This window comes from Streptomyces sp. NPDC019890 (assembly GCF_044903445.1).
Classification (GTDB): Bacteria; Actinomycetota; Actinomycetes; order Streptomycetales; family Streptomycetaceae; genus Streptomyces.
The window spans coordinates 541720-597788 of sequence record NZ_JBJDQK010000003.1 but is presented as its reverse complement, the minus strand read 5'-3'; the positions used below and the strand labels follow the sequence as shown (position 1 = coordinate 597788).

At 69.7% G+C, this 56069-nt stretch carries 54 protein-coding genes, 2 tRNA genes and 1 riboswitch (2 of these 57 only partly in view); of the genes, 34 read left to right on the top strand and 22 right to left on the bottom strand.

Annotated elements, in window-relative coordinates; genetic code table 11:
* On the top strand, positions 1-1105 hold the 3' portion of the coding sequence (locus ACI2LP_RS11105) for a dipeptidase (protein ID WP_404724216.1). 308 nt of this gene lie to the left of the window's left edge; the window shows 1105 of its 1413 coding nt (coding positions 309-1413); its start codon lies off the left edge, out of view; its stop codon occupies positions 1103-1105.
* A 32-nt stretch (positions 1106-1137) separates the two neighbouring features.
* Positions 1138-2094, top strand: a complete 957-nt coding sequence (gene nudC, locus ACI2LP_RS11100) for an NAD(+) diphosphatase (RefSeq protein WP_360873530.1) — start codon at positions 1138-1140, stop codon at positions 2092-2094.
* Between the two features lie 47 nt (positions 2095-2141).
* On the opposite strand, the gene ACI2LP_RS11095 is transcribed toward nudC, so the two are convergent.
* On the bottom strand, positions 2142-2384 hold the full coding sequence (locus ACI2LP_RS11095) for a mycoredoxin (protein WP_404724215.1): 243 nt from the start codon (positions 2382-2384) through the stop codon (positions 2142-2144).
* 184 nt (positions 2385-2568) lie between these two features.
* Between ACI2LP_RS11095 and ACI2LP_RS11090 the strand changes: the two genes are divergently transcribed.
* The 5 genes from ACI2LP_RS11090 to ACI2LP_RS11070 all read left to right on the top strand — a co-directional run bounded on the left by ACI2LP_RS11090 (position 2569) and on the right by ACI2LP_RS11070 (position 6426).
* On the top strand, positions 2569-4743 hold the full coding sequence (locus tag ACI2LP_RS11090; protein WP_404724214.1) for an ATP-dependent DNA helicase UvrD2: 2175 nt from the start codon (positions 2569-2571) through the stop codon (positions 4741-4743).
* 165 nt (positions 4744-4908) lie between these two features.
* Positions 4909-5235: a hypothetical protein gene (locus tag ACI2LP_RS11085; protein ID WP_404724213.1), complete on the top strand. Its 327-nt coding sequence runs from the start codon at positions 4909-4911 to the stop codon at positions 5233-5235.
* Positions 5236-5405: 170 nt separating this feature from the next.
* Positions 5406-5774, top strand: a complete 369-nt coding sequence (locus ACI2LP_RS11080; RefSeq protein WP_360873518.1) for a WhiB family transcriptional regulator — start codon at positions 5406-5408, stop codon at positions 5772-5774.
* Positions 5771-6094, top strand: a complete 324-nt coding sequence (locus ACI2LP_RS11075) for a hypothetical protein (RefSeq protein WP_404724212.1) — start codon at positions 5771-5773, stop codon at positions 6092-6094. Before ACI2LP_RS11080 ends, ACI2LP_RS11075 begins: the two co-directional genes overlap by 4 nt.
* 131 nt (positions 6095-6225) lie before the next feature.
* Positions 6226-6426 carry a hypothetical protein gene (locus ACI2LP_RS11070; RefSeq protein WP_404724211.1) on the top strand — a complete coding sequence of 67 codons (201 nt, stop codon included), beginning with the start codon at positions 6226-6228 and terminating at the stop codon, positions 6424-6426.
* Positions 6427-6459: 33 nt separating this feature from the next.
* Here ACI2LP_RS11070 and ACI2LP_RS11065 read toward each other — a convergent pair whose 3' ends face one another.
* Together ACI2LP_RS11065 and ACI2LP_RS11060 are read right to left on the bottom strand one after the other, a co-directional pair.
* The gene (locus ACI2LP_RS11065) at positions 6460-7824 is read right to left on the bottom strand and encodes an ABC1 kinase family protein (protein ID WP_404724210.1); all 1365 of its coding nucleotides are present in this window, start codon (positions 7822-7824) and stop codon (positions 6460-6462) included.
* Positions 7825-7889: 65 nt separating this feature from the next.
* Entirely contained in the window at positions 7890-9038 is a 1149-nt protein-coding gene (locus ACI2LP_RS11060) for a ThiF family adenylyltransferase (protein ID WP_404724209.1), read from the bottom strand.
* Positions 9039-9274: 236 nt separating this feature from the next.
* Here ACI2LP_RS11060 and ACI2LP_RS11055 point away from each other — a divergent pair, with 236 nt between their 5' ends.
* The 4 genes from ACI2LP_RS11055 to ACI2LP_RS11040 all read left to right on the top strand — a co-directional run bounded on the left by ACI2LP_RS11055 (position 9275) and on the right by ACI2LP_RS11040 (position 13119).
* Positions 9275-9898 (top strand): M48 family metallopeptidase, encoded by a 624-nt coding sequence (locus tag ACI2LP_RS11055; RefSeq protein ID WP_404724208.1) that lies wholly within the window; start codon positions 9275-9277, stop codon positions 9896-9898.
* A 108-nt stretch (positions 9899-10006) separates the two neighbouring features.
* The gene (locus ACI2LP_RS11050) at positions 10007-11650 is read left to right on the top strand and encodes a TerD family protein (RefSeq protein ID WP_404724207.1); all 1644 of its coding nucleotides are present in this window, start codon (positions 10007-10009) and stop codon (positions 11648-11650) included.
* A 13-nt stretch (positions 11651-11663) separates the two neighbouring features.
* Complete coding sequence (locus ACI2LP_RS11045; protein WP_404724206.1) at positions 11664-12344, top strand: AIM24 family protein; 681 nt, start codon at positions 11664-11666, stop codon at positions 12342-12344.
* Between the two features lie 19 nt (positions 12345-12363).
* The gene (locus ACI2LP_RS11040) at positions 12364-13119 is read left to right on the top strand and encodes an AIM24 family protein (RefSeq protein ID WP_404724205.1); all 756 of its coding nucleotides are present in this window, start codon (positions 12364-12366) and stop codon (positions 13117-13119) included.
* A 74-nt stretch (positions 13120-13193) separates the two neighbouring features.
* Here the strand turns inward: ACI2LP_RS11040 and ACI2LP_RS11035 are convergent, their stop codons facing one another.
* Positions 13194-13724 (bottom strand): NUDIX hydrolase, encoded by a 531-nt coding sequence (locus ACI2LP_RS11035; protein ID WP_404724204.1) that lies wholly within the window; start codon positions 13722-13724, stop codon positions 13194-13196.
* Complete coding sequence (locus ACI2LP_RS11030; RefSeq protein WP_404724203.1) at positions 13721-15163, bottom strand: zinc-dependent metalloprotease; 1443 nt, start codon at positions 15161-15163, stop codon at positions 13721-13723. Before ACI2LP_RS11030 ends, ACI2LP_RS11035 begins: the two co-directional genes overlap by 4 nt.
* Before the next feature lie 219 nt (positions 15164-15382).
* Between ACI2LP_RS11030 and ACI2LP_RS11025 the strand changes: the two genes are divergently transcribed.
* The 4 genes from ACI2LP_RS11025 (at position 15383) to ACI2LP_RS11010 (ending at position 18594) form a co-directional block, all read left to right on the top strand.
* The gene (locus ACI2LP_RS11025; protein ID WP_404724202.1) at positions 15383-16510 is read left to right on the top strand and encodes an SDR family oxidoreductase; all 1128 of its coding nucleotides are present in this window, start codon (positions 15383-15385) and stop codon (positions 16508-16510) included.
* A 104-nt stretch (positions 16511-16614) separates the two neighbouring features.
* Positions 16615-17073: a molybdenum cofactor biosynthesis protein MoaE gene (locus ACI2LP_RS11020; RefSeq protein ID WP_404724201.1), complete on the top strand. Its 459-nt coding sequence runs from the start codon at positions 16615-16617 to the stop codon at positions 17071-17073.
* 141 nt (positions 17074-17214) lie between these two features.
* Complete coding sequence (locus ACI2LP_RS11015; RefSeq protein ID WP_360873484.1) at positions 17215-17385, top strand: hypothetical protein; 171 nt, start codon at positions 17215-17217, stop codon at positions 17383-17385.
* 120 nt (positions 17386-17505) lie between these two features.
* A complete protein-coding gene (locus ACI2LP_RS11010; protein WP_404724200.1) occupies positions 17506-18594 on the top strand; it encodes a PDZ domain-containing protein in 1089 nt (362 codons plus the stop codon).
* Between the two features lie 695 nt (positions 18595-19289).
* On the opposite strand, the gene ACI2LP_RS11005 is transcribed toward ACI2LP_RS11010, so the two are convergent.
* Positions 19290-19847, bottom strand: coding sequence for a PPA1309 family protein (locus ACI2LP_RS11005; RefSeq protein ID WP_404724199.1), 558 nt, complete (start codon positions 19845-19847; stop codon positions 19290-19292).
* 136 nt (positions 19848-19983) lie between these two features.
* Here ACI2LP_RS11005 and ACI2LP_RS11000 point away from each other — a divergent pair, with 136 nt between their 5' ends.
* The 4 genes from ACI2LP_RS11000 to ACI2LP_RS10985 all read left to right on the top strand — a co-directional run bounded on the left by ACI2LP_RS11000 (position 19984) and on the right by ACI2LP_RS10985 (position 25541).
* Positions 19984-22893: a UPF0182 family protein gene (locus ACI2LP_RS11000; RefSeq protein ID WP_404724446.1), complete on the top strand. Its 2910-nt coding sequence runs from the start codon at positions 19984-19986 to the stop codon at positions 22891-22893.
* Positions 22894-22984: 91 nt separating this feature from the next.
* A tRNA-Met gene (locus ACI2LP_RS10995) sits at positions 22985-23058 on the top strand.
* A gap of 203 nt (positions 23059-23261) precedes the next feature.
* A complete protein-coding gene (locus ACI2LP_RS10990) occupies positions 23262-25370 on the top strand; it encodes a sel1 repeat family protein (RefSeq protein WP_404724198.1) in 2109 nt (702 codons plus the stop codon).
* Positions 25371-25467: 97 nt separating this feature from the next.
* Positions 25468-25541 (top strand) — tRNA-Met (locus ACI2LP_RS10985).
* 161 nt (positions 25542-25702) lie between these two features.
* On the opposite strand, the gene ACI2LP_RS10980 is transcribed toward ACI2LP_RS10985, so the two are convergent.
* Positions 25703-26119, bottom strand: a complete 417-nt coding sequence (locus ACI2LP_RS10980; RefSeq protein WP_404724197.1) for a Fur family transcriptional regulator — start codon at positions 26117-26119, stop codon at positions 25703-25705.
* A 128-nt stretch (positions 26120-26247) separates the two neighbouring features.
* Between ACI2LP_RS10980 and ACI2LP_RS10975 the strand changes: the two genes are divergently transcribed.
* Positions 26248-27717 (top strand): catalase, encoded by a 1470-nt coding sequence (locus ACI2LP_RS10975; protein WP_404724196.1) that lies wholly within the window; start codon positions 26248-26250, stop codon positions 27715-27717.
* Positions 27718-27863: 146 nt separating this feature from the next.
* Here the strand turns inward: ACI2LP_RS10975 and ACI2LP_RS10970 are convergent, their stop codons facing one another.
* Positions 27864-28265, bottom strand: coding sequence for a cyclic nucleotide-binding/CBS domain-containing protein (locus ACI2LP_RS10970; RefSeq protein WP_404724195.1), 402 nt, complete (start codon positions 28263-28265; stop codon positions 27864-27866).
* 173 nt (positions 28266-28438) lie between these two features.
* Positions 28439-29239 (bottom strand): histidinol-phosphatase, encoded by an 801-nt coding sequence (hisN, locus tag ACI2LP_RS10965; protein WP_404724194.1) that lies wholly within the window; start codon positions 29237-29239, stop codon positions 28439-28441.
* A 151-nt stretch (positions 29240-29390) separates the two neighbouring features.
* Here hisN and ACI2LP_RS10960 point away from each other — a divergent pair, with 151 nt between their 5' ends.
* Positions 29391-30035 (top strand): TetR/AcrR family transcriptional regulator, encoded by a 645-nt coding sequence (locus ACI2LP_RS10960; RefSeq protein WP_404724193.1) that lies wholly within the window; start codon positions 29391-29393, stop codon positions 30033-30035.
* Here ACI2LP_RS10960 and ACI2LP_RS10955 read toward each other — a convergent pair.
* From ACI2LP_RS10955 to ACI2LP_RS10940, 4 genes are all read right to left on the bottom strand, one after another.
* Positions 30001-30324 carry a multidrug efflux SMR transporter gene (locus ACI2LP_RS10955; protein WP_360873691.1) on the bottom strand — a complete coding sequence of 108 codons (324 nt, stop codon included), beginning with the start codon at positions 30322-30324 and terminating at the stop codon, positions 30001-30003. The genes ACI2LP_RS10960 and ACI2LP_RS10955 overlap by 35 nt on opposite strands.
* A 93-nt stretch (positions 30325-30417) precedes the next feature.
* Positions 30418-31431 carry a ribosome small subunit-dependent GTPase A gene (gene rsgA, locus ACI2LP_RS10950; RefSeq protein WP_404724192.1) on the bottom strand — a complete coding sequence of 338 codons (1014 nt, stop codon included), beginning with the start codon at positions 31429-31431 and terminating at the stop codon, positions 30418-30420.
* Between the two features lie 4 nt (positions 31432-31435).
* Positions 31436-32776 carry a 3-phosphoshikimate 1-carboxyvinyltransferase gene (gene aroA, locus ACI2LP_RS10945; RefSeq protein WP_404724191.1) on the bottom strand — a complete coding sequence of 447 codons (1341 nt, stop codon included), beginning with the start codon at positions 32774-32776 and terminating at the stop codon, positions 31436-31438.
* Positions 32777-32928: 152 nt separating this feature from the next.
* Positions 32929-33669, bottom strand: a complete 741-nt coding sequence (locus tag ACI2LP_RS10940) for a M50 family metallopeptidase (RefSeq protein ID WP_404724190.1) — start codon at positions 33667-33669, stop codon at positions 32929-32931.
* A gap of 49 nt (positions 33670-33718) precedes the next feature.
* Between ACI2LP_RS10940 and ACI2LP_RS10935 the strand changes: the two genes are divergently transcribed.
* The 8 genes from ACI2LP_RS10935 to def all read left to right on the top strand — a co-directional run bounded on the left by ACI2LP_RS10935 (position 33719) and on the right by def (position 41412).
* A complete protein-coding gene (locus ACI2LP_RS10935) occupies positions 33719-34534 on the top strand; it encodes an SOS response-associated peptidase (RefSeq protein ID WP_404724189.1) in 816 nt (271 codons plus the stop codon).
* A 109-nt stretch (positions 34535-34643) separates the two neighbouring features.
* Complete coding sequence (locus ACI2LP_RS10930) at positions 34644-35264, top strand: alpha/beta family hydrolase (RefSeq protein WP_404724445.1); 621 nt, start codon at positions 34644-34646, stop codon at positions 35262-35264.
* Between the two features lie 238 nt (positions 35265-35502).
* Positions 35503-36168, top strand: coding sequence for a sigma-70 family RNA polymerase sigma factor (locus ACI2LP_RS10925; RefSeq protein WP_360873443.1), 666 nt, complete (start codon positions 35503-35505; stop codon positions 36166-36168).
* Entirely contained in the window at positions 36165-36455 is a 291-nt protein-coding gene (rsrA, locus tag ACI2LP_RS10920) for a mycothiol system anti-sigma-R factor (RefSeq protein ID WP_404724188.1), read from the top strand. The genes ACI2LP_RS10925 and rsrA overlap by 4 nt, the downstream gene beginning before the upstream one ends.
* Positions 36456-36612: 157 nt before the next feature.
* Complete coding sequence (locus tag ACI2LP_RS10915; RefSeq protein ID WP_404724187.1) at positions 36613-37938, top strand: HD-GYP domain-containing protein; 1326 nt, start codon at positions 36613-36615, stop codon at positions 37936-37938.
* Between the two features lie 397 nt (positions 37939-38335).
* Positions 38336-39592, top strand: coding sequence for an HD domain-containing protein (locus ACI2LP_RS10910; protein ID WP_404724186.1), 1257 nt, complete (start codon positions 38336-38338; stop codon positions 39590-39592).
* Positions 39593-39697: 105 nt separating this feature from the next.
* The gene (locus ACI2LP_RS10905; RefSeq protein ID WP_404724185.1) at positions 39698-40699 is read left to right on the top strand and encodes a tetratricopeptide repeat protein; all 1002 of its coding nucleotides are present in this window, start codon (positions 39698-39700) and stop codon (positions 40697-40699) included.
* A gap of 80 nt (positions 40700-40779) precedes the next feature.
* On the top strand, positions 40780-41412 hold the full coding sequence (def, locus tag ACI2LP_RS10900; RefSeq protein ID WP_404724184.1) for a peptide deformylase: 633 nt from the start codon (positions 40780-40782) through the stop codon (positions 41410-41412).
* Positions 41413-41433: 21 nt separating this feature from the next.
* On the opposite strand, the gene ACI2LP_RS10895 is transcribed toward def, so the two are convergent.
* A complete protein-coding gene (locus ACI2LP_RS10895) occupies positions 41434-42402 on the bottom strand; it encodes a GlxA family transcriptional regulator (protein WP_404724183.1) in 969 nt (322 codons plus the stop codon).
* An 82-nt stretch (positions 42403-42484) separates the two neighbouring features.
* On the opposite strand from ACI2LP_RS10895, the gene ACI2LP_RS10890 reads away from it, so the two are divergent.
* Positions 42485-42781 carry a hypothetical protein gene (locus tag ACI2LP_RS10890; RefSeq protein ID WP_404724182.1) on the top strand — a complete coding sequence of 99 codons (297 nt, stop codon included), beginning with the start codon at positions 42485-42487 and terminating at the stop codon, positions 42779-42781.
* 114 nt (positions 42782-42895) lie between these two features.
* On the opposite strand, the gene ACI2LP_RS10885 is transcribed toward ACI2LP_RS10890, so the two are convergent.
* From ACI2LP_RS10885 to ACI2LP_RS10850, 8 genes are all read right to left on the bottom strand, one after another.
* Positions 42896-43909, bottom strand: coding sequence for a ribonucleotide-diphosphate reductase subunit beta (locus tag ACI2LP_RS10885; protein ID WP_404724181.1), 1014 nt, complete (start codon positions 43907-43909; stop codon positions 42896-42898).
* Positions 43909-46287 (bottom strand): ribonucleoside-diphosphate reductase subunit alpha, encoded by a 2379-nt coding sequence (locus tag ACI2LP_RS10880; protein WP_404724180.1) that lies wholly within the window; start codon positions 46285-46287, stop codon positions 43909-43911. The genes ACI2LP_RS10885 and ACI2LP_RS10880 overlap by 1 nt, the downstream gene beginning before the upstream one ends.
* 142 nt (positions 46288-46429) lie before the next feature.
* Positions 46430-46597, bottom strand: a riboswitch (cobalamin riboswitch).
* A 10-nt stretch (positions 46598-46607) separates the two neighbouring features.
* The gene (locus ACI2LP_RS10875) at positions 46608-47108 is read right to left on the bottom strand and encodes a GNAT family N-acetyltransferase (protein ID WP_404724179.1); all 501 of its coding nucleotides are present in this window, start codon (positions 47106-47108) and stop codon (positions 46608-46610) included.
* Positions 47109-47127: 19 nt separating this feature from the next.
* The gene (locus ACI2LP_RS10870; protein ID WP_404724178.1) at positions 47128-47796 is read right to left on the bottom strand and encodes a hypothetical protein; all 669 of its coding nucleotides are present in this window, start codon (positions 47794-47796) and stop codon (positions 47128-47130) included.
* Between the two features lie 103 nt (positions 47797-47899).
* A complete protein-coding gene (gene mctP / locus ACI2LP_RS10865) occupies positions 47900-49528 on the bottom strand; it encodes a monocarboxylate uptake permease MctP (RefSeq protein WP_404724177.1) in 1629 nt (542 codons plus the stop codon).
* Positions 49525-49779: a DUF3311 domain-containing protein gene (locus ACI2LP_RS10860; RefSeq protein WP_360873407.1), complete on the bottom strand. Its 255-nt coding sequence runs from the start codon at positions 49777-49779 to the stop codon at positions 49525-49527. The genes mctP and ACI2LP_RS10860 overlap by 4 nt, the downstream gene beginning before the upstream one ends.
* Positions 49780-49902: 123 nt before the next feature.
* The gene (locus tag ACI2LP_RS10855) at positions 49903-50103 is read right to left on the bottom strand and encodes a CstA-like transporter-associated (seleno)protein (protein WP_404724444.1); all 201 of its coding nucleotides are present in this window, start codon (positions 50101-50103) and stop codon (positions 49903-49905) included.
* 160 nt (positions 50104-50263) lie between these two features.
* A complete protein-coding gene (locus ACI2LP_RS10850; protein ID WP_404724176.1) occupies positions 50264-51028 on the bottom strand; it encodes a GntR family transcriptional regulator in 765 nt (254 codons plus the stop codon).
* 280 nt (positions 51029-51308) lie between these two features.
* Between ACI2LP_RS10850 and ACI2LP_RS10845 the strand changes: the two genes are divergently transcribed.
* From ACI2LP_RS10845 to ACI2LP_RS10830, 4 genes are all read left to right on the top strand, one after another.
* Positions 51309-52589 (top strand): extracellular solute-binding protein, encoded by a 1281-nt coding sequence (locus ACI2LP_RS10845; RefSeq protein ID WP_404724175.1) that lies wholly within the window; start codon positions 51309-51311, stop codon positions 52587-52589.
* Between the two features lie 149 nt (positions 52590-52738).
* Positions 52739-53734 carry a carbohydrate ABC transporter permease gene (locus tag ACI2LP_RS10840; protein ID WP_404724174.1) on the top strand — a complete coding sequence of 332 codons (996 nt, stop codon included), beginning with the start codon at positions 52739-52741 and terminating at the stop codon, positions 53732-53734.
* 23 nt (positions 53735-53757) lie between these two features.
* Positions 53758-54615 carry a carbohydrate ABC transporter permease gene (locus ACI2LP_RS10835; RefSeq protein ID WP_404724443.1) on the top strand — a complete coding sequence of 286 codons (858 nt, stop codon included), beginning with the start codon at positions 53758-53760 and terminating at the stop codon, positions 54613-54615.
* Positions 54616-54624: 9 nt separating this feature from the next.
* Positions 54625-56069: the 5' portion of a glycoside hydrolase family 3 protein gene (locus tag ACI2LP_RS10830; RefSeq protein ID WP_404724173.1), read on the top strand. Its footprint extends 97 nt past the window's final position; the window shows 1445 of its 1542 coding nt (coding positions 1-1445); the start codon lies at positions 54625-54627; the stop codon falls past the right edge of the window.

Genomic DNA, 56069 nt, shown 5'->3' with positions numbered 1-56069 from the left:
CTGGCACACCGACCCGTTCGAGCCGCAGACCGTCGACGGCAGGATCCATGCCCGCGGCGCGTCGGACGACAAGGGCCAGGTTTTCTTCCACACCCTGGGTGTACGGGCCCACCTCGCCGCCACCGGCCGCAGCGCGCCCGCGGTCAACCTCAAGCTGCTGATCGAGGGCGAGGAGGAGTCGGGCTCGCCGAACTTCCGCGCCCTTGTCGAGGCGAACGCCTCCCGGCTCGCCGCCGACGCCGTGATCGTCTCGGACACCGGCATGTGGTCCGAGACGACTCCCACCGTCTGCACCGGCATGCGCGGCGTCGCCGACTGCGAGATCGAGCTGTACGGCCCCGACCAGGACATCCACTCCGGCTCCTTCGGCGGCGCGGTCCCCAACCCGGCCACCATCGCCGCCCGTCTCGTCGCCGCGCTGCACGACGCCGACGAGCAGGTCACCATCCCCGGCTTCTACGACGGCGTCACGCCGCTGACCGACGCCGAGCGCGAGTTGTTCGCGGAGCTCCCCTTCGACGAGGCGTCCTGGCTGAGCACTGCCAAGTCGCACGGCACGCTCGGCGAGGCCGGGTACTCCACGCTGGAGCGCGTCTGGGCCCGCCCGACCGCCGAGCTGAACGGCATCGGCGGCGGCTACCAGGGCCCCGGCGGCAAGACGATCATTCCGTCGTCGGCCCGGCTGAAGCTCTCCTTCCGGCTCGTCGCAGGACAGGATCCGGACCGTGTCGAAGAGGCCGTCCGCACCTGGGTCGCAGCCAGGATTCCCGTCGGCATCCGCCACGAGCTGAGCTTCGGTGCCTCGACCCGCCCCTGCCTGACGCCGCTCGACCACCCCGCCCTGCAGTCGGTCGTACGGGCCATGAGCCGGGCCTTCGACGGGCAGAAGATCCGCTTCACCCGCGAGGGCGGCTCAGGCCCCGCCGCGGACCTTCAGGACGTCCTTGAGGCGCCCGTGCTGTTCCTGGGCATCTCCGTACCGTCCGACGGCTGGCACGCGCCCAACGAGAAGGTCGAGATCGACCTCCTCCTCAAGGGCGTGGAGACGACCGCACACCTGTGGGGCGACCTCGCCGCCGCCCTGAGCCGAACGTCGCTGAACTGACACCCAATCCACCCGGGGGAGTTGGAAGTACCGTGAGCACCAACAGCTACGCCGTCCCAGACCGCCCGATCGGTCTCACCGCGCCGAGCGGCATCGACCGCGAGGCACACCACCGCCTCGACGAGGCCTGGCTGGCGGCGGCGTGGAGCCACCCGACGACCCGGGTCTTCGTGGTCTCCGGCGGTCAGGCGCTGGTCGACGACACCCCTGACGGCCGCACCGAGCTCGTCATGACGCCCGCCTTCGAGGCCCCTGTCACCGAGACCCACCGCTACTTCCTGGGCACCGACGAGGACGGTGTGCGGTATTTCGCGCTCCAGAAGGACGCCCTCCCGGGCCGTATCGACCAGTCCGCGCGTCCCGCGGGGCTGCGCGAGGCCGGACTGCTGCTCGGCCCGCGCGACGCGGGCCTGCTGGTGCACGCGGTCGCGCTGGAGAACTGGCAGCGGCTGCACCGCTTCTGCTCACGCTGCGGCGAGCGCACCGTCATCGCGGCCGCGGGTCACATCCGCCGCTGCCAGGCGTGCGGCGCCGAGCACTACCCCCGTACCGACCCCGCCGTGATCATGCTCGTCACCGACGAGGAGGACCGCGCGCTGCTGGGCCGCCAGCTGCACTGGCCGGAAGGGCGCTTCTCCACGCTCGCGGGCTTCGTCGAGCCCGGTGAGTCGATCGAGCAGTCCGTGCGCCGGGAGGTCTTCGAGGAGGCGGGAGTCAGCGTCGGCGAGGTCGAGTACGTCGCCAGCCAGCCCTGGCCCTTCCCGTCGAGCCTGATGCTCGGCTTCCTGGCGCGGACCGATCCCGCGGGGTCCTCCGAGATCAATGTCGACGGCGAGGAGATCCACGAGGCGCGCTGGTTCTCCCGGGACGAGCTGCGGGCCGCATTCGAGTCCGGGGAGGTGCTGCCTCCCTTCGGGATCTCGATTGCGGCCCGCCTCATCGAGCTCTGGTACGGCAAGCCGCTGCCGAAGCCCGGAGATGTCGCTTAGCGACTGCTCGGCGATCGCTGAGCAGTCGCTGGTCGCTGAGCTGTCGCTCAGACGCCGATCTTCTGCTTGACCTGGGCCAACGAGGGGTTGGTCAGCGTCGAACCGTCCGCGAAGAGCACGGTCGGAACGGTCTGGTTGCCCCCGTTGGCCTTCTCGACGAATGCCGCGGAGTCGGGGTCCTGCTCGATGTTGATCTCGACGTACGTGATGCCCTCCCGGTCCATCTGGCTCTTCAGCCGACGGCAGTAGCCGCACCACGTGGTGCTGTACATCGTCACAGTGCCCTGCATCGTCTCTCTCGCTCCTCGGTCTCGTCTCGCTGTGTCATCGGGTGTGCTCGATACGTGTTCGCGTGTGCGCACCGAGTAGGTGAACGTACGCGACCTGGTCACCATTCCCGCATTAGTACGACTGCCCCCGCCTCCCTGTGGACAACGGCCCCAGCCGCCTCCCGGGACCTGGCAGCATGGCGGTGTGACAGCAGCAACGCACTCCTCCCTTTTCCCGCAGGTCCCCGAGTCGGCGGACGCGGTGCTCGACGGGCTCGACCCCGAGCAGCGCGAAGTGGCGACCGCCCTGCACGGTCCGGTGTGCGTGCTGGCAGGTGCCGGCACGGGCAAGACGCGCGCGATCACCCACCGCATCGCGTACGGCGTGCGCGCGGGCATCATCCAGCCCGCCAGTGTGCTGGCTGTCACCTTCACCAACCGCGCCGCGGGTGAGATGCGCGGCCGGCTCCGCCAGCTCGGCGCCGGCGGCGTCCAGGCCAGGACCTTCCACTCGGCCGCGCTTCGCCAGCTCCAGTACTTCTGGCCGAAAGCGGTCGGTGGCGAGCTGCCCCGGCTGCTCGACCGCAAGATCCAGCTGGTCGCCGAGTCCGCCGCCCGCTGCCGCATCCGGCTCGACCGCAATGAACTGCGGGACGTCACCAGCGAGATCGAGTGGGCCAAGGTCACCCAGACCGTGCCCGCCGACTACCCGGCCGCGGTCGCCAAGTCGCACCGGGACGCCCCGCGCGACCCGGCCGAAATCAGCCAGATCTACGGGATGTACGAGCAGCTCAAACGCGACCGCTCGGGCATCGACTTCGAGGACGTTCTGCTGCTGACGGTCGGGATCCTCCAGGACCGGCACGACATCGCCGACCAGATCCGCCGCCAGTACCAGCACTTCGTGGTGGACGAGTACCAGGACGTGAGCCCCCTCCAGCAGCGGCTCCTTGAGCTGTGGCTGGGCGACCGGGACAGCCTCTGCGTGGTCGGCGACGCCAGCCAGACGATCTACTCCTTCACCGGAGCCACGCCCGACCATCTGCTGAACTTCCGCACCCGCCACCCCGACGCGACCGTCGTCAAGCTGGTCCGCGACTACCGCTCCACACCACAGGTCGTCCATCTCGCCAACGGCCTGCTGAGTCAGGCCCACGGCCGGGCCGCCGAGCATCGCCTCGAACTGATCTCGCAGCGGGAGGCAGGCCCGGAGCCCGCCTACACCGAGTACGCGGACGAGCCGGCCGAGGCCGAGGGCACGGCCCGCCGCATCCGCGACCTGATCGCCGCAGGCGTCCCGGCCGGCGAGATCGCCGTGCTGTACCGGGTCAACGCCCAGTCGGAGGTCTATGAGCAGGCGCTCGCCGACGCCGGAGTTCCCTACCAGCTGCGCGGCGCCGAGCGCTTCTTCGAGCGCCAGGAGGTGCGGGAGGCCGGCGTCGCCCTGCGCGGCGCGGCCCGGGCAGGGGGCAACGACTCGCTGCTCGACGACGCCGAGGACCTGCCCGCCCAGGTCCGGGCCGTGCTTTCGACGAAAGGCTGGACCACCGAGCCGCCCGCCGGTTCCGGGGCGGTGCGCGATCGCTGGGAGTCGCTGGCCGCGCTCGTCCGCCTCGCCGAGGACTATGCACGGGCCAAGCCGGGCGCGACCCTCGCCGATCTGGTGACCGAGCTGGACGAGCGCGCCGCCGCTCAGCATGCCCCCACCGTCCAGGGCGTCACGCTCGCCTCGCTCCACTCGGCGAAGGGCCTGGAGTGGGACGCCGTGTTCCTGGTCGGGCTCACCGAGGGCATGATGCCGATCACCTATGCCAAGACCGAGGAGCAGGTCGAGGAGGAGCGTCGGCTGCTCTATGTCGGTGTCACCCGGGCCAGGCTCCATCTGTCCCTGTCCTGGGCGCTGTCCCGTTCACCGGGCGGCCGCGCCTCCCGCCGCCCCACCCGCTTCCTGAACGGGATGCGACCGGGCTCCGTGGCCCCTGGTGCACGTGGCGCAGGCGGAGCGGGCGGTGTCGAGCGCGGCAGCGGCAGCCGCCGCAAGCGGCGCGGCCCCGTGCTGTGCCGGGTGTGCGGCAAGACGCTCACCGACGCGGGTGAGATGAAACTGATGCGCTGCGAGGACTGCCCCTCCGACATGGACGAGGCGCTGTACGAGCGGCTTCGCGAGTGGCGCTCGGACCAGGCGAAGGAGCTGGGCCAGCCCGCGTACTGCGTGTTCACCGACAAGACCTTGATGGCGATCGCCGAGACCGTGCCGGGCGACGAGGGCGAGCTGGCCGGGATCTCCGGCGTCGGCGGGCGCAAGCTGGAGCGTTTCGGCGCCGATGTGCTCGCCATCTGCGCAGGTCAGGAGCTTGAGGGAGCGGACGAGGAGGACTGATACAAACTCGTCGAGAAAATAGTTTGCGCCCGCCCCAGCAAGCCCCATAGGTTCTTAACCACGGGAACAGCGACTTCTCTGAAGCCCTGTTCTCGTGCTGTACTTATCCGAATACGCGTGATCGGCCCCGGCCGGTCCCCGAGACGCCGAGAGGAGGCGATTCCAGTGATCAGCATCAAGACCCGCTTCACCAGCACCGACAAAATGACCGATCGCTCGGTCGTCTCCGCCTGCTCGCTCGGCTTCTCCGCGGCGTTCAACGGCACCGGTGTGTCCGGCATCTCCGCCGTGCGTCCGGTCTCCGGTCTGGGTGGACTCCCCGTCCTGGAGCGCAATGAGCGACCGACCAAGGCACTGGAAGCAGCAGTAGCAGCGGCAAAGGCTCGGGCCTATGCCTTTGCGGCGGCCAGTGCCGGCAGCAAGAAGCAGCAGACGCAGCACCACACGATGTGGGCCTTCCGTGGGCTCGAACCCTGGAGTGATCCAGCCTGATCCAGATCAGGCCGGCGCCTTCAGGGCCGCGGAACCCCACCCGGGATCCGCGGCCCTTCTGTTTTCCCCGAACGGGGATGCCAGAGCGAAGGGGCCTCGGGACAAGAAGCACCCGGTACCAGCCGACACCCGGCCAACAGGCCGGACCGACCAGACGAGGAAAGACCACCGTGCAACTCGAAGCGCACGCCCCGTCCGTACCGCCTTCCGAGACCATTCCCCCGCCCGCCCTCACGGAGGACTCCACCTTGACTCCGCTCACTGCGCTCACCGCGCTCGACGACGCCATCGAGAACCTCGGCGTACCCGTCCCCTGCCGTGCCTACGACCCGGAGGTCTTCTTCGCCGAGTCCCCGGCCGATGTCGAGTACGCCAAGTCCCTCTGCCGCACCTGCCCGCTGATGGAGGCCTGCCTCGCGGGCGCCAAGGAGCGGCGTGAGCCGTGGGGCGTCTGGGGCGGCGAGCTCTTCGTCCAGGGCGTGGTCGTGGCCCGCAAGCGGCCGCGTGGTCGCCCGCGCAAGAACCCGGTCGCGGCATGAACGCCATCGGAACCATCGACCGACCCGTCACGCACGATCCCCAGAAGCTGGCCCCAATGACCTCTTCCATGAGCGAGCCGTCCGGCTCCGCGACCTCAGACGTCACCACCACCGGCGCGAACGCCTCGCGTCAGAACAGGACCCGTGAGATGCAACTCATCCCAGAAGCCATGGCACGTGCGCATATGCACGAGCGCCTGCGCGAAGCCAACGCGGAACGCCAGGCCGTGCGCCTGATCGCCGCCCGGAGGATGCAGCGCCGTGCCGAGCGTGTCTCGATGCGCGCCCGCCGCGCACTGGCCATGGCGGTCATGAACTGACCGCACACATGCACTGACAGCAGAAGCAGAAGCTGACCCGCGGGGGCCGGTCCGAACGGACCGGCTCCCGCGGTGCGTTGTCCCGGTGCGTTGCCCCTGCGGCCGGTCCCCTGCGGGGTTATCGTCACGAGGTGGACCAGCAGCAGACTCCTCACCCTGCGCAGCCGGGTGCCGAGAGCATCGTGTGTTCCCACTGCGGCGCCGTCGCCGAGGGACCACCGCCCACCTGGACCTGCTCCGTGGAGAACGGCACTCGTCACTACTACTGCGACGACTGCGCACGCGCCAACATCAGAGCGATCGAGGGCCGGCTCGACTCTGCCTGGTGGTGACGGCCGCGCGCTGACCCGGTCGCGCTGACCGGATCAGGCCTGCGCCTCGACCGCCTCGCTGTCCTCCCCGTCGTCCGCCAGAAACCCGGGGAGCCACGAGTCCAGCTCATCGCGCAGCCGCACCGTGGCGTTCAGCTGGCACAGCACGCCGATCGTGCTCAGCGTCACCCGGTGTATGAGCAGATACGAGGGCGGCAGATTGAGCTGCTTGCCCAGCTGATGGGCGGGGGAGCGGATGTCGGCGATCCGGGCCGCCTGGTGGCGCATCCAGCTCCGGGTGAAGGTGAACTCCTCGGCCTCCGCGGGCTCGATGATCGGCAGCAGATACTCGAGCACGGCGTCGGGGTCGAGCTTTATGGCCTCCTTGACGAAGCCCGCCTCGCGCAGCAGCTCGTAGACCGCTTCGGCCTCGCCGTCGAGCGTCATCCGCAGACAGTCGCCGATGGTCCCCGGCAGCCCACCGGGCAGCCGGTCCACGGTGCCGAAGTCCAGTACCCCGAGCCGCCAGCCCTCGCCGTCCTCCTCCGGGAGCAGCCGGAAGTTCCCCGGGTGCGGATCGGCGTGCAGCAGCCCCGTGCGCGCCGGACCCGAGAACAGGAAGCGGGCCAGCAACTGCCCCGCCCGGTCCCGCTGCTCGTCCGTGCCGTGGGCGATCACCTCGGCCAGCGGGATCCCGTCGATCCACTCGGTCACCAGCACCTGGTCACACTGATGCACCACGTCCGGCACCACAACATCCGGGTCGTCCGTGAACTCGGCAGCGTGCTCCCGCTGTGCCTGCGCCTCCAGCTCGTAGTCCAACTCCTCCGACACCCGGTCGCGGAGCTCGGCGATCAGCGGCTTGATGTCCATCCCCGGGATCAGCGGACCAAGCAGCCGGGCGAACCGGCTGAGCTGCGTCAGATCGGACAGCAGCGCATCCCCCGCCCCCGGGTACTGCACCTTCACCGCAACCTCGCGCCCGTCGTGCCACACCGCCCGGTGCACCTGACCGATGGACGCGGCGGCCGAAGGCTTGTCCTCGAAGTTGAGGAACAGCTCCCGCCACTCCCGGCCCAGCCGCTCCGTCAGGACCGCGTGGACCGTGCGTGTCGGCATCGGGGGCGCCGCGTCCTGCAGCTTTGTGAGAGCCGCGCGGTAGGGGCCCGCGACCTCCTCGGGGAGCGCCGACTCGAAGACAGACATGGCCTGCCCGAACTTCATCGCACCGCCCTTGAGCTCACCGAGGACCTTGAAGAGCTGTTCCGCCGTGCGCTGTTGCAGCTCCCTCGCCACGATCTCCGCGGACTTCCCGCCGATCCGCTTGCCCAGACCCCATGTGGCACGGCCGGCGAAGCCCAGTGGCAGCGCGGCCAACTTGGCGGTCCGGGTGACCGCCTTCCGGGGAAGATCAGACATGCGCCCCTCCAAATCCCAGACAGCCGTGCCGCGTTCGCCTGATGGCTTTACCTCACTGACGGCGGTTACCCGACCATTGTCTCGTGCGACGGCCCGAACCCTGAGGTGTGCCCCCTCTCAGTTTTCCCGGCTGCCCTGCAGAGGCAGTCGAGGTGCGGTGCGATCGTCTCCGACCGCCAGTCCAGCAGAGGCAGGGATGTCTCCCACCGGGCTCCCGTGCTCGCGGGCAGCTCCCCGTCGAGAAACGACAGCGCGTGCGCCGCCGTCATCCCCGCCACCGCAGTGGCCAGCGCAATATCGCAGGCCGGAGCCGCGCTGCGACGGCCCCCCGAGCGCCACTGTGCGAGCAGCCTCGCCCTGCCCGGGTCGCGCTCGGCCCGGCGCAGCTCAAGGCAGCCGGCGCAGGCCGTGCCGCCGGGGAGCACCAGCGGGCCCACTACGCCTGAGGCTTCGACAACTCCCGAGTACAGATGGGGTGTGCCGGTGGTGATCCAGTCCTCGGCCGCGGCGGGCTCGGGCACATAGGCCGCAAGTCCGTCCCGTGGAGCGACGACGACCAGCGAGAGGCCGGGCTCGGCCCCGGCCGATGCCGTCGCCGACTCGGCCGCGCGTGGCGGGCGGTCCGGCGCGGACCGCCGCACCAGCTGCCGTGCCGCCGCGTCCCGCCGTTCGCCGACCGCCTCCGTCGGCAGGCCGCCGGGGGCCACGTCCCACGGCTGCGTACATCCGCCGTCCAGCACCTCGACCCGGCCCACTCCGGAGGCGGACAGCACGCCGGCGACCGTCGCACCCACCCGGCCCGCGCCCCGGACCTGGACACGCATCGCGCGCCTCGCCGCCAGGCGCTGTATTCCGGCCCCCGGTTCCGGATGGACCACGGACAGCGATGCCAGATCGGGGCGCAGCCGGTCGAGCGCGCCTGCCCGTTTCCGTAACGCCTCGGCCGCAGGTCCGCCGGCCGTCGGATCGTCGAGCAGTCCGGCTTTCGCCAACCGCTTCACCAGAGCGTCCACTTGTCCCTCGGGCAGACCTCTTGCCCGCGCCTCCTCGCGCAACAGCGGCAACCCCCGGGTGCCGTCCAGCAGCTCCAGCAGCGAGCTCGTCGCCGTGTCCACCGGGCCGACCGCCACCGCATGCGCGGGAGTCACCCCGAACTGCACGGTCTGCCGCTCCCGCCACGCCCGCCTCAGGGCAGGCTTCACCATCGGATGCATTTCCACTTCCCCGTTCCCCCGATCCCCCGTCGAAGTGTTGTGAAGGTCTTGTCGGATCTCTGCGCCGATCTGCGGACTGATCTGCTGTCAGAATGCACGGTCGCGCCGACAGCTGTGAAAAGTTGTCCACAGGCACCTGGTATTAGTCGTTCAAATGGTGCACGCCAAGGAGTGGATCATGCTCGAACCGTCCCGGAGTCGGGACTTCCCCCACTGACAGCGGGTAACGTCGGGGCGTGTCCGTCGACCCTTCCCCTCGCCTCGCTGGGGAGACCCCACCGCACAGCTCCGGGAGTCAACAGCGCAGCGCGATCAGCCGCCCGTCCCGCGGATCGGGGACGAGTGCGGTCGAGGTCCGCAGGAGCGCCCGGCGCAGCAGAACGGTCTCCGCCTATCGGGAGGGTGACCGGACCATCGTCCTCATTCCCGCCAGGATGTCGGAGGCGGAGGAGCGGCGCTGGGTCACCGTCATGCTCGACAAGCTCGCCGCGCAGGAGTCCAAGCGCATCCTGGGCGACGCTGAACTGACCGAGCGTGCCGAGCGCTTGTCCGCCCAGTACTTCGACGGACGCGCAAGACCGACATCCGTGCGATGGGTGACGAACCAGAACACCCGCTGGGGCTCCTGCACTCCCGCGGAGGGCAGCATCCGCCTGTCGCACCGTCTGCAGGGCATGCCCGAGTATGTCGTGGACTATGTGCTCGTCCATGAGCTGGCCCATCTTCTTGTGCCGGGACACGGGCCGCGGTTCTGGCGGCTGCTGGAGGCGTATCCCCGTACCGAGCGGGCCAGGGGCTATCTCGAGGGCGTCGTCGCCGCCGACCGGCTGCCCCACCTTCCCACCGCGCGCGGAGAGTGACGATCAACGGTCCTGTACCGAATGGGTACCGGCTTGGCTCAATGTCGCACTCAGCCGTTAGCCTGGCGCGACGTAATCATATTTCGGGATGGGGGACGGTCGTTACGCATGGCCAGGGAATTCCAACGCGGCCACAAGGCCAAGATCAGTGATCTCACGCCGGGAACAGATCTGTACGTAGGTGTGCAGATCGCCGCTCCTGGTTTGACCTTCGACATCAGCTGCTTCGGACTCGACGCCAACGAGCAGCTTTCGGACGACCGGTACTTCATTTTCTTCAACCAGCCGAAATCGCCTGAGGAGTCCGTTCAGCTGCTCGGCGCGCAGTCCGGTGACACCGAGTCCTTCCGTGTCACTCTGGACCGTATTCCGGCCAACATCCACAAGCTCTCGTTCACGGCGACGATCGACGGCGCCGGGCAGATGTCGCAGGTCGGCCCCGGGTACATCCGCATCGTCGCGGGCGGCGAAGAGGTCGTGCGGTACGCCTTCACGGGTTCGGAGTTCACCACCGAGCGCGCGGTGATGCTCGGCGACTTCTACCTGAAGGACGTGTGGCGCTTCGCCGCCGTCGGCCAGGGCTTCGACGGCGGACTCGACGCGCTGCTCAAGAACTTCGGCGGCGAGGTCGCCGAGGAGCAGCCGGCCGCGCAGCAGCCGCAGGGCGCCGCGCCGTCGTTCGCGCCGCCCCCGCAGGCGACCGCGCCCCCGGCGTTCGGCGCGCCCGCCGCACCGCAGATGCCCCAGGCCCCCCAGCCCGCGCCCTCCTTCGGTGCACCGCCTGCCCCGGCCCCGGCACCGGCGCCCGCTCCTGCGCACAACCCGCAGATGCACGCGGCGCCCACCATCGCGGCGCCGATGACCCCGCCGGCCGGCACCGTTCCGCCGCCGGCGCCCGCCCCCGCGCCGTACGGACAGCCGCCCCAGCAGCCGCAGTACGGCCAGGTCCCCGGGCAGGTCCCGGGCCAGCTGCCCGGACAACCGCCGGGCCAGGTCCCGCCGGGCGCGCCTGCGCCGTACGGACAGCAGGCACCGTCCCCGTACGGACAGCAGCAGCCCGTCGGCATGCCCCAGGGAGTCCCGCAGGCCGGCGCCGGTCTGCAGGCCGCCCTCCAGGCCTACCGCGAGACCCCCACCGGTCAGCGCTGGACCCCGCAGAACCAGCAGCTCATGCGGGTCGATCTGACCATGGGCGGCACGCCCGTCCTGGCCCGCCAGGGCAGCATGGTGATGTATCAGGGCAAGGTCGACTTCAGCTACAAGGGCGCCGGCTTCGCCGGTCGCATCGTCGGCAACGCCACCGGCCAGGAGATGCAGTTGATGCGCTGCTCCGGCCGCGGCCAGGTCTTCCTCGCCGAGAACGGCGCGCATCTGCACACCATCGAGCTGCAGGGCGACGGCATCTGCGTCTCCGCCGAGAACGTGCTCGCGTTCGACGAGACCCTGCAGCACGAGGTGCGCAGGATCGAGGGCCACGGCATCCCCGGCGGTGCGCTGTTCACGATGATGTTCCACGGCACCGGCACGGTCGTCGTGAAGACCCACGGCGTTCCCGTGGTCCTGCCGGTCACGCCGACGACGTTCGCCGACTGCAACGCCGTCGTCGCCTGGTCGGCCGCGTCCCAGGTGATTCTCTCCAGCCAGGTCCGGCTGCGTCGCAACGCGTACCCGGGACACAGCGGAGAGACCGTCAATCTCCAGTTCCGGGGTGCCCCCGGGAACTTCATCGTCGTCCAGCCGTACGAGGTCTGAGGGAGCCCGAAGAATGAACCAGCAACTCGCGGGCTTCGCCCCGACCCCGATCGCGGCCCGGATGGAGAACCACGGCCGCGCCATGCTCAAGGTGGCCATGGCCGGCGGCCAGGACTTGTACGCACGCACCGGCTCGATGGTCGCCTACGAAGGCTTTGTGCAGTACGAGCCGAACCCGCCCGCCGTCCGCCAGATCGCCTCCCAGTGGGTGACCGGCGAGGGCGCGCCCATCATGAAGTGCTCCGGCGACGGACTGCTCTACCTCGCCGACTACGGCGCGGACGTCGTCGTCATCAACCTCAACAACGACTCGCTCTCGGTCAACGGCACCAATCTGCTGGCCTTCGACGCGCACCTGCAGTGGGGCGTCGAGCGGGTCAAGGGCCTGGCCAAGTTCGCCGGCCAGGGCCTGTGGAACATCGAGATCTCGGGCACCGGCTGGGTGGCTCTCACCTCGCGCGGCACGCCGATCGTCGTCGACTGCGGCCGTGGCGAGGACGAGACGTACGTCGACCCGGACGCCCTTGTCGCCTGGTCCCCGAACCTCAAGGTGAAGGGCAAGCGCAGCTTCAAGGCATCCTCGCTGATCGGGCGGGGCAGCGGAGAGGCCTACCAGATGGCCTTCTCGGGCCAGGGCATCGTCGTCGTACAGCCGAGCGAGGACAGTACCGACCGCCTGCGGATCCGGAACTGAGGGGGAGCGAGAACACACCATGCAGAGTCCGCTTTTCAGCTACACGGAACAGCAGTCGCAGGACCGGTACGTCGTGCAGAACCCGCAGCTCCTGCGGGTCTCGCTGGCCGGCCACGACGACATCCTCGCCCGCAAGGGCGCCATGGTCGCGTACCAGGGTCTTGTCGACTTCGACGGCGAGTACCAGACGAACAACCAGCGGCGGGCCCGCGCCAACACCGGCGAGGGCCTGGACCTGATGCGCTGCTCGGGGCAGGGCACCGTCTACCTCGCCAACCTCGCGCAGTACATCCACGTAGTGGATGTCGACCAGGACGGCATGACGGTCGACAGCGCCTATGTGCTGGCGCTCGACTCCACGCTGCACACCGAGGTCATCGCGGTGGACAGTCAGTACGGAATCTCCGGCTCCGGCAAGTACCAGCTCAATATCTCAGGCCGGGGCAAGGTCGCCCTGATGACCTCGGGCCAGCCCCTGATGATGCAGGTCACGCCCGACAAGTACGTCAATGCCGACGCCGACGCGATCGTCGCCTGGTCCTCCTCCCTGCGCGTGCAGATGCAGGCGCAGACGCACTCTTCGGGCGTACGGCGGCGGCGGGGCAACACCGGCGAGGGCTGGGAGCTGAGCTTCCTCGGCCAGGGCTTCGCGCTGGTGCAGCCGAGCGAGGTCATGCCGCCACAGAGCGCGGAGATCGGGCAGGGCCTGCGCGCGCAGTACGGCATGGGCCAGCACGGTGCCCACGCCCAGAACCAGAACAACGCCTGGAACTAGCAGGGCGTACGAGTAACACGGTGCACGAGTAAGGGGCGGCCTCCATTGAGGCCGCCCCTTACTTCATGCCGCGGCTACAGCGCCGAGAGCGCCGAGCGGGTGCGATCGAGGAGTCGTACGACCGACTCGTCGGCCACCCTCGCCACCTCGTCGTACGCGAACCAGCGCAGATCGAGCGACTCTTCGCTGATCTCCGCGACCGCCCCGGCCGGAGCCGGCGCCGCGTACTGCACATCGAGATGCCAGTGGCAGGGCGCCGGAATCGCATGCCGGTCAAGGCGCACCGGACCACCGGGCAGCAGGGTCAGCCCGCCGATCCCGGACTCCTCCGTCGCCTCCCGCAGCGCGGCATCCGCGAGCGTCGCATCACCGGGCTCGCAGTGGCCGCCCATCTGCAGCCACATGCCGAGCTTCTTGTGCAGCGTCAGCAGCACCCGACCGCGCTCCGGGTCGATGACCAGGGCGCTCGCCGTGACATGCCCGGTCTCACAGGACTTCCACATCCCATCCGGGTGCACTGCCAGATGGTCGAGATAGAGCTGCCGCAGCTCCTCCTGATCCTCGTAGCTCTTCAGTACGAGAACGGCGTCGTCGTGCAGGCTCACTTGTCGGTGTCGTCCTTCTCGTCCCCGTCGCCGTCGTCGGCCTTGTCGCCCTTGTCGAGCTTCGGCTTCCCGCCGCCTGCCGCCTCACCGAGCATCTTGTCCAGCTCGGAGAAGTCGAGCTGCTCACGGTGGACGAAGCCGTCCGGGTCGTCCAGATCCGTGGCGGTCGGCAGCATGTCCGGGTGCTCCCACAGGCCGTCGCGCCCGTCGACGCCCCGCGCGTCCGTGAGGGAGGCCCACAGCCGCGCTGCGTCCCGCAGCCGTCGCGGCCGCAGCTGGAGGCCGATCAGCGTCGCGAAGGTCTGCTCGGCGGGACCGCCCGAGGCACGCCGCCTGCGCAGCGTCTCGCGCAGACGGTCCGCCGAGGTCAGCCGGGTCGACGCGGCCTCGTGCACAACCGCGTCCACCCAGCCCTCGACCAGCGCGAGGGCGGTCTCCAGGCGGGCCAGCGCGGCCTTCTGCGCCGGGGTGTCCTCCGGCTGGAACATGCCCTGCTGGAGTGCCTCCTGCAGCTGCTCGGGGTGCGTGGGGTCGAGCTGGCCGACCACGTCCTCCAGCTTGCTGGTGTCGACCTTGATCCCGCGCGCGTAACTCTCCACCGCGCCGAACAGATGCGAGCGCAGCCACGGCACATGCGCGAAGAGCCGCTGGTGGGCGGCCTCGCGCAGGGCGAGATACAGCCGCACCTCCTCCTTCGGCACACCGAGGTCCTTGCCGAACGCCTCGATGTTCAGCGGCAGCAGCGCGGCCTTGCCCGCGGGGCCGAGCGGCAGGCCGATATCGGTCGAGCCGACCACCTCGCCCGCGAGCGCGCCCACGGCCTGTCCGATCTGCTGGCCGAACATCGCGCCGCCCATGGAGCGCATCATGCCGATCAGCGGGCCCGCCATTGCCTGCATCTCCTCGGGCAGCACATCGCCCATGGCCAGGCCGACACGCTCAGCGACCGGATCGACGAGCTGCTGCCATGCGGGCAGGGTCGCCTCGACCCACTCGGCACGGCTCCACGCCACGGCCGTGTTCGCGCCGGAGGGCAGCGAGGTCGCGCCGTCCAGCCACAGGTCGGCGAGGCGCACGGCCTCCTCGACCGCCGTCCGCTCGGCCGGGCCCACGCTCTCGTCCTTGGTGCCGTCCGGAGTGCCCTGGGAGACCGTCTGGCGCGCGATCTGCTTGGCCATGTCCCAGTTCACCGGGCCGCCCTCGAAGCTCAGCATCTGGCCGAGCTGCTGGAATGCCGCGCCCAGGTCGTTCGGGTTCAGGGAGCCGAACATCGCGGCGAACGGATTGTCCGCGCCCTGCCCGGAGCCGAAACCGAAGGGATTCGCCGGGGAGGGCCCGTCTGCGCCCTGGCCACCGCCGGCGGGATCCTTCTTCTTGCCCTCGTCGCCGTTCTCCGGCTCCTCCGGCGGAAGGCCGAATCCGAATGGGGTGTCACTCACGGGGTTCCTCGGCTCGTAGGGCCGCCGGCTTCCTGCCGGCGGCGAATGCCCGACAACACCACCAGCCTAAGCGGCTGCGGGTCTGCCGGAGTGGCCTCGACATCCGGGCCGCATATGGGCTCGGTGCTCCGCCGACTCCCGGCCTGCGGCAGGATGGACGCCACCTGGTACGTACGCGTCATTCGCTCACGTACTGAAGACAACCGCTGGAGACGCCTGGTGAGTTCCCCAGATCCGCAGGTTCGCGCAGCGCGAAACCGCTCAACCCAGACCGCAGGCCGCGGGTCGGCAGGCCGTGGTCCCGTCGTCGCGGTCACCGGTGCCGCCACCGGCGTCGGCGACCTGCTCACCCGGCGGCTGACCGCATCCGCGGAGGTCAAGCAGGTCATCGCGATCGACGAGCGCCGGGGTGAGGTCTCCGAGGCGCAGTGGCACGTTCTCGACGTACGCGACCCGGCGATCGCCGAGAAGCTGCGTGGCGCCGACGTGGTGGTGCATCTGGCGCTCGACCTCGACCTGGAGACCGACTCCGCCGCCCGTACCGCCTACAACGTCCGCGGCACCCAGACCGTGCTGACCGCTGCGGCGGCCGCCGGTGTGCACCGGGTCGTCCTGTGCACCTCCGCGATGGTCTACGGGGCGCTGCCCGACAACGACATCCCGCTGTCCGAGGACGCGGAGCTGCGCGCCACCGCCGAGGCCACGGGCGTCGGCGACCTGCTGGAGATCGAGCGCCTGGGCCGCCGTGGGCCGCGCGCGCACCCGGGGCTCAACGTCACGGTGGTAAGACCCGCCGTCCTGGTGGGCGGTACTGACACCGCGCTGACCCGCTACTTCGAGTCGCCGCGGCTGCTGGTGGTCGCCGGATCCCGTCCGACCTGGCAGTTCTGCCATGTCGAGGACCTGGTGAGCGCGCTGGAGTACGCCGCCCTGGAGAAGGTCGAGGGCGAGCTGGCGGTCGGCTGTGACGGCTGGCTGGAGCAGGAGGAGGTCGAGGAGCTCAGCGGCATCCGGCGGATGGAGCTGCCATCGGCGGTCGCTCTCGGCGCGGCGGCCAGGCTCCACCGGATCGGCCTCACCCCGTCCCCGGCGGGGGACCTCGCGTACACGATGCACCCCTGGGTGGTCAGCGTGAGCCGGCTCCACGACGCGGGCTGGCGTCCGCAGTGGACCAACGAGGAGGTCCTGGCCGCGCTGCTGGAGGAGGTGGAGGGGCGCCACACCGTCGCGGGCCGCCGACTCGGCCGCAAGGACGCGACTGCGGCGGGCGCCGCGGGTGCGACGGTGGCGCTGCTCGGTACGGCCGCGCTGGTGCGGCGTGCACGCAAGGCGCGGCGCCGTCTGTAGGCGGCCGTCCGGGAGCCGACTGTAGAAGGCTCCAACGCGTTGCGCCGGCGGCCGGTCGAATCCGCTATTGGGCGATGTCAGTGGCGTACGGCACGATGGATGGCATGGCAAGCAGGTACGACCACCCCGGCGAGCAGGCGGCGAAGGACCCCATCCGGCTGCTCGCGATCCGTGAGACCCCGCTCTCCGTCGACGAGGTCTTCACGGCCGTCGGCGACGACGCGTCGGGAGGCACCGCGCTCTTCGTCGGCACCGTGCGCAATCACGACGGCGGGGCGGATGTCGACACGCTCGGGTACTCCTGCCATCCCTCGGCCGAGGCCGAGATGCGCCGTATCGCCGAGAAGGTCACGGCGGAGTTCCCCGTGCGGGCGCTTGCCGCCGTCCACCGTGTGGGTGACTTGGAGGTCGGCGATCTGGCGGTCGTCGTCGCCGTGTCCTGCCCGCACCGCGGGGAGGCCTTCGAAGCGTGCCGGAAGCTGATCGACGACCTCAAGCACGAGGTGCCGATCTGGAAGCATCAGAAGTTCTCCGACGGCACGGAAGAGTGGGTCGGCGCGTAGGGCTGTCGCTGCGGGCTGAAACCCGGACGGCTGCCAAGCGCCCCAGTTTGCGTAACCGCACCCCTGCCATGAGCGTTGAACGTGCAGACACTAATCTGTTGATCACTCAGTTCTGCTGGCTCATGGTGTAAGGAGGCCGGGATGGCGGCACTCGCTTGGCTCCTCATTCCGCTTTTCGCTGCCGTCGGTGCCGCGATATGGGGAAGTTGGGCCTCACGGAACCGGACGACCGGGGATGTGGCCGAGCTTGCCGGCTATGCGCGGTTCCGCGACGCGATGGAGAAGGCGGGCTCCGGTACCGACGCCGTATGACCCGGGTGTGACCCGGCTGATCCGAGTGTGCCCCGGCCGCAGACCGTACGCAGCTGCCAAGTCGCCCGTACGAACCGGCCCCGACGGTCCTCCGACAGACCTGTCCCGTACTGTCGTTCCATGCCACGCCGCACCGCGACGATGCTCGCCTCCACGCTGATCTTTATTGCGCTGCTCTGCGCAGGGGTGTTCATCACAGTGCCGTATTCGGAGATGTCGCCCGGACCGACGGTCAACACCCTCGGCGCGGCAGGTGGTGAGCCGGTCCTCCAGATCTCCGGCCGCAAGACCTACCCGACGACCGGTCACCTCAATATGACGACGGTCAGGGTCACGGGCGCGGACTACAAAATGAACATCGTCGAGGCGGTCTACGGCTGGCTGGCCCACGACAACGTGGTGGTGCCGCACGACACGCTCTACCCGGGCGGCAAGACGGAAGAGCAGTCGACGCAGGAGAACGCGGAAGAGTTCACCCAGTCGCAGGAGAGCGCGAAGGTCGCGGCGCTGCAGCAGCTGAAGATCCCGGTGAAGACACGGGTGGTCGTCTCCACGGTCCTCAAGGACACGCCCGCCGAGAACCGGCTGCACGCGGGCGATGTGATCCGGGCGGTGGACGGCACGGCGGTGAAGGAGCCCGCGGATGTCGCGAAGCTGGTCGTGAAGCACAAGCCCGGGCAGAACGTCGTCTTCACGATCGTCCCCGCGAAGGATGCGGCCGCGGCGGAGAAGGCGGGCAAGGAGCCTTCGGGCACCGAGAAGGTCACGATCACCACGGTGAAGGCGGACAAGGACAACCGGGCGATTGTCGGCATCCAGGCCGGGACGGACCACACCTTCCCGTTCGGCATCGACATCAACCTGGCGGATGTCGGGGGTCCGAGTGCGGGCCTCATGTTCGCGCTCGGGATCGTCGACAAGCTGACGCCGGGGAACCTCACGGGCGGGAAGTTCGTGGCGGGCACGGGCACGATCGACGACAAGGGGAAGGTCGGTCCGATCGGGGGGATCGAGATGAAGCTGGTGGGGGCGCGGAATGCGGGGGCGCAGTACTTCCTGACGCCGAGTGAGAACTGCGCGGCGGCGGCGTCGGACATTCCGAAGGGGCTGACGCTGGTGAAGGTGAACACGATCGACGATGCGGCGAAGTCGCTGGAGAAGATCAGGTCGGGGGATACGGCGGGATTGGTGGGCTGCGGTAGGGGCTGACGGCGGGGGTTTTCCCCTGGCCCGCCCCTTCCCGAACTGGGGGAGGCCCCCAGGCCCCCTGGGAGCGGCTCGGCTGCGCTCCGCTTGGCGCTACGCGCCGAGGGCTCGGGGCTGCCTTTCGGCGCTGCGTCGCGCCTCTGCGAGGCTGGGGGTCGCCCGCTCGGGGCGCGGGCCCCGACTGGCGCTTCGCGCCGTACCCGGCCTGGTGTTTCACGCAGCACCTGGCCGGCGCTTCGGGCTTCCGCGGGCGAGTGCGGGCTTTCCCACCCGCCCGCCCTGTTTTCCTGGGGCACGGGGTGCCCCAAGGCCCCCGTGGCGCGGAGCTGCGCTCGCGCGGGACCCCGCTCCGCGAGGCTGCGCCCCCGCGCCGTGCGTTCGGCACCCGAGTTGCCGCCCCGCGGGTTCGTAAGGCTGCGCCCACGCGTTCGGCGTGGCTCGGGCCACCCCTGGGGGCCGTGGCTCGCGCTCGACCCCGCTCCGCGAGGCTGCGCCCCCGCGCCGTGCGTTCGGCACCCGAGCTGCCGCCCCGCGGGTTCGTAAGGCTGCGCCCACGCGTTCGGCGTGGCTCGGGCCACCCCTGGGCGCCGTGGCTCGCGCTCGACCCCGCTGCTCGCAGTCGCAGACGACCACCCCACAGCAAACCGCTGTACCCGGTCCCTTGCGACCGGGCCCAGCGGTGCCGTACGACGTCGCGGCTACGCCTCGAACGTTGCCGAGAGTGCCTCTGCCAGGCCCGGGACCAGGGACGCGCCCGTGAGGACCTCCGTCGGGGAGTCCTTTTCGCGCAGGCGCAGAGCCGATTCGCGGGTGCCGTCGCGGAGGACCGCGACCGTCATGCGGACCTCCTGGCGGTCCGGGTGGGACGCGACCCACTTGGTGAGGGCCTTGCCGGTGAGCCCGGCCGGGACCGAGGCCTCGGCCGAGGGCGGGAGCATCTGGCGCTCCACGGTCAGGGCGCAGCCCGAGACCGCGTCCGGCCAGGCGATCGTCGCCAGGAACTCGTCCAGCGGGGTGCCGGACGGGATCTCGTCCTGCTCGATCGGAGTCAGCGGCGCGGCCGCCTCCTCGCCGTCGAGGCCGAGCTGGGCCGCGAGGCCCGGCTCCTGGGTGCGTAGTTGTGCGGTGTCGACGAGCGCGAAGAGCCTGGCCGGCTGGTCCCAGCCGAGCCCGGACGCATACTCGTCGATTTCGAGCACCGCGCGGGTCAGTGGGCTCGCGGCCATGGGAGGGCCGGAAGAAGAAGCGTTGGACATGCCCAATATCCTGCCTCCTTCTGACCCCAGGACGGGAACTAGGTAAAGCCTCAGTAAGTTGCAGTAGTGGGCTCTACGATCGCGGGGCCCGTTTCACACGACCGCGAACTTCGAGGTGCGCACGTTGGCTTTCCAGATGCCGGACCGCGGCGGAGGCCCGACCGGGCCACGGATCAGAGTGGGCCGGCCGTCCCGGCGTGTCCGCACCCTGCTCATGACACTGGGCGTGCTGGCCGTGCTGGCCATGGCGTTCGTCATGTTCGCGGGGTTCTGGACCGACTGGCTCTGGTACCGATCCGTCCACTACTCCTCCGTCTTCACCACCACGCTGTGGACGAAGATCGGCCTGTTCGCCGTCTTCGGGCTGCTGATGGCCACAGCTGTCGGCGTGAACATCTGGCTGGCGCACCGGCTGCGCCCGCCGCTCAGCGCCATGTCGCTGGAGCAGCAGAGCCTTGACCGGTACCGGATGGGCATCGCCCCGTACAAGAAGTGGGTGCTCCTCGCGATCACCGCTCTGGTCGGGCTGATCGCCGGCGCCTCCGCCACCAGCCAGTGGCGGACCTGGCTGATGTGGGTCAACGGCGTGTCCTTCGGTCAGAAGGACCCGCAGTTCCAGATGGACGTGTCGTTCTACGCCTTCGACCTGCCCTGGTACCGCTTCCTGCTCGGCTTCGGCTTCGCTGCCGCGGTGCTTTCCCTGATCGTTGCCGCCCTCACGCACTACCTGTACGGCGGGCTGCGGATCACCAGCCCCGGCCCGCGCGCGACCGGCGCGGCCACCGGCCACCTGTCGGTGCTGCTCGGCTTCTTCGTCTCGCTCAAGGCCGTGGCGTACTGGCTCGACCGGTACGGCCTCGCGGTGAAGTCCAGCGACTTCAAGGCCACCGGCAACTGGACGGGCCTGCGGTACGTCGACGCCAACGCGTACCTCCCGGCGAAGACGATCCTCTTCTGCATCGCCGTCATCTGCGCCGTGCTGTTCTTCGCGACGCTCTGGCGCCGCACCTGGCAGCTGCCCGTGATCGGCTTCGGGCTGATGGTCCTGTCGGCAATTCTCATCGGCGGTCTCTACCCGGCGATCGTGCAGAAGTTCCAGGTCCAGCCGAACGAGCAGGCCAAGGAAAGCCCGTACATCAAGAAGAACATCGAGGCCACGCGTCATGCGTACGGCATCGACAAGGCCGCCCCGGAGGACTACTCCGGCAAGGGCGACCCCAAGCGCAAGGCCCAGCAGCGCGCGGCGGCGCCCTCGGCGGCCAGCTATCGACTTGTCGACTCGAACGTCGTCTCGCCCGCTTTCCAGCAGCTCCAGCAGGAGCGCAAGTACTACCAGTTCCCCGCGACTCTCGACGTGGACCGGTACACCGGCCTCGACAAGCAGCCGCAGGACACGGTCATCGGACTGCGCGAGCTCAACATCAGGGGCATCCAGAAGCGCAACTGGATCAATGACCACTTCACCTACACCCATGGCTATGGCGCGATCGCGGCCAAGGGCACGAGCGCCATCACGGACGCGGACAAGGGCACCGTCGGCTCGCCCGACTTCACCGAGTCCGGGATGCCGACCAGCGGCGCGCTCCCCACGTACGAGCAGCGGATCTACTACGGCGAGAAGACCGAGCAGTACTCGATCGTCGGCGGCCCGCAGAAGGAGCTCGACTACGAGGCGAGCGTCGGGCCCACCAAGTACACGAGCTACCAGGGCAAGAGCGGCGTCAACCTCTCCAACCCGCTGAACCGCGCGGCCTACGCCGTCGCCTTCAGCGAGCCGCAGATTCTCTACTCGGGAGCCGTCGGCGAAGGCTCGAGGATTCTGTACAACCGCACGCCCAAGGAGCGCGTCGAGGCGGTCGCCCCGTGGCTGACCATCGACGGCGACGCCTATCCGGCGGTCGTCAACCACCGGATCCAGTGGATCGTCGACGCGTACACCACGACCAACGGCTACCCCTACGCCTCGCGCACGACACTGGGGGACACCACGGCCGACTCGCTGACCACCAATCAGCGCACGGTCGTTGCCCAGCAGAACCAGGTCAACTACATCCGCAACTCGGTGAAGGCCACCGTCGACGCGTACGACGGCTCGGTCAACCTGTACCAGTGGGACACCGAGGATCCGGTGCTCAAGACCTGGATGAAGGCGTTCCCCGGCACGGTGAAGCCCAAGAGCGACATCTCGCCGGCGCTGAAGGCCCATCTGCGGTACCCGCAGGACATGTTCAAGGTGCAGCGCGAGCTGCTCACCCGGTACCACGTCACCGAGCCGGCGCAGTTCTACAGCGGCTCCGACGCCTGGCAGGTGCCCGACGACCCGACGAACAAGGACACCAGCGCGGTTCCGCCGTACTACCTGAGCCTGAAGATGCCCGGGGACAAGGCGCAGAAGTTCTCGCTGACGACGACGTTCACGCCGGCCGGACGCCCCAACCTGGGCGCGTTCATGGCGGTCGACGCCGATGCCAACAGCGACAAGTACGGCACGATAAGGCTGTTGAGAACCACCGAGACCGTGCAAGGTCCACAACAGGTGCAGAGTGAGCTCAACGGTAATGACGACGTCGCCGAGTTCGTCAGAAACCTCAGAGGTACCGACTCGGACATCGAGTACGGCAACCTGCTCACCGTGCCGCTCGACGGCGGGTTCCTCTATATCGAGCCGGTGTACGCCCGCGGTGGCAGCGCGAACTACCCCCTGCTGAAGAAGGTCGCCGTCGCCTACGGCGGAGGCAAGCCGGTCTTCAAGGACGACCTGACGCAGGCGCTCGACGCGGTCTTCGCGCAGGACGGCGCCGCGCAGCCGCCGACGACGACACAGCCACCGGGCACCACCAAGCCGCCCGCGACCGGTGACGCCGCGCTTAAGGCCGCCGTCGCGGACGTCCTGAAGGCGCACGAGGACGCCGAGGCTGCGCTGGCGAAGGAGCCGAAGGACTGGGAGGCGTACGGCAAGGCACAGCAGGACCTCGACGCTGCGCTGGCGCGGCTCGCCGCGGCGCAGTCCACGCCGCCGAGCGGCACGGCCAAGCCCGGCGGCTGAGGGGCAGGGGGACTCGAGGGTCGCTGAAGGGCCACTGAGAGGGGGCTGGGCAGGCACCCTCCCGCGTCGTGATACGGTTGCAACACAACGACGCGGGGTGGAGCAGCTCGGTAGCTCGCTGGGCTCATAACCCAGAGGTCGCAGGTTCAAATCCTGTCCCCGCTACTGAAGATGAAGAGGGCCCGGATCCTTTGAGGATTCGGGCCCTCTTCGTGCGTATGTGCTGGCGATGGGAACTGCGTGCCGCGTGGGGCAAGTTGGCGTTGAGCGTGTTTGACTTATCCATCTGTGGGCATGTCGACAAAACGCTGAAGTGACCTTACTGGCTGCGGTATACCAGGTGTACGCGGGTTGCAGGTGGTGCGACGATGGAATTTATGGGGGACAGGGCAACTCTGTTGGAGACAGGGCGGTTTGTGCAGCGGCATGCCGGAAGCGTGATTGACGCGGCCAGTGCCGCTGCTGACGACGTCGTTGACAACGTTGACGGCGCCGGCCGCGGGGCCGGCGCCGACCAGGCGGAGACCTCGGTGGAGACCGCCGGGGCCGAGGCGCGCCACCGGCGCGCGGCCGACGGCGGCGACACCGCGTCGATGAGCGTGCTCGGCGCGCTGCTGCTGCGCCGCGGCGACCTCGACGGCGCCGAGCCCTATCTGCGTGCCGCGACGGCCGACGGCGACCGCGCCGCCGCCAACAATCTGGGTGTCCTGCTCCACCAGCGGGGGTATGCCGACGAGGCCGCCGGATGGTGGCGCATCGCCGCCGTCGCCGGTTCCGCGGCCGCGGCGCATGCGCTGGGGCGGCACTTCCGTGAGCGCGGCGACGAGCCCGCTGCGGAGTACTGGCTGCGCCAGTCCGCCGAGCAGGGGCATGCGCTGGGTGCGTACGCCCTCGCCGATCTGCTCGAGCACCGCAGCGATGTCGGCGCCGAGCGCTGGCTGCGCGCGGCTGCGGAACAGGGTCACCGCGAGGGGGCTTACCGGCTCGCCCGCGCGCTGGAGCGCCGGGCGGCGGAGGAGGCCCGCACGGGCGGCGGCGTGGGCCTGGTGATGGGCCACGCGGAGCCTGCGGCACGGGACGGTGCGGTGGCTGCGGCCACCGCTTCGGGTACCGGTGCGGGCGGAGTCGCCCCGGGCGGCGCCGCTTCGGCCGACGGTCCCGGCCGTGGTGTCTGCGCTGCTCAGGACGGCGTCGCTCGCGCTGCCGGTGCCCCTGCCCGGGGCGCCGCCGCGGGCGCGGCCGCCGACGCCGAGGGCGATGAGCTGTCCGTACTCGACGAGGCGGCGCAGTGGTACCGGCAGGCCGCCGCCCGTGGGCATCGGCGGGCCGCGCTGCACCTCGGCGCGATCCTCGAGAAGCGTGGCGAGCTGAAGGAGGCCGGTCGCTGGTACCTCATGTCCGCGAAGGACGGCGAGGCCCGGGCCGCGTGCGCGCTCGGGTTCCTGCTGCGGGACGCGGGGGACGAGGAGAGCGCCGCGGTCTGGTGGCTGCGTGCTGCCCAGGACGGCGACGGCAACGCCGCCAACGCCCTCGGCGCGCTGCACGCCGCCCGCGGCCAGCAGCAGACGGCCGAGCGCTGGTACCGGGCCGCGATGGACGCGGGCGATGTGAACGGCGCGTACAACCTGGGGCTGCTCTGCGCCGCGCAGGACCGTACGCCGCAGGCCGAGCAGTGGTACCGACGTGCCGCGTACGCCGGGCACCGCGAGGCCGCCAACGCGCTCGCCGTGCTGCTTTTGCAGGCCGGCGACGCGACCGGCGCAGAGCCCTGGTTCTCCAAGGCCGCCGAGGCCGGAAGCGTCGACGCCGCCTTCAACCTGGGCATCCTCTACGTCGGCCGCGACGACGACCGTACGGCTCTGAGCTGGTACGAGCGGGCAGCGGCCGCCGGTCACACCGAGGCTGCGCTCCAGGTCGGCATCGCGCTGCTCCGGGACGGCGACGAGCAGGCCGCGGAGCGCCATCTGCGCTGTGCGGCGGGCGGCGGCAGCGCGGAGGCCGCCTTCCGGCTCGCCACCGTGCTGGACTCCCGTCAGCCGCCACCGGGGCCGCCCGCGCTCGGCGAGCCGATGGCGGAGAAGAGCGAGTGCGAGGAGTGGTACGAGCGCGCGGCCGAGCAGGGGCACCGCCGTGCGCAGGTACGGGTCGGGATGCTTGCCGCCGCCCGCGGCGACATGACCGACGCCGCCCGCTGGTACCGGGAGGCCGCCGAGGCGGGCAGCCGCAACGGCGCGTTCAACCTCGGGCTGCTCCTGGCCCGCGAGGGAAACGAGCGCGAGGCCGCCCTGTGGTGGGCCCGTGCCGCCCGCGCGGGGCACGGCCGGGCCGCACTGCGCCTTGCGCTGCTCGCGGCGCGCAGGGGGGAGCTGACCGAGGGGCAGCGGTGGTGCGCGCGTGCCGTTGAGCTGGGTCCTGCGGAGGTGGCGGAGCGCGCGGCACGGCTGCGGGAAGCGCTGCACCAGGAGCTCACCGCGTAGCTCCGGGTCGGTCCAGGCCCGGCTCAGGGCCTGGTCAGGGCGTAGCGGATATTGATTTGCGCTGGTCGGCGGGGTGACGTAATGTTGTGTTCACCGACGCGGGGTGGAGCAGCTCGGTAGCTCGCTGGGCTCATAACCCAGAGGTCGCAGGTTCAAATCCTGTCCCCGCTACTCAGAGACGCAGGCCCGGATCCATCAGGATCCGGGCCTGCGTCGTATGCGCTGAGGGCGCGGTGGTGGTAACGCGAAGGGCCCGGCATCCAGAAGATGCCGGGCCCTTCGAGGCTCAATGCGTGCTCAGTGCGTGCTTGGTGCGTCCGAGACTTGGTGCGTCACGCCGACGCGCAGTTCGGGCAGGTGCCCCGGTACGTCACCTCGACGTCCGAGATCGTGAAGCCGTAGCGTTCCGAGTCCGGAAGGTCCGCCAGCGGGTTGCCCGCCGGATGCACATCGCGGATCGCGCCGCACCGGGCGCAGACCAGGTGCTGGTGCGGCTGGTGCGCGTTCGGGTCGTACCGCTTGGCGCGGCGGTCCGTCGAGACTTCCAGGACTTCGCCGAGGGAGACGAGCTCGCCGAGCGTGTTGTAGACCGTCGCCCGGGAGATCTCCGGCAGCCTCGTCACCGCTCGTGCATGTACCTCGTCGGCCGTCAGGTGGACGTGTTCACCGTCGAGGACCTCGGCCACGACACGCCGCTGTGCGGTCATACGCCAGCCGCGTCCGCGAAGTCGTTCCAACAGGTCACTCATGAAGACAAGCCTAACAGTGATAGGACCCAGGTCCCGAACGGGTGTGACTTTGGATGCTCACTTGACTTAGACAATGTCCATTGTAGGATCGGGACCAGTAAAACGCCAAGGGACAGGACGTTGCTGGAATGACGCAGGAGGCGCACGTGACGCAGGGACCGCTCACCACGGAGGCCGGGGCTCCGGTCGCCGACAACCAGAACAGCGAGACCGCGGGCGTCGGCGGGCCGGTTCTCGTCCAGGACCAGCTGCTGCTCGAGAAGCTCGCGCACTTCAACCGTGAGCGCATCCCGGAGCGCATCGTGCACGCGCGCGGCGCCGGTGCCTACGGCACCTTCACGCTGACCCGCGACGTGTCCCAGTGGACCCGCGCGAAGTTCCTCTCCGAGGTGGGCAAGCAGACGGAGACGTTCCTCCGCTTCTCCACCGTGGCGGGCAACCTCGGCTCCGCCGACGCCGTCCGTGACCCCCGCGGCTTCGCGCTGAAGTTCTACACCGAAGAGGGCAACTACGACCTCGTCGGCAACAACACCCCGGTGTTCTTCATCAAGGACGCCATCAAGTTCCCCGACTTCATCCACACCCAGAAGCGCGACCCCTACACGGGCAGCCAGGAGGCTGACAACGTATGGGACTTCTGGGGGCTGAGCCCGGAGAGCACCCACCAGGTGACCTGGCTCTTCGGTGACCGCGGCATCCCGGCCACGCTGCGTCACATGAACGGCTACGGCTCGCACACGTACCAGTGGAACAACGAGGCCGGCGAGGTCTTCTGGGTCAAGTACCACTTCAAGACCGACCAGGGCATCAAGAACCTCACCACGGACGAGGCCAACCGCCTCTCCGGTGTGGATCCGGACTCCCACCAGCGTGACCTGCGTGAGTCCATCGAGCGCGGCGACTTCCCGTCCTGGACCGTGCAGGTGCAGATCATGCCGGCGGCCGAGGCGGCGACCTACCGCTTCAACCCGTTCGACCTGACCAAGGTCTGGCCGCACGAGGACTACCCGCCGATCGAGATCGGCAAGCTGGAGCTCAACCGCAACCCGGAGAACATCTTCGCCGAGGTCGAGCAGTCGATCTTCAGCCCCGCGCACTTCGTGCCGGGCATCGGTCCGTCCCCGGACAAGATGCTCCAGGGCCGTCTCTTCGCGTACGGCGACGCCCACCGCTACCGCGTCGGCATCAATGCCGACCATCTGCCGGTGAACCGCCCGCACGCCACCGAGGCGCGTACGAACAGCCGTGACGGCTTTCTGTACGACGGCCGCCACAAGGGCACCAAGAACTACGAGCCGAACAGCTTCGGCGGCCCGTTCCAGACGGACAGGCCGCTGTGGGTGTCGACCGCCGTCTCCGGCGCGACCGGCAACCACGAGGCCCCCTCGCACGCCGATGACAACGACTTCGTGCAGGCGGGCAACCTCTACCGGCTGATGTCCGAGGACGAGAAGGGCCGGCTCATCGAGAACCTCGCCGGCTTCATCTCCAAGGTGTCGCGTGACGACATCGCCGAGCGCGCGGTCAACAACTTCCGTCAGGCCGACGGAGACTTCGGTAAGCGGCTGGAGGCCGCGGTCCAGGCCCTGCGTGGCTGACGGACGCCTGCCGTAGTACGGAGGGCCGGACCCCTGTCCAGAGGGGTCCGGCCCTTTCGTACGCGCGTCAAACCGGTCCCTGCGCGCCAACCGCTTCCTGTGCGTGCCAACCGGTTCGTGTGCGAGCCGGCCGGTTCGTGTGCGGGCTAGCCGGCGAGCGTCGCCGGGTGCCGCCTCGCGGGGGCCCAGCAGCGGATGATGTCGCGTACGGAGACGATGCCCACGGGCCCGTCGCCGTCGAGCACGATCAGATGCCGGAAGCCGCCGTGCGTCATGGCCTCCGCGGCCTCCTCCAGGGTCCATGAAGGCGCGGCGAAGACGACGTCGGTGGTGGTGTGGGTGCCGGCGGTCTCCAGATCGGGGTCCTGCCCCGTACCCACCGAATTCAGGATGTCGCGCTCGGTCAGAATGCCGAGCCCGCCGGCGTCGGTGTCGAGGACGACGGCCGCGCCGACACGGCGCGCGGCCATCAGGCGGGCGGCCTGGCGGAGTGTGTGTGCGGGTCCGATGGTGAGGACCACCGTGCTCATGGCGTCACGGACGAGCATGGATGGAGCCACCTCCTTGGCGGATCGGTTGTTCGGGAACCGATTCACAAATTCACAAGTGGGGAGACTCTCAGAGTCGCAGCCCTGCGGGGCGGCAGCAAGAGGGCGCACACGGTCGTTTGTGCGCCGGGTAAATGGGTGTATGTGCCCGTCAGTTGTTGACCGGCGCCCCGTCAGTAGCGCTGGTTGAGATAGCCCAGCAGCTCGTCGTGGAGCAGCCCGTTCGACGCGGCCGCGTTTCCGCTGTGCGGACCCGGCCGTCCGTCCAGGCCGGTGAAGGATCCGCCCGCCTCCTGTACGACGATTGCGGTCGCCGCCATGTCCCACAGCGAGAGCTCCGGCTCGGCACAGATGTCCACCGAGCCCTCGGCGACCATCATGTACGGCCAGAAGTCGCCATAGCCGCGAGTGCGCCAGCAGGCCCGGGTCAGATCCAGGAACCCGTCGAGCCGTCCCTGCTCCTCCCAGCCGCTCAGCGAGGAGTACGCGAAGGAGGCGTCCTGGACCCGGGAGACCTCGGAGACCCGCAGCCGGGTGGCCGAGCTGAGGCTGCGCCCGGTGTACGCGCCGCCGCCCTGCGCCGCCCACCAGCGGCGGCCCAGCGCCGGGGCCGACACCACGCCCACGACGGACTGGTAGCCGCCCTCGCCCTGCACCATCAGCGAGATCAGCGTCGCCCAGACCGGTACCCCGCGCACATAGTTCTTGGTGCCGTCGATCGGGTCGATCACCCAGCGGCGCGGACCCGTGCCCTCGATGCCGTACTCCTCGCCGAGGATCGCGTCGCGCGGGCGCGCCCGCTGGAGCTGTCCGCGGATCAGCTCTTCCGCCGCCTTGTCGGCCTCGCTCACCGGCGTCATGTCAGGCTTGGTCTCGACCTTGAGGTCCAGCGCCTTGAACCGGTGCATCGTGGCGGCGTCGGCGGCGTCCGCGAGCACGTGCGCAAGTCGCAGATCGTCGTGGTAGTCGGGCATGGTCATCACTCTATCGGGGCTGAGTAAGGCCGTCCTGTGCCCCTGTCCGCCGCGGCTATTGACAGTGGATGGCGGCCCGTCAACTCTGAGCGCAGAGCCGCACGGCCCGGTGGGCGCACGGCCTGAGAGCCGCACGGCCTGGGAGGCGACGATGCCTACAGCGCGAGAGTCCTTGCTGAACGCCGCTCTCACGGCGCTCGCCGCACTGCCCTGGTCCGGGGTGCGGATGGTCGATGTCGCGTCCGCGGCCGGGGTCTCGCGGCAGACCCTCTACAACGAGTTCGGCAGCAAGGACGGCCTCGCCCGCGCCTTGGTGCGGCGCGAGGCCGACAACTACCTCCATGGCGTCGAGCGGCTGCTGGCCGAGCGGGCGAGAGCCGCGGACCGCCTGGTCTCGGTCGCCGAATGGACCGTGGGCGAGGCGCGGGCGAAGCCACTGCTGCGGGCCCTGCTCACCGGCTGCTGGAGCGAACATCTGCCCGCGCCGCGGCCCGCCCGGCGCAGCGCCGTGCTCTCCCAAGTGCCCGCCCAGCGCCGCGCGGACGCGGGGCTGCCGTCACCGGGCGAGCTGGTAGCGGCCGTACGGGACCGGGCGGTGGCCGCGCTGGAGCACGGGCGCCCGGACAGCCGTCGTACGAAGGAGGCATCGGCCGAGCTGGCGCACCGCTGCGAGCTGGTCGTGCGGCTCGCGCTCTCGTATGTGATCGCGCCCGTCGGCGAGGGGGTCGGGGAGCTGGTGCGTACGGCCGTCACCGGAGCCGTCAGTGCGATGAGCCCGACAGCTGCAGACCGATGACGCCCATGATCACCAGCGCGATCGAGACAATCTTGAGGGTGGAGACCAAGTCGTCGAGGAAGACCATTCCGTAGATCGCGGTGCCCGCCGCGCCGATGCCGGTCCACACCGCATACGCGGGACCGACGTCGAGCTTCTTCAGAGAGAGCGTCAGCAGTCCGAAGCTGCCGAGGGCGAAAGCGGCGAACGCGATCGTCGGCCAGAGTCTGGTGAAACCGTGCGAGAGCTTGAGGCAGACGGCGAACCCCGTCTCAAGCAATCCGGCGACCACCACCAGCAGCCACGCCATGGTCTGTGCCTCCCGCATCAGTCGGTGACTGCTTCGTCGGACTTGGTGCGATTATGCACTTACCAACAAGGGGTGACCGCAAACGTGCGCGAGTCAGTCGCCCTCGCGTCGCTCCCGCGTGGCCAGCAGCCGCCGCAGCGAATACAGCCGCGCCGGATCCGCATGCCCCTTGGCCACCCACTCGTCCAGGGCGCAGTCCGGCTCGTCGTGACTGCACGCCCGCGGACAGCCCTCCGTACCCGGCACGAGATCGGGGAAGGCGAGGATCACCCGGGACGGATCGACATGGTGCAGACCGAAGGAACGCACGCCCGGGGTGTCGATCACCCAGCCGCCCTCGGCGTCGTTGAGCGGCAGCGCCAGCGCGGATGTGGTGGTGTGCCGGCCGCGGCCCGTGACCGCGTTGACAAGGCCGGTGCTCCGTCGGCGCTCCTTCGGTACGAGAGCGTTGACCAGGGTCGTCTTGCCGACGCCGGAGTGGCCGACGAACGCGGTGGTATGGCCCTTGAGGTGCTCATGCACGCGCTCGGCCGCAACGCCGTCCACGAACTCGTCGCGGGTGGTGACCACATGGGGAACGCCGAGCGCGCCGTACATCTCAAGGAGCTTGTCCGGTGAGGCCAGATCCGACTTGGTCAGCACGAGAAGTGGCGTGAGTCCGCCGTCGTACGCCGCGACGATGCAACGGTCGATCAGGCGCGGGCGGGGTTCGGGGTCGGCGAGCGCCGTCACGATCGCCAACTGGTCGGCGTTGGCGACGACCACGCGCTCGAACGGATCGTCGTCGTCGGCAGTCCGCCGCAGGACGGATTTCCGCTCCTCGATGCGCACGATGCGGGCGAGGGTGTCCTTCTCCCCGGAGAGATCGCCGACGATCCCGACCCGGTCGCCGACCACCGCGGCCTTGCGGCCCAGCTCGCGGGCCTTCATCGCCATCACGACGCGATCGTCGACAAGACAGGTGAGCCGGCCGCGGTCGACTGTCAGGACCATGCCCTCGACCGCGTCCTCGTGCTTGGGGCGGATATTGGTCCGGGGGCGGTTGCCCTTGCGGTTGGGGCGGACGCGGATGTCGTCCTCGTCGGGGTTCTTGCCGTAGCGGCGCATCTCGTCAGGCCCCGAGCATTCCGGCCCACATCTGCGGGAAGTCGGGCAGGGTCTTGGCGGTCGTCGCCACGTTCTCGATCCGTACGCCCTCGACGGCGAGGCCGATGACCGAGCCTGCGGTGGCCATGCGGTGGTCGTCATACGTATGGAAGATGCCGCCGTGCAGCGGGCGCGGCCGGATGTGCAGGCCGTCGTCGGTCTCGGTGACATCGCCGCCGAGCTCGTTGATCTCCTTGGTCAGGGCCGCGAGGCGGTCCGTCTCATGCAGGCGCAGATGGGCGACGCCGCGCAGCGTGGAGGGGGAGTCGGCCAGCGCCGCGACCGCCGCGATGCCGGGGGTCAGCTCGCCGACCTCGCCGAGGTCGACGTCGATGCCGTGGATACGACCCGTTCCGGTGAAAGTCAGTCCGGCATCGGTCAGCTCGCAGGAACCGCCCATCTCGGTGAAGATCTCGCGCAGCGCGTCACCGGGCTGGGTGGTGCGCTCGGGCCAGTCGGGGATGGTGACCCGGCCGCCGGTGATCAGGGCAGCGGCGAGGAACGGCTGGGCGTTGGAGAGGTCCGGCTCGACGGTCAGATCGCGGCCGAGCAGCGCGGACGGGGAGACCCGCCAGACATTGGGCTCGCCGCCGGTCTCGGGCTCGTCGACCTGGGCGCCGACGGCGCGCAGCATGTCGACGGTCATCCGGATGTGCGGCATGGAGGGGAGCTTGCCGCCGATGTGCCGTACCTCCACGCCCTGGTTGAACCGGGGCGCGGACAGCAGCAGGGCGGAGACGAACTGGGACGACGAGGAGGCGTCGATCTCGACCGCTCCGCCGTCGAGTGCGCCACCGCCGAACACGGTCATCGGGAGTGCGCCACGTCCGTCGTCGTCGATGCGGGCGCCGAGGACACGCAGAGCGTCGATCACGCCGTTCAGCGGGCGTTCGTACGAGCGGGGGTCGCCGTCGAAGCGGATGGCGCCGTCCGCGAGCGCGGCGACGGGAGGCATGAAGCGCATCACCGTGCCGGCGTTGCCGACGTCCACCGTGGCGGGTCCGTGCAGGCCGGCGGGGATGACGCGCCAGGCCTCGCCCTCGCCGTCGTGGCTTCCCGCGACGGTGGAGCTGGACGACACCGTCTCCTCGATGCCGACGCCGAGCGCGCGCAGGGCCTCCGCCATCAGGAGGCTGTCCCGGGAGCGCAGCGGGCGGCGCAGCCAGCCGGGCTCGGCGGCGAGGGAGGCCAGTACCAGTGCACGGTTGGTGACCGATTTGGATCCGGGCACGGTGACTGTCGCTTCGACGGCCCCGGTCGCGTAGGGGGCGGGCCAGAGGGCGGGGTGCACGGAGCTTTCGGTCATGGCCATCACTTTAGTGGCTCGGTGGAGAGCCCGATCTTGATCAAATACGTCGAAATCGGGGCGTAACCATGGGGTGGTAGTGAGCTTCGGCGGAGCATCGTGGGCGTTTTCCGGCCGAGCTGGGGCCGAATTGGGGGCCGAACGGCGGCGAGTCAGAGGCCGAGCAGCCAGCGGCCGCCGCCGATCAGCGAGCAGACCGACACGGCGTGAAAGAGAAAGAGCCACATCGCGGGCGGCACATGGGTCAGCCGGGAGAGCTGGTCGGCATCCGAGTCGGGGGCCCCGCCGTGACGGCGCTTGGACTGGAGCTCGAAGGCCGGCCGTACACCGCCGAGCAGCAGGAACCAGACGGCGGCGTAGGCGAAGACGGCCTGCACGGCGGGTTCTGTCAGCCAGGAGACGAGGAGGAATGCGGCACCGGTGACGATCACCGTGAGTGCGCCGTACGCATTGCGGATCATCACCAGCATCGCGATGAGCAGGGCGGTCGCCAGCCAGAGGAGCAGCGTGATGTGGTGCGCGGCGAGCAGGTACGCACCGCCGAGTCCGAGCAGCGGGGGCGCGGTGTACCCGGCCGCGGCGGTCAGGATCATGCCGAGGCCGGTGGGCTTGCCCGCGCTGACGGTCAGGCCACTCGTGTCCGAGTGCAGCCGTATGCCGTCGAGCCGGCGGCCGGTGAGCAGGGCGACGAGGCCGTGGCCGCCTTCGTGGGCGATCGTGACGGCGTTGCGTGAGATCCGCCATATCGGGTGGGGCGCCACGGCGGCGAGGGCGAGCAGGCCGGTGGCGATGACGAGCCACTTCTCGGGGGCGGGCTGGGTGCCGAAGACACGGTCCCAGAGGTCGCCGATGGAGGCGCTGCTGAGGGTGGTTGCGGGGTCGGTGCTGACCATTTCTCGGGCGGCTCCTCAGGCGTCGGGCGGAAGTGGCAGTGTGGCACTCATGTGCGGACGGTATGCAGCGAGTCGTAGGCCCGAGGATCTCGCGGGAGTCTTCGAGGTCGAGAAGTGGGAGCCGGAGGAGACGCTGGCGCCCGACTGGAACGTGGCCCCCACCAAGGAGGTCTACGCGATTCTCGAGCGCCCACTGAAAGACGCTGACGATCAACGTCCGGTTCGCCAGCTGCGGGCGCTGAAGTGGGGGCTCGTGCCCTCGTGGGCGAAGTCGCCGGAGGGCGGGGCCCGCATGATCAACGCGCGGGCCGAGACGGTGCACGAGAAGCCGTCCTTCCGCAGGCCCTTCGTCTCTCGGCGCTGCATTCTGCCGGCGGACGGCTATTACGAGTGGGTGACCGGGTCCGGCGAGCGGGAGCTGGAGGTCGAAGGGAAGAAGAAGCGGCCGCGGAAGCAGCCGTACTTCGTGACGCCGGCGGACGGGTCGGTGTTCGCGATGGCGGGACTGTACGAGTTCTGGCGGGACCGGACGCTGCCGGACGACCATCCGCAGGCGTGGTGGGTGACCTGTTCGGTGATCACGACGGAGGCGGAGAAGGGACCGCTGGGGGTGGCGCCGGCCGAGGGGCCGCGGTCCCTGTCGGACATCCACCCGCGGATGCCGCTGATGCTGACGCCGGACCGGTGGGACGCGTGGCTGGACCCGTCGCGGACGGACCTGGAGGAGCTGCGGACGCTGCTGGAGCCGCCGCCGGAAGGGCTGATGAGGGCGTATGCGGTGACGACGGCGGTGAGCAATGTGCGCAACAACGGGCCCGAGTTGCTGGAGGAGCTCGCGGCGCCGGAGGAGAGCACGCTGTTCTGACCGGCCTTGCCACGCGGCGCGCACCGCACCGGCGCGGCAGGATGAAGGCGTGAGCCCCGTTGAGAAGCCGCAGCACGCACAGCACGCACAGCACGCACAGCACGCAGAGATCGTGGAGACGGACGCCGGTGACGCCCGCGTCACCTGGGTGCGGGCCAAGCGCGCCCGGCTCGTCCTCGCCGTCAGCCATGGGGCCGGAGGCGGGATCGAGGCCCGGGACCTGCGGGCGATCGCCGACGCGCTGCCCGCGGACGGGTTCACCGTCGCCCTCGTCGAGCAGCCGTGGCGGGTCGCCGGCAAGAAGGTCGCCCCCGCGCCGAAGACCCTGGATGTCGGCTGGCGCGGGGTCTGGCCCGTACTGGAGAAGCCGGGGCTGCCCGTCGTCGCCGGCGGGCGCAGTGCCGGGGCCAGGGTCGCCTGCCGGACGGCGACGGAACTCGGTGCCGCCGGCGTGCTCGCGCTGAGTTTCCCGCTGCATCCGCCCGGCAGGCCGGAGAAGTCCCGCGCGGACGAACTCCTCGCCGCGGGCGTGCCCACCCTCGTCGTCCAGGGCGGCAACGACCCCTTCGGGAAGCCCGAGGAGTTCCCGGAGGGGGAGTACGAACTCGTGGAAGTCCCCTACGGAGATCACGGCTTCGCGGTGCCCAAGCGCGCGGGGATCACGCCGGAGGAGACCCTCCGAGTGATCACGGACGCCGTGCGGACCTGGGCGCGAGACCTACGGGAATGAGGCGCGGGCGCGCACTGTTGTGGGGGATGTCGGGACGGGAAGTCAACAGAGCATCGAGTAGGGAGTTCGTCGCATGGGTTCGACCATCTGCCCGAGCCGCGCGCACGCCGCTGACCTGGAGTGGACGGTGCTTTCCGCGGCCAAGACCGCCCCTGTCCGGGCGGCGGGCGGAGCGGATCGTCGTCTATCCTCCGATTCGAGCGGGTCCGCATTCGGGTTCGCCACATCGTTGGAGGAGGTGGGTCCGGTCACTGGGACCGACGCAGGGACCGACGACGGCCAGGCGGGGCAGTCCGAGGAGACGACTGCCGAGCGCAATGCCCGTTTCGAGCGGGACGCTCTCGGCTTCCTCGACCAGATGTACTCGGCTGCGCTCCGTATGACGCGCAACCCCGCCGACGCCGAGGATCTTGTGCAGGAGACGTATGCCAAGGCGTACGGATCCTTCCACCAGTTCCGCGAGGGCACGAACCTCAAGGCGTGGCTGTACCGGATCCTCACGAACACCTTTATCAACTCGTACCGCAAGAAGCAGCGCGAGCCCCAGCGCAGCGCTGCCGAGGAGATCGAGGACTGGCAGCTCGCGCGCGCCGAGTCGCACATGTCGACCGGGCTGCGCTCCGCCGAGTCGCAGGCCCTCGACCACCTGCCCGATTCGGACGTCAAGGCAGCACTGCAGGCCATCCCCGAAGAGTTCCGCATCGCGGTCTATCTCGCCGACGTAGAGGGCTTTGCGTACAAGGAGATCGCGGACATCATGGGAACACCGATCGGGACGGTGATGTCCCGCCTGCACCGGGGCCGCCGTCAACTGCGTGGCATGCTCGAGGACTACGCCCGTGAGCGCGGGCTCGTCCCGGCCGGAGCGGGGGAGTCGAACGACGCGAAAGGCTCGGGCTCATGAGCTGCGGAGAGCCGCACGAGACGGACTGCTCAGAGGTCCTGGACCATCTCTATGAGTTCCTCGACCGCGAGATGCCCGACAGCGACTGCACCAAGTTCGAGGTGCACTTCGAGGAGTGCTCCCCCTGCCTGGAGAAGTACGGGCTCGAGCAGGCCGTGAAGAAACTGGTCAAGCGGTGCTGCGGACACGACGACGTGCCCAGCGACTTGCGGGCCAAGGTCCTGGGGCGCATTGATCTGATCCGTTCCGGCCAGGCGGTGCCCGAGCAGGACGTCGTCAAGGATTAGTCGCTCTCGCACAGACGTACGGGGTGTGTCGTGGTTGTCACGGCACACCCTGTTCGTGTGTCACCCGTAGGTGCGAATAGGCGTCATCCTGCCGCCATGATTCACCCAACTCGCTAGCCTGACGCTCTATTTCAGGACAGGCGGGGAGGGCGGGCCAGTGAGGGCCATTCCGGCGGCGGCACGCGTGTACATACTGTGCGCGGTGCTCTGCGCTGCGGCATGTGCGCTGCCCGCCCTGAGGCAGGGGGGCCACTGGCGCGCCGTGCTGCTGCTCGCCGGGCTCTACGCCGTGTGCGAGATCCCCGCCCGCTGCCGCTATGTAGGGAACTCCGTGCCGGTGGGCGCCGGTTCCTTCTTCCCCGTGCTGCTCGCCGCGGCGTTCTTGCTGCCGCCCGCCGTGGCCGTGTTCGTCGCTGTGCCCGGCGCGCTGCTGGGGCGGGTCGACCAGTGCCCAGTCGGCGTGCGGCGGATCTGGCGCGCCGCGCAGCTTGCGCTGGCGACCTGGGGCGCGGCGCAGGCGTACGCACTCCTCGGCGGCGCACGGACCCTGCGCGCGCCGGACTTTCCGTACGCACTGCTGCCCGCCGTGGCCGGGGCGCTCGCCTTCTGCCTGGTGCTGACCGCCCTCGACGGCGGCATACTCGCCGCCGCGGAACGGGTGCCTTTACGGGCCGCCTGGCGCGGGCTGCTGCTGCGCTCCCCGGCGCCGCACTGTGTGCACGGGCTCGCCGGACTGATGATGGCCGTGCTGTGGCGCAGTCCGTACGGGCCGCTGTCCGCGCTCTTCGTCCTGTTGCCGATGTACATCTCCTGCTGGATCTTCACGCAGTACCACCGGGAGCGGGCGGCCCATCAGGCGACGATCCGTGCGCTGGTCCAGGCGGTCGACATCAAGGACGAGTACACGCGCGGGCACAGTGAGCGGGTGGGGCGGGCGTCCGTGCTCATCGCGCGTGAGCTGAGCATGGACGAGGGGCGGCTGGAACTCCTCCGGTTCGCCGGGATCCTGCACGACGTGGGGAAGCTCGGGGTGCCGACGCGGGTGCTGCGCAAGGACGGGCCGCTGACGCCGCAGGAGCGGCGGGTGATCGAGCTGCATCCGGAGTACGGGCACGAGATGGTGCGGGGCATCGGGTTCCTGGGGGAGGCGCGGGCGGCGATCCTGCACCACCACGAGCGGATGGACGGGAGCGGGTATCCGTACGGGCTCGTGGGGCGCCAGATCCCGGAGTTCGCGCGGGTGGTGGCGGTGGCGGACGCGTTCGACGCGATGACGTCGACGCGGTCGTACCGCCGGGCGCGGCCGGTGGTGGCGGCGCTGGAGGAGCTGAAGCGGTGTGCGGGGACGCAGTTCGACCCGCGGATGGTGCGGGCGCTGGTGCGGGCGCTGGAGCGGCACGGGTGGGAGACGGCGGTGACGTCGGACGAACGGGAGCGGTGGGTGGGGGGCGTGCCGGCGCGGGTGGGGGGTCGGCCGCTGTGAGCGCGGGCATACGGGGCGAGGGCGGGTTTTCCCCCACCCCGCCCTCCCGCAGAGTTTCGCCTGGGTGGGGGCGCCCCCGGCGCAGCCAGGGGGAGTACCCCCATCCCGAAACCAGGGGCAGACCCCCAGGCTCCCGGCCTGCGACGGGCGCGGCAGCTTCGCGCCGCGTGGTTCTCCGGCCTGCGGCCGGTGCGGCGGCTTCGCGCCGCGTGTGGGTGGGACCGGGTTTCTTCGGCCCGGTGGGCCGTTTGCGCACGCGGGGCAAGGCCCCGGGCACCCGGCCTGCGGCCGGTGCAGCGGCTTCGCACCCCTTGAGCGGGCCCCCTGGGCCCTCGCCCGAGCGCGGCCCCGTCGCTCTGTGCCGTATCGGGCCCCGGCCCGCAGTCGGTGGCGTGTAATGGCCGGAGGCAATGGCGGCATTCGTGGCGTCTACGGCGCCGTCGCCCTGGTTGCCGGTGCCGGGCTTGCGTGGACCCTGTGGCATGGGGTTGAGCAGCCCGGGAACGCCCTTGCCTTCGGTGCCTTCATCGCCGTCGGGGAGCTCGCTCGTTGGGGGTCGCAGCCCGGGGAGCGGGAACCCGCGCCGCTCGGGGCCGCGGGCGCACTGGCCTATGCCTTGCTCGGGGAGTGCGCGGGGCGGCCGACAACGCACGGGGTCCTGCAGGTCGTCGCCGTCGTCGTCGCGGGCGTGCTCGTCGGGGCCGTGCCACATGTGGCGCGCGGGAGCGGGCCCGCGCTCGATCATGTGGCGCGGCGGGTGCTGACCGTCGGGTTCGCCGCCGCCTGTTTCCAGCCGCTGTACAACTCCGGCAAGCTGGAGCACTGGATCGGGCACGGCGCGTACTACGCGCTCTTCCTGCTTCTGCTGCTCGTCCTGACCGCCCTCTGCGACGCCGTCCTCGCCGCCGCGATGCTGGGCGCCCGCACTCGCTATCCGTACGGACCCCTCCTGCGCGACGAGCTCCGCGCGCTGCTCGGCATCGGCTCCGCCGTCTGTGCCACCGGTGCCGTGATGGCCCTCTCCGTCGCCGTCGCCGGGCTCTGGGCGCTGCCCGTGTTCTGTGTACCGCTGCTGCTCACCCAGCTGTCCTTCCGGCGGTACGCCGCCGTGCGGACCACCTACCGGCAGACCATCGCCTCCCTCGCCCGAGCGACCGAGATAGCCGGGTACACCCAGCCGGGACACGCCCGCCGGGTAGCCGCGCTCGCCACCGCCGTGGGCCGCGAGCTGGGGCTCTCCGGACCCGATCTGGCCGTGCTGGAGTACGCGGCGCTGATGCACGACATCGGCCAGCTCTCGCTCGTGGACCCGGTCCCGGAAGGGGCCACCGCGCTCCTCCCGGCCGCCGAGCAGCGGCGCATCGCCCTGCTGGGCGGCGCCGTCGTACGGCAGACCGGCGCCCCCGCAGCCGTCGCCGTCGTCGTCGAGCGGCAGGCCGACCCCTACCGCGACCAGCCACTGCCCGCCCGGATTGTCCGCACCGTCAACGCATACGACGATCTCACCGGGGGAAGCGGAGGAACGGCGGGCGGAGCGCTCGGCGCACTCGAACAGCTGCGTCTCGGCACCGGGCACGACTATCAGTCAGAGGTCGTCGAATCGCTCGCCAGGGTCCTGGCCCGAGGCGGTCTGGCCCCGGTCCCGCCGGGGTAACCCATCAGTAATGAGCGAGCCTCCGACTCGGCATGGTTGGATGCGAATGAAGGCACAAGGACGTGTCCGGGGGTAGTGACCCGAGCGAACCGGCAGGCAGGAATCGTGAGGATCTTCGGGAAGGTACGGCATCGGCCCTCCGCCTCGTGGCGGCAGGCCACCGACCGCGCGTTCACGCTGATCGGCGACGGCCGGTACGAGGACGCGGGCGCGTTGCTGACGCGCGCGGCGGACCTTGAGCCCTGGCTCTCCGAGTCCTGGTTCAACCTGGCGCTGCTGCACAAGTTCCGGCACGACTGGGAGCAGGCGCGCGCCGCGGGCCTGCGGGCCGTCGCGCTGCTCGACAAGGAGACCGGTGCCCCCGACTGGTGGAACGTCGGCATCGCGGCCACCGCCCTGCAGGACTGGCCGCTGGCCCGCCGCGCCTGGCAGGCGTACGGACTCAAGGTCCCCGGGGGCCCCACCCGTGCCGGAGGCGGCGGGGGAGCCAACGGTGAGCCGGTCGGCATGGAGCTCGGCAGCGCCGCCGTCCGGCTGTCGCCCGAGGGCGAGGCAGAGGTGGTCTGGGGCCGCAGGCTCGACCCGGCCCGGATAGAGGTGCTCTCCATCCCGCTGCCGTCGTCCGGACGCCGCTGGGGCGAGGTCGTCCTGCACGACGGCGTCCCGCACGGCGAGCGCATCACCAGCGCGGGCCCCTCGTACCCCGTATTCGACGAGATCGAGCTCTGGGCACCCTCACCCGTACCGACCTGGGTGGTCCTGCTGGAGGCCGCGACCGAGGCCGACCGGGACGCCCTTGAGCAGCTCGCGTCGGACGCCGGTTTCGCCGCCGAGGACTGGTCGTCGTCGGTGCGGCTGCTGTGCCGGGCCTGTTCCGAGAGCCGGATGCCGAGCGCCGAGGGCGAGGGCGAGCACCTCGACCCGCACGACCACAGCGAGCCGGGCCACCCGGGCCCGCTGGGCCACCGCACCGAGGGCGACCTGTGGTCGCCGGAGCGCGAGTGCGGCCTCGCGGCGCCCGCCGGTCTGGTGCGCGGGCTGCTCGACGGCTGGGTCGCCGACAGCCCGGACTCCCGTGAGTGGCGGGATCTCGAGGAAGTCTGCTGACCCCTGCCCGTAGGCTGTACGGACACAGAGTGACCGGACACCGGGCATGCATCGGGTAGTGAGAAGGGCGTACGGCTGACATGGCGTCGCAGCAGGAGACGGACCAGCAGGTCAACGATGGTTTCGTCGTGGACACAGAGGACTGCGAGGAGCGTGAGCTGGCGTACCGCGAGCGCGGCACGTCCCGCCCGATCACGGTCGTCGGCAATCCGGTGCTCCACAAGGAGTGCAAGGACGTCACCGAGTTCGACGACAAGCTCGCCGCTCTCGTCGACGACATGTTCGCCAGCCAGCGGACGGCGGAGGGCGTGGGCCTGGCGGCCAACCAGATCGGCGTGGACCTGAAGGTCTTCGTCTACGACTGCATGGACGACGAGGGCCTACGGCACGTCGGCGTCGTCTGCAACCCGGTGCTGGAGGAGCTGCCGGCCGAGCGCCGCGTCCTCGACGAGTCCAATGAGGGCTGCCTCTCGGTCCCGACGGCCTACGCCCCGCTGGCCCGCCCCGACTATGCGGTGGTGCGCGGGCAGGACGCCGAGGGCAACCCGATCAAGGTGCGTGGCACGGGGTACTTCGCCCGCTGCCTGCAGCACGAGACGGACCACCTGTACGGCTACCTGTACATCGACCGGCTCTCCAAGCGGGACCGCAAGGACGCGCTGCGGCAGATGGACGAGGGCACGCCGCGGTACGAGACCGTCCCGAACGACTGATCCGGCGCGCCCTGAAGGCGGTTACGCGACGCCGGGCACCGGGCCCCGGAAGGTGCGGCGGTAGGCGTTCGGCGTGGTGCCGAGCGTACGGAGAAAGTGGTGGCGCAGCCCCGCCGCGTTGCCGAATCCGGAGCGGCCGGCGATCGCGTCCACCGTCTCGTCCGTCGACTCCAGCAACTCCTGTGACAGCAGCACCCGTTGGCGCAGCAGCCAGCGGTAGGGAGTGGTGCCCGTCTCCTGCTGGAAGCGGCGGGCGAAGGTGCGCGGCGACATATGTGCCCGGTCGGCGAGCTGCTCGACGGTCACCTCGCGGTCCAGATGCCTCTCCAACCAGGACAGGACGTCGCCGACCGTGTCACAGCGGGTGCGCGGCAGCGGGCGCTGGATGTACTGCGCCTGGCCACCGTCGCGGTGCGGCGGCACGACCATCCTGCGGGCGATGAGGTTGGCGACCTCGGGGCCGTGTTCCTGGCGTACGACATGGAGGCTGGCGTCGATCGCAGCGGCGGTCCCTGCCGAGGTGATCACCGGGCCCTCGTCGACATACAGCACATCGGGGTCGACGAGCGCCCGCGGATAGCGCTCGGCCAGCGCCTGCGCATGCCGCCAGTGGGTGGTGCAGCGGCGGCCGTCGAGCAGTCCGGCGGCGCCGAGGACGAAGGCGCCGGTGCAGACGCTGAGCACCCGGGCGCCGCGGTCGACCGCGCGGCGCAGCGCGTCGAGCAGCTCTTCGGAATAGCCGCGGGTCGGGTTCGAGCCGGCGGCGGGGACGGCGATGAGATCGGCTTCCTCGAGCCGTTCGAGGCCGTACGGAGTGCTGATGGTGAACCCGGCGTGGGTGGGCAGGACGGGGCCCTCTGCGGATACCGCCGCGAAGTCGTAGACGGGCAGGCCGTCGTCGCTGCGGTCGTAACCGAAGACCTCACTGATCACGCCGAGTTCGAAGGGATGCACGCCGTCGAGGAGGACGGCGGCCACGTTTTTCAGCATGGAACCATTGTGGCAGTAATTCGATGGTTCATGACAGTCCTGCCACTGACTTCTTTGGCGCGCGAGGACGACAGTGGACCGCATGAACACATTCATGGAGTACCTCTTCGTCATCGCTCTCCTGGGGCTGATCATGCTTCCCTCGCTGGTGGGGCACCTGAGAGAGCGCGCTATCGACCGCCAGCTGCGCGAGGCCGAGCTGGGCCGGGCCGACCTGCGTCGGGCCAGGGCGCGACAGGCCGAGCGCCGGGCCCAGCAGCGTCAGGCGGAGCTCCTGCTGGCCGAGGCCCGTGAGGCTGAGATTCGGCAGGTCGAGACCCGGCAGGTCGAGACCCGTGAGGTCGAGTCCCCTGAGGCTGCGCCGTGCCGTGCCGCATAGCGGTCCGCGGACGCGGTGGGCATACGAAACGGCCGGGCGGAAGCTGTACGCATCCGCCCGGCCATTCGCTTCCCGGCGCTCCCCCGTCCCCCCGGCGGGAGAGTGCCAGGGCGTCTAGAAGTCGTCGTCGAAGCCGACCGAGCCCTCGACCGCCACCTGGTAGGCGGACGGACGGCGCTCGAAGAAGTTCGTCAGCTCCTGGACGCCCTGCAGCTCCATGAAGGAGAACGGATTCTCCGAGCCGTACACCGGGGCGAAGCCCAGACGGGTCAGCCGCTGGTCGGCGACGCACTGCAGATACTCGCGCATCGACTCGGTGTTCATGCCCGGCAGACCCTCGCCGCACAGATCGCGGCCGAACTGCAGCTCCGCCTCGACAGCCTCCTTCAGCATGTCGGTGACCTGCTGCTGGAGCTGGTCGTCGAAGAGCTCCGGCTCCTCCTTGCGGACCGTGTCCACGACCTCGAAGGCGAAGTTCATATGCATGGTCTCGTCGCGGAACACCCAGTTGGTGCCGGTGGCCAGGCCGTGCAGCAGACCGCGGGAGCGGAACCAGTAGACGTACGCGAACGCGCCGTAGAAGAACAGCCCCTCGATGCAGGCCGCGAAGCAGATCAGGTTCAGCAGGAAGCGACGGCGGTCGGCCTTCGACTCCAGCCGGTCGATCTTCTCGACCGAGTCCATCCACTTGAAGCAGAACTGGGCCTTCTCGCGGATGGAGGGGATCTCCTCGACCGCGTCGAAGGCGGCCGCGCGGTCGTCCGGGTCCGGCAGATAGGTGTCGAGCAGCGTCAGATAGAACTGGACGTGCACCGCCTCCTCGAAGAGCTGACGGCTCAGGTAGAGCCGCGCCTCCGGGGAGTTGATGTGCTTGTAGAGGGTGAGCACCAGGTTGTTGGAGACGATCGAGTCGCCCGTCGCGAAGAACGCGACCAGCCGGCCGATCATGTGCTGCTCGCCGGGCGTGAGCTTGGCGAGGTCGGCCACGTCGGAGTGGAGATCGACCTCCTCCACGGTCCAGGTGTTCTTGATCGCGTCGCGGTAGCGCTCGTAGAAGTCCGGGTAGCGCATCGGGCGGAGAGTCAGCTCGAAGCCGGGGTCCAGAAGGTTCTTTTCGGTCGAGCTCATTACTGGCAGGCCTCGCAGGACTCGGGGTTTTCCAGGGAGCAGGCGACCGCGTCGGGGTCGGTGGCCTGCACCGGGATGGGGGCGGCGGCCGCCGAGGTGCCGGAAGCCGCGCGGGCGATCCGCGTCGCGGGACGGGAGCGCAGGTAGTACGTCGTCTTCAGGCCCTGCTTCCAGGCGTACGCGTACATCGAGCTGAGCTTCCCGATGGTCGGCGTCTCCAGGAACAGGTTCAGCGACTGCGACTGGTCCAGGAAGGGGGTGCGGGCGGCGGCCATGTCGATCAGGCCGCGCTGCGGGATCTCCCACGCTGTGCGGTACAGCGCGCGGACGTCGGCCGGGATCCAGTTGAAGGCCTGCACCGAGCCGCTGGAGTCGCGCAGCGCCTCCCGGGTCTGCGCGTCCCACACGCCGAGCTTCTTCAGCTCCTCGACCAGATAGGCGTTGACCTGGAGGAACTCACCGCTCAGCGTCTCGCGCTTGAAGAGGTTGGAGACCTGCGGCTCGATGCACTCGTACACGCCCGCGATCGAGGCGATGGTGGCAGTCGGTGCGATGGCGAGCAGGAGGGAGTTGCGCATGCCGCTCTTCGCCACCCGCGCGCGCAGGGCGTCCCAGCGCTCCGGCCAGTTGAGCTCGACGTCGTAGTGGTCGGGGTGGAGTACGCCGCGGGCCGCGCGGGTCTCGGACCAGGCGGGCAGCGGGCCGTTGCGCTCGGCGAGCTCGCAGGACGACTCGTACGCCGCGAGCATGATCCGCTCGGCGATCTTCGTGGAGAGCGCCTTCGCCTCGGGTGAGTCGAAGGGGAGGCGGAGCTTGAAGAAGACGTCCTGGAGGCCCATCGCGCCCAGGCCCACCGGCCGCCACCTGGCGTTGGAGCGCCCGGCCTGCTCGGTCGGGTAGAAGTTGATGTCGACGACCCGGTCGAGGAAGGTCACGGCGGTACGGACCGTCTCGTCGAGGCGCTCCCAGTCGATGCCGTCGCCCGCGACGAACGAACCCAGGTTGACCGAGCCGAGGTTGCAGACGGCCGTCTCGCCGTCGTCGGTGACCTCAAGAATCTCGGTGCACAGGTTCGACGAGTGGACGACCCGGCCGGGCTCGGCGGTCTGGTTGGCCGTGCGGTTGGAGGCGTCCTTGAAGGTCATCCAGCCGTTGCCGGTCTGGGCGAGGGTGCGCATCATGCGGCCGTACAGCTCGCGCGCCGGGATGGCCTTGCGGGCCAGGCCGTCGGCCTCCGCCTTGCGGTACGCGGCGTCGAACTCGTCGCCCCACAGGTCGACAAGCTCCGGCACGTCGGCGGGCGAGAACAGCGACCAGTCGGCGTCGGCCTCGACGCGGCGCATGAACTCGTCGGGGATCCAGTGCGCGAGGTTGAGGTTGTGCGTACGCCGCGCGTCCTCACCGGTGTTGTCGCGGAGCTCCAGGAACTCCTCGATGTCCGCGTGCCAGGTCTCCAGGTAGATCGCGGCGGCGCCCTTGCGGCGGCCGCCCTGGTTCACGGCGGCGACCGAGGCGTCCAGCGTCTTCAGGAACGGCACGATGCCGTTGGAGTGGCCGTTGGTGCCGCGGATCAGAGAACCGCGGGCGCGGATACGGGAGTACGAGAGGCCGATGCCACCGGCGTGCTTGGACAGGCGTGCGACCTGGTGGTAGCGGTTGTAGATCGAGTCGAGCTCGTCCAGCGGCGAGTCCAGCAGATAGCAGGAGGACATCTGCGGGTGACGGGTGCCGGAGTTGAAGAGGGTGGGGGAGGAGGGCAGGTAGTCGAGCCGGCTCATCAGCCGGTACAGCGCGGCGACTTCGTCCAGGGCGCGGGTGGAGGTGTCCTCGGCGAGGCCGGCGGCGACGCGCAGCATGAAGTGCTGCGGGGTCTCGATCACCTGACGGGTGATCGGGTGCCGGAGCAGATAGCGGCTGTAGAGGGTGCGCAGTCCGAAGTAGCCGAAGCGGTCGTCGGCGTCCTGGTCGATCAGCGCGTCAAGACGAGCGGCGTGCAGCGTCACGAACTCGGCGGTGCGGTCGGCGATCAGGCCCTCGCGGTGGCCGACCGCGACGGATGCCGAGAAACAGACCGCGCCCTGTCCGGCGGCCTCGTCCGCGATGTGACGGGTCAGCAGGCGGGCGGCGAGGCGGGAGTAGGCCGGGTCCTCGGAGATCAGCCCCGCGGCGGCGTCGGTGGCGAGGCTCCGCAACTCGGCCGCGTCCGACCGGGCGTTGCGGCCGCGCAGCGCGGCGGCGGCGACGCGTCCCGGGTCGGTGTCCGGCAGATCCGCGGTGAGATCGGTCAGGGTCCGCAGAAGCGCGGTCCCGGGGCCGTCGGTCTCTTCGGCAGCCTGCTCTGCGATGCCTGAAGCCGGATCGGCTGGCGCGATGGTCACGTGGTGCTCTCCCTCGCTCGGCTCTGGGCCGACGGGGGAGGGGGCGGGCCGCGGAGGCGTACGTACCCGGAAACGGGCAGCACACCGCACGGCGTCCACCGACCCAACCGCGAGGCCCGGACGTCTCGGCACCCGGTTCGGTCGAGCCGGATGCACCGTCGGCAGGTCTTCGGACTGGTGGGGTGCGACAAAGCACACCACAGCACACCGTTGCGGGACAGTTCCGGATTCGCACCGGATTCCCCTGCGGCGACAGCGAGCATGAGCATACATGTGGGGGCGGGGAGTTGCCGCACCCACCACATGTTGTGTCGGGGCGGCTACAGCTCCAACGCGTACGTCAGTAGGGTGATCCCGGCAATGGGCCCCCAGTCCCGCTCGGGTGTTCGGACGAAGCCCATCCGCTCGTAGATCCGGTGGGCCGCGAGCATGCTGCGCTGCGTGGACAACACGAGCCGCCTGCACCCCTCGACACCGCGGGCGCGCTCGACGCACGCCCGTACAAGGGCCTCGCCGGCACCCCGTCCACGGGCATGCTCGGCGACGGCGAGCATCCGGAACTCGGCCTCGTCGTCCTGGGCGACATCGGCCCACGCCCCGCCGCCCGAGACAAAGGTCACGCCACCGAGCAGGCGGCCGCGACCGTCGACGGCGACAAGCACCTCGGCCTCGGCGGCCCGCCGCGCCACATCCCGCAGCACCTGCAGATACGAGTCGTCCTCGCCGAAGTCCAGCAGCCCGTCGCCCAGATAGGCCTGGGCGGTGATCTCGCCCAGTTCGGTGTACTCCTTCGGCCGCACTGCCCTGACGGTGATGTCCATGGGCGCAGTGTGGACCGGATCAGCCGCTCACGCCCACCTCATTGTTGGGGGCGCCGTCGCCGGCCGGGGGCAGGTCGCCGCGTTCGACGGGCGTCTGTCCGCCGATGTCCTCGGCCTGGGGCAGGACCTCGTCCAGCTCACGGTCGTCGGCGAGATGGGCCGCCTCGGCGGCCTTGCGCAGCACGTCGCGCCCCACCCGGCGGCCGGCGCTGATCTGGATCCGCAGACCGTTCTCCGTACGGACGTACTCATGGCCGCTGTCCGAAGTGCGGTACCAGCCCTTGCCGTCCTTCGCGCAGGCTGCGCCGGAGGGGCCGTCCGCGCCCGTGGCCGAACCCATGGGGATTGCGGCGCAGTTCGCGTCGTCCACCGTGCCCCGGTCGACGGCGAGGGTGATCCGGCCGCCGGTCTTGGAGACGTACGTGGCCGAGAAGCCGTCGCCGCCGATGACACCCACGGACTGCCGGGCCAGCTCGAAGCCGTCGGACCGGGTCACATACACATGCTCGGGCAGGGTCTGCAGCGCGCGGGCGCGCGCCTCGAGCGCGGAGTGCTCGGGCACGGGGCCGCTGGTGCTTCCCGTACCGTCGCCGCCCCGTGAGCCGCTGCCGCCCGCCACCTCCGAACCACAGCCGGCCAGGGCGAGGGGCAGCAGCAGAAGCAGCGACAAGCGCGAACCACGTCTCATACGCACATTCTTTCGCAGGTACGGCGAGGGCCGTCGCGCTTTCCCGTGGAAGCGCGACGGCCCTCGACCGGTGCGGCGGCCCGGTGGCCGACTTGGTGACGGCTCAGTGCGCCGCCGTGCCCGCCGTGGCCGGCGGCAGTTCCACCTGGACGCCCGGGTCACCCGCGTCCGCCGTGAAGTCCGACGGGGACGTCTCGTCCACACCCTCCGGCGCCTTCGCCGCCCGCAGCACGAACGTCAGGACCACCGTCACCGCCATGTTCAGCACGAACGCGGTGAGGCCGATGTAGCCGATCTCCCCGATGCCCGGGATCTCCGCCGAGGATCCGCCGAAGTGCTTCTGGGTCGGGCTTGCGACTCCGTACGCCGCCGCCGTGCCGTAGGTCATGCCGACCGCCCAGCCCGCCAGCAGCGCCCAGCGGTGGAACCAGCGGGTGAACAGGCCGCCCACCAGGGAGGGGAAGGTCTGCAGGATCCAGATCCCGCCCAGGAGCTGGAAGTTGATCGCCACGGTCTTGTCCATCGTCAGGACGAAGACCAGCGCGCCCACCTTCACCAGGAGCGACACCAGCTTGGAGACCTTGGTCTCCTGCGCCGGCGTGGCGTCGGGCTTGATGAAGTCCTTGTAGATGTTGCGCGTGAACAGATTCGCCGCCGCGATCGACATGATCGCCGCCGGAACCAGCGCGCCGATGCCGATTGCCGCGAAGGCGACACCCGCGAACCAGTCCGGGAACATGTTCTCGAACAGCTGCGGGATCGCCAGCTGGCCGTTCTGCACCTTCACACCCGCCGCGATCGCCATGAAGCCGAGCAGTGCCAGCAGCCCCAGCATCAGCGAGTACAGCGGCAGGATCGTCGTGTTGCGCCGGATGACCTCACGGCTGCGCGACGAGAGCGTCGCCGTGATCGAGTGCGGATACATGAAGAGCGCGAGCGCCGACCCGAGCGCGAGCGTTGCGTAACCCCACTGGCCCGCCTCGCCCGGCGCCAGAGCGCCACGTGGCTTCTCGGTCACCGGGTTGATCTGCGCGAACGCATCCCCCGCCTTGGTGAAGATGTCGTCGAAGCCGCCCAGCTTGATCGGGATGTAGATGATCGCCACCGCGATGACGATGTAGATCAGGGTGTCCTTGACGAACGCGATCAGCGCCGGTGCCCGCAGACCGGAGGAGTACGTGTACGCCGCCAGCACACCGAAGGCGATCAGCAACGGCAGGTCCTTCACGAACCAGTTCGTGGTCTCGCCGCCGCCGACGCCCATCACGTCGAGCACCGCCTGGATGCCGACCAGCTGGAGTGCGATGTACGGCATCGTCGCGAGGATTCCGGTGACCGCGACCGCCAGCGACAGGCCCTTCGAGCCCCACCGCCCGCGGACGAAGTCCGAGGTGGTGACGTAACCGTGCTTGTGCGACACCGACCACAGCCGCGGCAGGAAGGTGAAGATCAGCGGATAGACGAGAATGGTGTACGGCACGGCGAAGAAGCCCGCCGCGCCCGCCGTGTAGATCGCCGCAGGCACGGCCACGAAGGTGTACGCCGTGTACAGGTCGCCGCCGAGCAGGAACCACGTGACCCAGGTGCCGAACGACCGGCCGCCGAGGCCCCATTCGTCGAGGCTGTCGGACTCGGCCCGGCGCCAGCGCGCGGCCAGGAAGCCCATGACCGTGACGGCCAGGAAGAAGAAGATGAAGACGGCGAGCGCGACGCCGTTCACGCCGTCCTTCACTTCGACGCACCCCCCTTGTGGGCGCGCTGGTCGCGCTGCCACAGCTTGTAGGCGACCATGGTGAGCGCGGTGGAGATCAGCACCCAGAGCATCTGGTACCAGTAGAAGAACGGAATGCCGATGAACTTCGGTTCGATCTTCGCGTAGGAGCCGACCCAGAGCATCGCCACAAAGGGCGCGAAGAGGCAGAGGGCGACGACCACGCGCACCGGCGTGATCAAGGCTCGTTTCTCATCGGTCACTTCGGACATACAGCGACTCCGTCCCCTCACCTGTCACCAGTTGTAATGGGCATGAAATCTAAGCGAGGGTTTCGCGTACCGTCACCCCTCGTCCGTATATCGGTCCGGCAACGAAACGGCGGTAACCCCTCGTCAGCAGCAGTGGAACCCGCCGGGCCGGTCCGACTCCTGGCGGTCCGTCCGCATCCGCTCGAATTCCCGCCGGGACGGCACGGACACCGCCGGATCGTGTGAACGCGTATGCGCGACATATCTGTCGTAGGCCGACTCGTCCAGCAGTTCGCGTACGTACCAGCGCACCGTGCCAACGGCCCGCCGCAGCCCGCTGGGCACGGCGGGGACGGTCCACCCTGTCGCGCCGATCTGCGCGAGAAGTGTCCGGATGGCGATGGTTCGTGGGTATGCAGAGCGCACCGGAGGTCCTCCCGTCGCATGCGATGACGGGAGGACCGTAGAGCAGGAAGGCGCCCCGCGCTACTCCATGCGCACCGGATCAGTCCTTCGGGCGCTGAAGCCTCGCCACGAACTTGTACCGGTCGCCGCGGTACACCGAGCGCACCCACTCCACCGGTTCGCCCTGTGCGTCCAGTGAGTGGCGCGAGAGCATCAGCATCGGCAGGCCCACGTCCGTACCCAGCAGACCCGCCTCGCGCGGGGTGGCCAGCGAGGTCTCGATCGTCTCCTCGGCCTCGGCCAGATGGACGTCGTACACCTCCGCCAGCGCGGTGTAGAGCGAGGTGTACTTGACCAGCGACCGCCGCAGCGCCGGGAAGCGCTTCGCCGACAGATGCGTCGTCTCGATGGCCATCGGCTCGCCGCTCGCGAGCCGCAGCCGCTCGATCCGCAGCACCCGCCCGCCCGTCGAGATGTCGAGCAGCCCGGCCAGCGTGTCGTCGGCCGTGACGTACCCGATGTCGAGCAGCTGCGAGGTGGGCTCCAGGCCCTGGGCCTTCATGTCCTCGGTGTACGAGGTGAGCTGCAGGGCCTGCGAGACCTTGGGCTTGGCCACGAACGTGCCCTTGCCCTGGATGCGCTCGAGGCGGCCCTCGACGACCAGCTCCTGGAGCGCCTGCCGCACCGTGGTGCGCGAGGTGTCGAACTCCGCGGCGAGCGTGCGCTCCGGCGGCACCGGCGTGCCCGGGGGCAGTGTCTCGGTCATATCGAGCAAGTGGCGCTTGAGCCGGTAGTACTTGGGCACGCGTGCGGTACGGGTCTGTGCCCCGCCTTCGTTGTCCGTGCTGCCCCCGTCCGTGGTCATGGCCCGCCTTCCCGACTCCTGTGCTGCCGTCACCGGCTCCTCCGTCTGTTGCGGCTCACATGGTGGCACGCTCCGGTCACGGGTCGTTGCCCTCCCTCAGGTGTCGGTCCGATAACGGACCCGACTGCCCTTCTTATACACCCTTGACACCCCTAAAGGTCTAGGCCAAGCTCCCGGTACTGGTCTAAACCATTAAAGGCCAGGTCCCAGCCCCACGAGTAGTACTCGTCGTATGTCTTTGCGGTGGGCAGGGGTTGCAGGCATCCCTGAGGAGGGTGGCGTGAAGCGCAAGCTCATCGCGGCGATAGGCGTCGCGGGCATGATGATCGGCCTTGCGGCCTGTGGTGATTCGGACAAGGGCGGGGACAAGGCCGGCGGCGACGCCAAGGAACTGACCGTCTGGCTCACCGTCGACGCCCAGAACAACTGGCCCGAACTGGTGAAGGCGGCCGACGACGCGGTCGTCAAGAAGCACCCCGGCATCAAGATCAAGCACGAGTACTACGGCTGGCCCGACAAGAACACCAAGCTTGACGCCGTGCTCGCCACCGACAAGGCGCCGGACGTTGTCGAGATGGGCAACACCGAGATGCTCGGCTACATGGTGAAGGGCGCCTTCGCCGAGGTCGACCCGAAGAAGTTCGAGCAGTCGGACGCATGGCTGGACGGCCTCAAGGAGTCCACCCAGTACGAGGGCAAGACCTACGGTGTCCCCTACTACGCCGGTGGTCGCGTGGGCACCTGGCGCAAGGACATCGCCGCCGAGGTCGACGTCAAGGCCGCCCCCAAGACGTACGCCGAACTCACCGCCGCCCTGGACAAGATCCAGAAGAAGAAGGGCGACAAGTTCAGCGCCTGGTATCAGCCTTCGCCGGACTGGTACGCCGCGATGTCCTTCGTCTACGACGCCGGTGGCTCCATCGCCAAGAAGGACGGCGACAAGTGGAAGGCCAACCTCTCCTCGCCCGAGTCCCTCAAGGGCCTCAATGAGTACAAGTCGATCCTCGACAAGTACATGCACGGCGACAAGACCAAGGACGAGGCCGACCGTCCGGTCGTCTTCGGCCAGGGCAAGTCCGCGACGATCTTCAGCGCGGCCTGGGAGGGTGGCACCGCCGCCGACCCGAAGAACGACAAGGTCGGCAAACTCGCCGACAAGCTCGAGAACTTCGTGATGCCCGGCCCGTCCGGCAAGCCGCTGCCCGTCTTCCTCGGCGGCTCCGACCTCGCCGTCCCGGTCAAGTCCAAGGCGCAGGACGTCGCGGCCGAGTGGATCAACGCCTTCACCGGCGCCCAGGGGCAGAAGGGGCTGCTCGCCAAGGGCAACCTGCCCAACAACAAGACGGACCTGGCGACCCTGAAGAACGACCCGAAGACGGTGGTTCCGGCCACCGCCGCCGAGTCCAACTGGTTCGTGCCGATGGCGCCGGGCTGGGGTCAGGTCGAGAAGGCGCAGACCCTCAAGACCATGCTGCAGGAGATCGGCACCGGCAAGAAGTCGGTCGAGGAGGCCGCGAAGGCCGCGGACGCCGCGATCGACAAGGTCATCAACACCAAGTGACCTGTGGGCAGGGCCCCGTCGCATCGACGGGGCCCTGGGGGTGTCTTGTGGATCAGGCCGGATCAGCGGGCCAGGGCACGCGAGCCCGGCAAGATCCACAAGACACCCCCAGAGGCCGTACCGGGAGAGGGACCGCTGAGGAGCACGGGATGAGTGCCGCAGAGACAACCACCGCCAAGGTGCCGCCCACGCGGCAATCACCGCCAGCGAGAAACGCGGCGGCGCCCCCTCCAGGGCCGGGCAGGAAACCGACAGCGGGCGGTGCCGGGGTGCCCTGGCTGCTGCTCGCGCCCTGCCTGCTCATCCTGCTGCTGGTTCTCGGCTATCCGCTGGTGCGGCTGGTCACGCTCTCCTTCCAGAAGTTCGGACAGCCGCAGCTGTGGGGCTTCAAGGACCCGGAGTCGGTCGGCTTCGGCAACTTCTCCGCGATCCTCGGGGACAGTGAGTTCTGGACCGTCGTCGTGCGGACCGCGGTCTTCGCGGTCAGCGCCGTGGTCCTGACGATGGTCATCGGCATGCTGATCGCCCTGCTGCTCCAGCAGGTCTCCGGCTGGGTCAAGACGCTGATCAACATCGCGCTGGTGGCGAGCTGGGGCATGCCCATCATCGTGGCCACCGCCATCTTCAAGTGGCTCTTCGACGCGGACTACGGCGTACTCAACTGGCTGCTGTCCAGGCTTCCCGGCGTCGACATGGTCGGCCACAACTGGTTCGCCAGCGGACCCCAGGGCCTTGCCGTGATCATCCTGCTGGTCGTCTGGGGCGCCGTGCCCTTCGTCGTCATCACGCTGAGCGCCGGACTCACGCAGGTGCCCAAGGAGCTGGAGGAGGCGGCCCGCCTCGACGGCGCCGGCGCCTGGGGTGTCTTCCGCTTCGTCACCCTGCCGATCCTCAAGCCCATCATCGTCATGCTGACGACGCTGTCGGTGATCTGGGACATGGGTGTCTTCCCGCAGGTCTTCGTGATGCGCAACGGCCACCCCGAGGCCGAGTTCCAGCTTCTGACGACGTACTCGTACGACAAGGCGTTCGTCGTCAACGACTACGGCACAGGCTCGGCCATCGCCCTCGTCACCGTGATTCTGCTGCTCGGTGTGGTCGCGGTCTATATGCGCCAGATGCTCAAGATCGGAGAAGTCGAGTGAGCGCAGTGAACGCACGAAGCGGCGTGACCTCGACCAGCGCGGCTCCCGCCGCCCCCCGCCGCCCCAGCACGAGCAAGCTCGGCTGGAATCTGCTCGGCCTCCTCGTCTTCGTCACCGCGGGCTTCCCGGTCTACTGGATGCTGAACACGGCGTTCAAGCCGGCCAAGGACGCCATCGACCCCAACCCGCACTTCTTCCCCAACGTCTTCACGACGGAGAACTTCCGGCGGGCCCTGGACATCGCCGACTTCTGGGGCCCGGTCGGGCGCAGCCTCATCGTGTCGCTGGTCGTGGTCGTCATCGGTATCGCCGTCGGCATGCTGGCCGCGCTCGCCATCTCCCGGTTCGCCTTCCGCGGCCGCAAGATCGTGATCGTGGGCATTCTCGCGGTCCAGATGATCCCGCTGGTCGCCATGATCATCCCGGTCTTTCTGCTGCTCAACGACCTCGGTCAGTACGACAGGCTCACCGGCCTGATCATCACGTATCTGACCTTCATCCTCCCCTTCACGGTGTGGACGCTGCGCGGATTCATCGTCAACATCCCCAGAGAGCTGGAGGAGGCGGCGATGGTCGACGGCTGCACCCGCACCGGCGCCTTCGTCCGGGTGGTCTTCCCACTGCTCGCCCCGGGCATGGTCGCCACCTCGGTCTACGGCTTCATCCAGGCGTGGAACGAGTATCTGTACGCGCTGATGCTGATGAGCCAGCAGAACCAGACAGCGACCGTATGGCTCGGCAACTTCACCACCAAGAACGGCACCGAGTACGCCCCCATGATGGCCGGCGCCACGATGATGGCCGTCCCCATCGTGATCCTCTTCCTCCTCGTCCAGCGCAAGATGGCCGCAGGTCTGACGGCCGGCGCAGTGAAGGGATAACGCCGACTCATGACGACTCTCGTACGTGGATCCTCGGACACCCTGACCCGCGACGCCCTCGCCGTCCTCCAGCCCGGCTTCGTCGGTACGACCGCACCGGACTGGCTGCTGCGCCGGATCGGCGAAGGACTCTCCGCCGTCGGCCTGTTCGGTCGCAATATCGTTTCACCGGGTCAACTGGCAGCTCTCACCGCACAGTTGAGGACCGAGCGGGACGATCTGCTGGTCGCGATCGACGAGGAGAGCGGGGACGTCACCCGCCTGGAGGTACGCACCGGATCCTCCTTCCCGGGCAACTATGCGCTGGGCACGGTGGACGACACGGAACTCACCCGGGCCGTCGCCCGTGAGCTCGGCCGCAGGCTCGCCGCATGCGGAGTCGATCTCAACTGGGCGCCGGCCGCCGACATCAACTCCAACCCCGACAACCCGGTCATCGGTGTGCGGTCCTTCGGCGCGGACACCGCGCTCGCCGCCCGGCACACCGTCGCCTACGTCGAAGGTCTGCAGGCCGCCGGAGTCGCCGCATGTACCAAGCACTTCCCGGGACATGGGGACACCAATGTGGACTCGCATCATGCGCTGCCCCGGATCGATGTGGAACTCGACACACTGCACGCCCGTGAGCTGGTGCCTTTCCGCGCGGCGATCGCGGCGGGTTCCAAAGCGGTGATGAGCGCGCATATCCTGCTTCCCGCGCTCGATCCGGACCGCCCGGCGACGCTGAGCCCGCAGATCCTCACCGGTCTGCTGCGCGAAGAGCTCGGCTACGAAGGCCTGATCGTCACCGACGGCATGGAGATGCAGGCCATCTCGTCGACGTACGGCATCGAGCACGGCTCCGTCCTCGCGATCGCCGCGGGAGCCGACGCGATTTGCGTCGGCGGCGGCCTGGCCGACGAGGAGACCGTACTGCGACTGCGCGATGCGCTGGTCGCGGCGGTACGGGACGGCGAACTGCCCGAGGAGCGGCTGGCCGACGCGGCGGCGCGGGTACGCGCCCTCGCCGACTGGACGCGACGGGCCAGGGGGGCCGCAGCGGAGCCGGGCGTGGCTTCACAGGCGGGGACTGCGCCCGGCTCTGACATAGGGTTGGTGGCGGCGCGGCGGGCGGTACGGGTGACGGTGGGACCGCAGCCGTACGAGCCGCTGACGAGCGCGCCTCACGTCGCAGCCTTCACTTCCGTCGCCAACATCGCGGTGGGGGACGAGACTCCGTGGGGTGTGGGGGCGGAGCTGGCGGCCCTGCTGCCGGGCACGACCACGGACACGTATGAGGCCTCGGTCGATAATTCCTCTTTGTTGGCACATGTGCTGGGTGTTGCGGGGGACCGTAGGATCGTCGCTGTAGTGCGCGACGTTCACCGTCACCCCTGGATGGCGGACGCTCTGGACGCCCTGCTCGCGGCCCGTCCCGACACGGTCGTGGTCGAGATGGGTGTGGATCGGGCGGA

What these genes read in the sequence shown, in the direction of transcription:
- ACI2LP_RS10975 (WP_404724196.1), top strand. Translation starts at nt 26,248, where the DNA reads ATGACGCAGGAGGCGCACGTGACGCAGGGACCGCTCACCACGGAGGCC.
- ACI2LP_RS10875 (WP_404724179.1), bottom strand. Translation starts at nt 47,108, where the DNA reads ATGGACATCACCGTCAGGGCAGTGCGGCCGAAGGAGTACACCGAACTG.
- ACI2LP_RS11065 (WP_404724210.1), bottom strand. Translation starts at nt 7,824, where the DNA reads ATGTCTGATCTTCCCCGGAAGGCGGTCACCCGGACCGCCAAGTTGGCC.
- ACI2LP_RS11000 (WP_404724446.1), top strand. Translation starts at nt 19,984, where the DNA reads ATGCCGGACCGCGGCGGAGGCCCGACCGGGCCACGGATCAGAGTGGGC.
- ACI2LP_RS10940 (WP_404724190.1), bottom strand. Translation starts at nt 33,669, where the DNA reads ATGGTCAGCACCGACCCCGCAACCACCCTCAGCAGCGCCTCCATCGGC.
- ACI2LP_RS11040 (WP_404724205.1), top strand. Translation starts at nt 12,364, where the DNA reads ATGCAGAGTCCGCTTTTCAGCTACACGGAACAGCAGTCGCAGGACCGG.
- ACI2LP_RS11045 (WP_404724206.1), top strand. Translation starts at nt 11,664, where the DNA reads ATGAACCAGCAACTCGCGGGCTTCGCCCCGACCCCGATCGCGGCCCGG.
- ACI2LP_RS11075 (WP_404724212.1), top strand. Translation starts at nt 5,771, where the DNA reads ATGAACGCCATCGGAACCATCGACCGACCCGTCACGCACGATCCCCAG.
- ACI2LP_RS11095 (WP_404724215.1), bottom strand. Translation starts at nt 2,384, where the DNA reads ATGCAGGGCACTGTGACGATGTACAGCACCACGTGGTGCGGCTACTGC.
- ACI2LP_RS10955 (WP_360873691.1), bottom strand. Translation starts at nt 30,324, where the DNA reads ATGGCGTGGCTGCTGGTGGTGGTCGCCGGATTGCTTGAGACGGGGTTC.
- ACI2LP_RS10910 (WP_404724186.1), top strand. Translation starts at nt 38,336, where the DNA reads ATGGCCGGAGGCAATGGCGGCATTCGTGGCGTCTACGGCGCCGTCGCC.
- ACI2LP_RS10980 (WP_404724197.1), bottom strand. Translation starts at nt 26,119, where the DNA reads ATGAGTGACCTGTTGGAACGACTTCGCGGACGCGGCTGGCGTATGACC.
- ACI2LP_RS10895 (WP_404724183.1), bottom strand. Translation starts at nt 42,402, where the DNA reads ATGCTGAAAAACGTGGCCGCCGTCCTCCTCGACGGCGTGCATCCCTTC.
- ACI2LP_RS11060 (WP_404724209.1), bottom strand. Translation starts at nt 9,038, where the DNA reads ATGCATCCGATGGTGAAGCCTGCCCTGAGGCGGGCGTGGCGGGAGCGG.
- ACI2LP_RS11020 (WP_404724201.1), top strand. Translation starts at nt 16,615, where the DNA reads ATGGCAAGCAGGTACGACCACCCCGGCGAGCAGGCGGCGAAGGACCCC.
- ACI2LP_RS11050 (WP_404724207.1), top strand. Translation starts at nt 10,007, where the DNA reads ATGGCCAGGGAATTCCAACGCGGCCACAAGGCCAAGATCAGTGATCTC.
- rsgA (WP_404724192.1), bottom strand. Translation starts at nt 31,431, where the DNA reads ATGCGCCGCTACGGCAAGAACCCCGACGAGGACGACATCCGCGTCCGC.
- ACI2LP_RS11005 (WP_404724199.1), bottom strand. Translation starts at nt 19,847, where the DNA reads ATGTCCAACGCTTCTTCTTCCGGCCCTCCCATGGCCGCGAGCCCACTG.
- ACI2LP_RS10850 (WP_404724176.1), bottom strand. Translation starts at nt 51,028, where the DNA reads ATGACCACGGACGGGGGCAGCACGGACAACGAAGGCGGGGCACAGACC.
- ACI2LP_RS11010 (WP_404724200.1), top strand. Translation starts at nt 17,506, where the DNA reads ATGCCACGCCGCACCGCGACGATGCTCGCCTCCACGCTGATCTTTATT.
- hisN (WP_404724194.1), bottom strand. Translation starts at nt 29,239, where the DNA reads ATGCCCGACTACCACGACGATCTGCGACTTGCGCACGTGCTCGCGGAC.
- ACI2LP_RS10840 (WP_404724174.1), top strand. Translation starts at nt 52,739, where the DNA reads ATGAGTGCCGCAGAGACAACCACCGCCAAGGTGCCGCCCACGCGGCAA.
- ACI2LP_RS10935 (WP_404724189.1), top strand. Translation starts at nt 33,719, where the DNA reads ATGTGCGGACGGTATGCAGCGAGTCGTAGGCCCGAGGATCTCGCGGGA.
- def (WP_404724184.1), top strand. Translation starts at nt 40,780, where the DNA reads ATGGCGTCGCAGCAGGAGACGGACCAGCAGGTCAACGATGGTTTCGTC.
- ACI2LP_RS11015 (WP_360873484.1), top strand. Translation starts at nt 17,215, where the DNA reads ATGGCGGCACTCGCTTGGCTCCTCATTCCGCTTTTCGCTGCCGTCGGT.
- ACI2LP_RS10990 (WP_404724198.1), top strand. Translation starts at nt 23,262, where the DNA reads ATGGAATTTATGGGGGACAGGGCAACTCTGTTGGAGACAGGGCGGTTT.
- rsrA (WP_404724188.1), top strand. Translation starts at nt 36,165, where the DNA reads ATGAGCTGCGGAGAGCCGCACGAGACGGACTGCTCAGAGGTCCTGGAC.
- ACI2LP_RS10890 (WP_404724182.1), top strand. Translation starts at nt 42,485, where the DNA reads ATGAACACATTCATGGAGTACCTCTTCGTCATCGCTCTCCTGGGGCTG.
- aroA (WP_404724191.1), bottom strand. Translation starts at nt 32,776, where the DNA reads ATGACCGAAAGCTCCGTGCACCCCGCCCTCTGGCCCGCCCCCTACGCG.
- ACI2LP_RS10870 (WP_404724178.1), bottom strand. Translation starts at nt 47,796, where the DNA reads ATGAGACGTGGTTCGCGCTTGTCGCTGCTTCTGCTGCTGCCCCTCGCC.
- ACI2LP_RS10960 (WP_404724193.1), top strand. Translation starts at nt 29,391, where the DNA reads ATGCCTACAGCGCGAGAGTCCTTGCTGAACGCCGCTCTCACGGCGCTC.
- ACI2LP_RS10860 (WP_360873407.1), bottom strand. Translation starts at nt 49,779, where the DNA reads ATGTCCGAAGTGACCGATGAGAAACGAGCCTTGATCACGCCGGTGCGC.
- ACI2LP_RS10885 (WP_404724181.1), bottom strand. Translation starts at nt 43,909, where the DNA reads ATGAGCTCGACCGAAAAGAACCTTCTGGACCCCGGCTTCGAGCTGACT.
- ACI2LP_RS10970 (WP_404724195.1), bottom strand. Translation starts at nt 28,265, where the DNA reads ATGCTCGTCCGTGACGCCATGAGCACGGTGGTCCTCACCATCGGACCC.